41 protein-coding genes, 1 tRNA gene and 2 pseudogenes (1 of these 44 running past the window's edge) are annotated in these 57,669 nt (G+C 39.7%); 18 read left to right on the forward strand and 26 right to left on the reverse strand.

Annotation, left to right across the window (positions count from 1 at the left end; all coding sequences use genetic code 11):
• On the forward strand, nucleotides 1-1,148 hold the 3' portion of the coding sequence (locus tag GBI66_RS11345) for an MFS transporter (protein ID WP_151716169.1). It extends 46 nt beyond the left edge of the window; the window shows 1,148 of its 1,194 coding nt (coding positions 47-1,194); the start codon falls outside the window, past its left edge; its stop codon occupies nucleotides 1,146-1,148.
• Between the two features lie 9 nt (nucleotides 1,149-1,157).
• Here GBI66_RS11345 and GBI66_RS11350 read toward each other — a convergent pair whose 3' ends face one another.
• Both GBI66_RS11350 and GBI66_RS11355 read right to left on the reverse strand, forming a co-directional pair.
• Nucleotides 1,158-2,003, reverse strand: coding sequence for an IclR family transcriptional regulator (locus tag GBI66_RS11350; RefSeq protein ID WP_005258332.1), 846 nt, complete (start codon nucleotides 2,001-2,003; stop codon nucleotides 1,158-1,160).
• A gap of 161 nt (nucleotides 2,004-2,164) precedes the next feature.
• Nucleotides 2,165-3,382 (reverse strand): CaiB/BaiF CoA-transferase family protein, encoded by a 1,218-nt coding sequence (locus GBI66_RS11355; protein ID WP_151716170.1) that lies wholly within the window; start codon nucleotides 3,380-3,382, stop codon nucleotides 2,165-2,167.
• Nucleotides 3,383-3,711: 329 nt separating this feature from the next.
• On the opposite strand from GBI66_RS11355, the gene GBI66_RS11360 reads away from it, so the two are divergent.
• Both GBI66_RS11360 and GBI66_RS11365 read left to right on the forward strand, forming a co-directional pair.
• Nucleotides 3,712-4,866 (forward strand): acyl-CoA dehydrogenase family protein, encoded by a 1,155-nt coding sequence (locus tag GBI66_RS11360; RefSeq protein WP_151716171.1) that lies wholly within the window; start codon nucleotides 3,712-3,714, stop codon nucleotides 4,864-4,866.
• A gap of 56 nt (nucleotides 4,867-4,922) precedes the next feature.
• Nucleotides 4,923-6,173, forward strand: a complete 1,251-nt coding sequence (locus GBI66_RS11365; protein ID WP_151716172.1) for an MFS transporter — start codon at nucleotides 4,923-4,925, stop codon at nucleotides 6,171-6,173.
• Between the two features lie 205 nt (nucleotides 6,174-6,378).
• Here GBI66_RS11365 and GBI66_RS11370 read toward each other — a convergent pair whose 3' ends face one another.
• Both GBI66_RS11370 and GBI66_RS11375 read right to left on the reverse strand, forming a co-directional pair.
• Nucleotides 6,379-7,530: a winged helix-turn-helix domain-containing protein gene (locus tag GBI66_RS11370; protein WP_151716173.1), complete on the reverse strand. Its 1,152-nt coding sequence runs from the start codon at nucleotides 7,528-7,530 to the stop codon at nucleotides 6,379-6,381.
• Nucleotides 7,531-7,620: 90 nt separating this feature from the next.
• Entirely contained in the window at nucleotides 7,621-8,397 is a 777-nt protein-coding gene (locus GBI66_RS11375) for a helix-turn-helix domain-containing protein (RefSeq protein ID WP_151716174.1), read from the reverse strand.
• A gap of 151 nt (nucleotides 8,398-8,548) precedes the next feature.
• Between GBI66_RS11375 and GBI66_RS11380 the strand changes: the two genes are divergently transcribed.
• From GBI66_RS11380 to GBI66_RS11395, 4 genes and pseudogenes are all read left to right on the forward strand, one after another.
• Entirely contained in the window at nucleotides 8,549-9,772 is a 1,224-nt protein-coding gene (locus tag GBI66_RS11380; protein ID WP_151716175.1) for an MFS transporter, read from the forward strand.
• Between the two features lie 314 nt (nucleotides 9,773-10,086).
• Nucleotides 10,087-11,273, forward strand: a pseudogene (locus tag GBI66_RS11385) (TCR/Tet family MFS transporter).
• Between the two features lie 118 nt (nucleotides 11,274-11,391).
• A complete protein-coding gene (locus GBI66_RS11390; protein WP_151716176.1) occupies nucleotides 11,392-11,763 on the forward strand; it encodes a copper resistance protein CopC in 372 nt (123 codons plus the stop codon).
• 79 nt (nucleotides 11,764-11,842) lie between these two features.
• Nucleotides 11,843-12,721 carry a copper resistance D family protein gene (locus GBI66_RS11395; protein ID WP_151716177.1) on the forward strand — a complete coding sequence of 293 codons (879 nt, stop codon included), beginning with the start codon at nucleotides 11,843-11,845 and terminating at the stop codon, nucleotides 12,719-12,721.
• A gap of 52 nt (nucleotides 12,722-12,773) precedes the next feature.
• On the opposite strand, the gene GBI66_RS11400 is transcribed toward GBI66_RS11395, so the two are convergent.
• Nucleotides 12,774-14,009, reverse strand: coding sequence for an MFS transporter (locus GBI66_RS11400; protein ID WP_151716178.1), 1,236 nt, complete (start codon nucleotides 14,007-14,009; stop codon nucleotides 12,774-12,776).
• A gap of 96 nt (nucleotides 14,010-14,105) precedes the next feature.
• Here GBI66_RS11400 and GBI66_RS11405 point away from each other — a divergent pair, with 96 nt between their 5' ends.
• Together GBI66_RS11405 and GBI66_RS11410 are read left to right on the forward strand one after the other, a co-directional pair.
• Nucleotides 14,106-14,555, forward strand: coding sequence for a helix-turn-helix domain-containing protein (locus GBI66_RS11405; RefSeq protein ID WP_151716179.1), 450 nt, complete (start codon nucleotides 14,106-14,108; stop codon nucleotides 14,553-14,555).
• A 125-nt stretch (nucleotides 14,556-14,680) separates the two neighbouring features.
• The gene (locus tag GBI66_RS11410; RefSeq protein ID WP_151716180.1) at nucleotides 14,681-15,460 is read left to right on the forward strand and encodes a TorF family putative porin; all 780 of its coding nucleotides are present in this window, start codon (nucleotides 14,681-14,683) and stop codon (nucleotides 15,458-15,460) included.
• An 86-nt stretch (nucleotides 15,461-15,546) separates the two neighbouring features.
• On the opposite strand, the gene GBI66_RS11415 is transcribed toward GBI66_RS11410, so the two are convergent.
• The 6 genes from GBI66_RS11415 to GBI66_RS11440 all read right to left on the reverse strand — a co-directional run bounded on the left by GBI66_RS11415 (nucleotide 15,547) and on the right by GBI66_RS11440 (nucleotide 19,999).
• Complete coding sequence (locus tag GBI66_RS11415) at nucleotides 15,547-15,993, reverse strand: VOC family protein (RefSeq protein WP_151716181.1); 447 nt, start codon at nucleotides 15,991-15,993, stop codon at nucleotides 15,547-15,549.
• Between the two features lie 143 nt (nucleotides 15,994-16,136).
• Nucleotides 16,137-17,003, reverse strand: a complete 867-nt coding sequence (locus tag GBI66_RS11420) for a cysteine ABC transporter substrate-binding protein (protein ID WP_151716182.1) — start codon at nucleotides 17,001-17,003, stop codon at nucleotides 16,137-16,139.
• Between the two features lie 35 nt (nucleotides 17,004-17,038).
• Entirely contained in the window at nucleotides 17,039-17,938 is a 900-nt protein-coding gene (locus GBI66_RS11425) for a transporter substrate-binding domain-containing protein (protein WP_151716183.1), read from the reverse strand.
• Nucleotides 17,939-17,950: 12 nt separating this feature from the next.
• Nucleotides 17,951-18,682 (reverse strand): amino acid ABC transporter ATP-binding protein, encoded by a 732-nt coding sequence (locus tag GBI66_RS11430; protein ID WP_151716184.1) that lies wholly within the window; start codon nucleotides 18,680-18,682, stop codon nucleotides 17,951-17,953.
• Nucleotides 18,679-19,350 carry an amino acid ABC transporter permease gene (locus GBI66_RS11435; RefSeq protein ID WP_151716185.1) on the reverse strand — a complete coding sequence of 224 codons (672 nt, stop codon included), beginning with the start codon at nucleotides 19,348-19,350 and terminating at the stop codon, nucleotides 18,679-18,681. Before GBI66_RS11435 ends, GBI66_RS11430 begins: the two co-directional genes overlap by 4 nt.
• Entirely contained in the window at nucleotides 19,340-19,999 is a 660-nt protein-coding gene (locus tag GBI66_RS11440) for an amino acid ABC transporter permease (RefSeq protein ID WP_215901027.1), read from the reverse strand. Before GBI66_RS11440 ends, GBI66_RS11435 begins: the two co-directional genes overlap by 11 nt.
• A gap of 616 nt (nucleotides 20,000-20,615) precedes the next feature.
• Between GBI66_RS11440 and GBI66_RS11445 the strand changes: the two genes are divergently transcribed.
• From GBI66_RS11445 to xseB, 4 genes are all read left to right on the forward strand, one after another.
• A complete protein-coding gene (locus tag GBI66_RS11445; RefSeq protein ID WP_151716187.1) occupies nucleotides 20,616-21,458 on the forward strand; it encodes a 2OG-Fe dioxygenase family protein in 843 nt (280 codons plus the stop codon).
• A gap of 289 nt (nucleotides 21,459-21,747) precedes the next feature.
• Entirely contained in the window at nucleotides 21,748-23,106 is a 1,359-nt protein-coding gene (locus GBI66_RS11450; protein ID WP_151716188.1) for an amino acid permease, read from the forward strand.
• Between the two features lie 154 nt (nucleotides 23,107-23,260).
• Nucleotides 23,261-24,520 carry an exodeoxyribonuclease VII large subunit gene (gene xseA, locus GBI66_RS11455; protein ID WP_151716189.1) on the forward strand — a complete coding sequence of 420 codons (1,260 nt, stop codon included), beginning with the start codon at nucleotides 23,261-23,263 and terminating at the stop codon, nucleotides 24,518-24,520.
• Nucleotides 24,513-24,710 (forward strand): exodeoxyribonuclease VII small subunit, encoded by a 198-nt coding sequence (gene xseB / locus GBI66_RS11460; RefSeq protein WP_005187131.1) that lies wholly within the window; start codon nucleotides 24,513-24,515, stop codon nucleotides 24,708-24,710. The genes xseA and xseB overlap by 8 nt, the downstream gene beginning before the upstream one ends.
• Nucleotides 24,711-25,123: 413 nt before the next feature.
• Here the strand turns inward: xseB and GBI66_RS11470 are convergent, their stop codons facing one another.
• Both GBI66_RS11470 and GBI66_RS11475 read right to left on the reverse strand, forming a co-directional pair.
• The gene (locus GBI66_RS11470) at nucleotides 25,124-25,813 is read right to left on the reverse strand and encodes an LrgB family protein (protein WP_151716191.1); all 690 of its coding nucleotides are present in this window, start codon (nucleotides 25,811-25,813) and stop codon (nucleotides 25,124-25,126) included.
• Between the two features lie 11 nt (nucleotides 25,814-25,824).
• On the reverse strand, nucleotides 25,825-26,256 hold the full coding sequence (locus tag GBI66_RS11475; protein ID WP_151716192.1) for a CidA/LrgA family protein: 432 nt from the start codon (nucleotides 26,254-26,256) through the stop codon (nucleotides 25,825-25,827).
• A gap of 110 nt (nucleotides 26,257-26,366) precedes the next feature.
• On the opposite strand from GBI66_RS11475, the gene GBI66_RS11480 reads away from it, so the two are divergent.
• Together GBI66_RS11480 and yghU are read left to right on the forward strand one after the other, a co-directional pair.
• Entirely contained in the window at nucleotides 26,367-27,284 is a 918-nt protein-coding gene (locus GBI66_RS11480) for a LysR family transcriptional regulator (RefSeq protein ID WP_151716193.1), read from the forward strand.
• Between the two features lie 115 nt (nucleotides 27,285-27,399).
• Nucleotides 27,400-28,251 carry a glutathione-dependent disulfide-bond oxidoreductase gene (gene yghU, locus GBI66_RS11485; RefSeq protein WP_151716194.1) on the forward strand — a complete coding sequence of 284 codons (852 nt, stop codon included), beginning with the start codon at nucleotides 27,400-27,402 and terminating at the stop codon, nucleotides 28,249-28,251.
• Between the two features lie 212 nt (nucleotides 28,252-28,463).
• Here the strand turns inward: yghU and GBI66_RS11490 are convergent, their stop codons facing one another.
• The 9 genes from GBI66_RS11490 to GBI66_RS11530 all read right to left on the reverse strand — a co-directional run bounded on the left by GBI66_RS11490 (nucleotide 28,464) and on the right by GBI66_RS11530 (nucleotide 51,686).
• Nucleotides 28,464-34,523 (reverse strand): SdrD B-like domain-containing protein, encoded by a 6,060-nt coding sequence (locus GBI66_RS11490; RefSeq protein WP_151716195.1) that lies wholly within the window; start codon nucleotides 34,521-34,523, stop codon nucleotides 28,464-28,466.
• Nucleotides 34,524-34,653: 130 nt separating this feature from the next.
• Complete coding sequence (locus GBI66_RS11495; protein ID WP_151716196.1) at nucleotides 34,654-37,338, reverse strand: NEW3 domain-containing protein; 2,685 nt, start codon at nucleotides 37,336-37,338, stop codon at nucleotides 34,654-34,656.
• 38 nt (nucleotides 37,339-37,376) lie between these two features.
• Nucleotides 37,377-37,871, reverse strand: coding sequence for a hypothetical protein (locus GBI66_RS11500; RefSeq protein WP_005187121.1), 495 nt, complete (start codon nucleotides 37,869-37,871; stop codon nucleotides 37,377-37,379).
• A 233-nt stretch (nucleotides 37,872-38,104) separates the two neighbouring features.
• The gene (locus GBI66_RS11505; protein WP_151716197.1) at nucleotides 38,105-42,100 is read right to left on the reverse strand and encodes a DUF11 domain-containing protein; all 3,996 of its coding nucleotides are present in this window, start codon (nucleotides 42,098-42,100) and stop codon (nucleotides 38,105-38,107) included.
• A complete protein-coding gene (locus GBI66_RS11510) occupies nucleotides 42,087-44,774 on the reverse strand; it encodes a DUF11 domain-containing protein (protein WP_151716198.1) in 2,688 nt (895 codons plus the stop codon). Before GBI66_RS11510 ends, GBI66_RS11505 begins: the two co-directional genes overlap by 14 nt.
• A 19-nt stretch (nucleotides 44,775-44,793) precedes the next feature.
• Nucleotides 44,794-47,454, reverse strand: coding sequence for a DUF11 domain-containing protein (locus GBI66_RS11515; RefSeq protein ID WP_151716199.1), 2,661 nt, complete (start codon nucleotides 47,452-47,454; stop codon nucleotides 44,794-44,796).
• A gap of 797 nt (nucleotides 47,455-48,251) precedes the next feature.
• Nucleotides 48,252-48,341, reverse strand: a tRNA-Ser gene (locus GBI66_RS11520).
• Nucleotides 48,342-48,426: 85 nt separating this feature from the next.
• Nucleotides 48,427-50,457 carry an NADPH-dependent 2,4-dienoyl-CoA reductase gene (locus GBI66_RS11525; protein ID WP_151716200.1) on the reverse strand — a complete coding sequence of 677 codons (2,031 nt, stop codon included), beginning with the start codon at nucleotides 50,455-50,457 and terminating at the stop codon, nucleotides 48,427-48,429.
• A gap of 311 nt (nucleotides 50,458-50,768) precedes the next feature.
• Nucleotides 50,769-51,686 (reverse strand): DMT family transporter, encoded by a 918-nt coding sequence (locus tag GBI66_RS11530; RefSeq protein WP_151716201.1) that lies wholly within the window; start codon nucleotides 51,684-51,686, stop codon nucleotides 50,769-50,771.
• Between the two features lie 156 nt (nucleotides 51,687-51,842).
• Here GBI66_RS11530 and GBI66_RS11535 point away from each other — a divergent pair, with 156 nt between their 5' ends.
• A complete protein-coding gene (locus GBI66_RS11535) occupies nucleotides 51,843-52,694 on the forward strand; it encodes a LysR family transcriptional regulator (protein ID WP_151716202.1) in 852 nt (283 codons plus the stop codon).
• 20 nt (nucleotides 52,695-52,714) lie between these two features.
• Here the strand turns inward: GBI66_RS11535 and GBI66_RS19845 are convergent.
• Nucleotides 52,715-53,061: pseudogene (locus GBI66_RS19845) on the reverse strand (hypothetical protein).
• A gap of 218 nt (nucleotides 53,062-53,279) precedes the next feature.
• Here GBI66_RS19845 and argG point away from each other — a divergent pair.
• Both argG and GBI66_RS11550 read left to right on the forward strand, forming a co-directional pair.
• Complete coding sequence (gene argG / locus GBI66_RS11545; protein ID WP_004652848.1) at nucleotides 53,280-54,623, forward strand: argininosuccinate synthase; 1,344 nt, start codon at nucleotides 53,280-53,282, stop codon at nucleotides 54,621-54,623.
• 195 nt (nucleotides 54,624-54,818) lie between these two features.
• Nucleotides 54,819-55,502 (forward strand): pirin-like bicupin family protein, encoded by a 684-nt coding sequence (locus GBI66_RS11550; protein ID WP_005183176.1) that lies wholly within the window; start codon nucleotides 54,819-54,821, stop codon nucleotides 55,500-55,502.
• A 47-nt stretch (nucleotides 55,503-55,549) separates the two neighbouring features.
• On the opposite strand, the gene GBI66_RS11555 is transcribed toward GBI66_RS11550, so the two are convergent.
• From GBI66_RS11555 to GBI66_RS11565, 3 genes are all read right to left on the reverse strand, one after another.
• On the reverse strand, nucleotides 55,550-55,783 hold the full coding sequence (locus GBI66_RS11555) for a hypothetical protein (protein ID WP_151716204.1): 234 nt from the start codon (nucleotides 55,781-55,783) through the stop codon (nucleotides 55,550-55,552).
• A gap of 372 nt (nucleotides 55,784-56,155) precedes the next feature.
• The gene (locus GBI66_RS11560; protein WP_151716205.1) at nucleotides 56,156-56,773 is read right to left on the reverse strand and encodes a thiol:disulfide interchange protein DsbA/DsbL; all 618 of its coding nucleotides are present in this window, start codon (nucleotides 56,771-56,773) and stop codon (nucleotides 56,156-56,158) included.
• A gap of 341 nt (nucleotides 56,774-57,114) precedes the next feature.
• Nucleotides 57,115-57,576, reverse strand: a complete 462-nt coding sequence (locus GBI66_RS11565; protein WP_151716206.1) for a hypothetical protein — start codon at nucleotides 57,574-57,576, stop codon at nucleotides 57,115-57,117.
• Between the last annotated feature and the right edge of the window lie 93 nt (nucleotides 57,577-57,669).

Genomic DNA, 57,669 nt, shown 5'->3' on the forward strand with positions numbered 1-57,669 from the left:
TTGCCGCAGGCATTTGTACAGGCGGAAATTATTTTAGTCAGCCACTCATTCACTCAATTAGTGTAAGCCTAGATTTAACCGAAACAACTACAGCGTGGGTGCCAACTCTAGCTCAAATCACCTACGCATGTGGCTTACTCTTCTTAATGCCATTAGGGGACATAATAGAAAAGCGCAAGCTACTATTTATCTTTATGTTATTGGCTTCAAGTGGATTAATTATTAGCGGTTTTTCGCACAATATTTATCTTTTACTACTTGGCACCGTCATTACTGGTCTATTTTCCAGTTCAGCCCAACTGTTATTGCCCCTTGCTGCGAGTCTGGTTCCGATTCAACAAAGCGGCCGTGTGGTTGGCTTTTTACTGAGCGGACTGATGATGGGTGTTTTACTCGCCCGTTCCCTTTCAGGGCTCATGTCTACACTTTTCGCTTGGAATATTATTTATTTGGTCAGTGGTTTTCTATTACTTGTTATTGCCTTTATTTTGCATCGTAATATCGGGTTATTTCCACCAACCAAATCTGAAAACTATGTAAAAACTATTCGCTCTTTACCACAAATTTTTATTCAAAATCGGCGTTTAAGAAACAGAACCTATATTGGTGGTTTTACATTTGCTTGTGTGAGTTTAACCTTTACCACAATGTCGTTGCTATTGGCTCCAGCGCCCTATTTTTTTAGTGACTTTACCATTGGTCTTTTTGGTTTTGTTGGCGTGTTAGGGACTTTCATTGCTAATTTCTCAGGCAAATTTATTGATCAAGGCTATATTCATAAAATTTCGATTTATTGCGGCATTGGGCTAATTTTAAGTTGGATACTTTTTTCACTGTTACCCTATCATTTCGCCTTTTATATTATTGCTTTACTTATTCTCTACGCTTCTCTTTCTGCTGTTCATGTGACTAATCAAAGTATTGTATTTAAACTTAATCAAGAATTACGCTCACGATTTAACGCGATTTATATGACAGGTTACTTTGCTGGCGGCGCATTAGGCACAACAGCGGGAAGCTATGCCTGGAAACACTTCGGATGGATAGGTGTCTGTATTTTAGGCTTAATTTTTGCCGTGCTATGTCTTTATTATTGTTTATGTGATGCAAAAAACCAGCATAAATATGATGCTGGTTTTTTAAAATGAAGAACGTGCTTAACTAATTTCGGTACGAATATTATTCACCATATGTAAAAGGCGTGGAGCAATATCCTCTTCAAGCTTCTCACGGTTCATAATAAAACTTGGACCGCCACAGTTAAATACCAGTAAACCATGCTGTTCATGAATTAATGGAACAGCAACCGAGTTGACATCTTTATGCCATTCACCCACTGAAAAACAATAGCCAAAATCCTGATAGTCTTTAAAGGCTTTATCCAGATCACGGTTAATCTTGATCCAGTCTTCTTTATGCTTGCTGCGAATCGCATCAAGTAAAAATTCTCGTTCATCTTCAGGCATTGCAGCTAGGCAAGCACGCCCCATCGAACTCAAATGAATGGGTAAATAAGTACCGACCTGACGGCGCATGGTCATATTGCCTTTGCCCTGTACCACATCCAGATAAATCATATTCAGACGATCACGTGTTGCCATTGCAACCGCAGCACCTGCATAGTCAGCCAAATTCTTCATATAAGGATGCGCAATAGAACGAATCGATACATTGGACAGCATGGAATAGCCAAAAGCCAAGACACCCACAGAGAGCTGGAATTTGCTCGAATTCGGGACTTGCTTGATATATCCCAAACGAGACAAAGTATGCGTGAGACGAGTAATCGTTGGCTTCGGCAAACCTGTCATTTGTGCCAATTCCTGATTGCCCAAATGCTGATGTTTTGGAGTGAAGCAGCGTAGCAGCTCTAAACCACGAGCTAAAGCCGTAATAAATTGACGGTCATTTTCATCTTGCATGTCTTCAATCGGATGTAACAGCTCATGCCTTAAAGGCGCTAATAATTTTTCTGTTTGTTCTGCATCTACGGCATCATTCATGATTTTACCAATCTAAATATTTGTTTCGCACTGCGAAAATTATAATCTATTTTTTCTATAATAAACAGTTAAAGCTCATCCATGAATATCTAAACAACAAAGTTAAGTACAATCACAAAGCAAAGTCAAAATACAGATGCATTTTGACTTTGGTACACTCGTTATCCAATAATCCCTTTCAGTTTTAATTCATCGAGTTTTTCCTGAGAAAGAACCCGGGTTAAAATCGTATCAGTATGCTCACCCAATAAAGGTGGCGCAGTTTTATACTCAACTGGCGTTCTTGAAAGTTTGATCGGCGATCCAATCACGGTGAGCTTTTCACGTTGCGGATGCGGCATATCAACCAGCATTTTTCTTGCAATCACTTGCGGCTCTTGAAAAGCCTGCTCCAGATTATTGATCACCCCAACTGGAACTTTGGCCGCATAAATTGCTGCAACCCACTCATCCGCAGTCTTTGTTAAAAAATGCGCTGATAAAATCCCAATAATTTCATCTCGATACTGAATACGATCTGCGTTGCGACTAAATCGAGAATCATTCGGTAAATCAGGTAGGCCAATACTTCGACAGAGTTGAATAAACTGAGTGTCATTGCCACACGCAATAATAAAATCACGATCAGCAGCTTTAAATACCTGATAAGGAACAATATTGGCGTGTGCATTACCATAACGCACAGGGACTTTCCCTGATGACAGATAGTTCATTCCCTGATTGGCCATGGTGGCAATTTGCACATCAAGCAGCGCCATATCAATATACTGGCCTAAACCTGTCGCATGGCGGTTCAGTAAAGCCGCCTGAATAGCAATGGTCGAATAAAGTCCTGTCGCCAGATCAGAAAATGCCACACCTACTTTTTGTGGGCCACCTCCTGCTAAATCATCCTTTTCACCTGTGATGGACATCAACCCGCCCATTCCCTGAATAATAAAATCATAGCCAGGCTCTTCTGCACGTGGACCATCTTGTCCAAAACCCGTAATCGAACAATAGACCAGACCAGGATTGATTGCTGACAATGCAGCATAATCCAGCCCATATTTTTTCAGCGAACCAGCCTTATAATTTTCAATAACAACATCCGTATCCTGAATTAAAGCTTTGATCAGTTCTTGACCTTCAGGAGTAGCAATATCAATTGCAACCGAGAGCTTATTACGATTTGTCGACTGATAGTAAGCTGCTTCTCGTGTGTCAGATCCAGTATCATCCTTCATCCAAGGTGGCCCCCAAGATCGGGTGTCATCTCCCACCTTTGGTCGTTCCACCTTAATCACTTCTGCGCCCAGATCAGCAAGTATCTGCCCACACCACGGTCCAGCCAGTACCCGACTCAAATCAAGTACACGAATTCCATTTAAAGCGCCCATGTTTATCCCACTCACCTGTGCTTAATTTCCTATAGGAAAACTTACTTCACATAAGTTTCGCATAGCGATATATATTTTTAATATACAAACAAGATTTTAAAAAATCAAACCTTAATTTTCCATCAAAAAATATGATTTTTATTCAATAAATATAGATTAATTAAATCAACAGATTAGAAACCACTAATAACAAACAAAATATCGCATTGCGAAATTTATTTTCAAAATATATTGTTTTATGAGACTCCTTTGATTACTATCGCATCAATATTGATGATTTTACGAACATCGTATTTTTGTTTTTAGCTGCTTGTACAAAGGATAAGACTATGGTTCGAGATCAAGAAACACTGAACCAACTGGTCGATATGATTCGACAGTTTGTTGAAGGTGTTTTAATTCCTCGTGAGAATGAAGTCGCGGAAACAGATGAAATTCCAAAAGATATTATTGAGCAAATGAAAGCGCTTGGCCTGTTTGGATTGACCATTCCGGAACAGTACGATGGTCTTGGGCTGACGATGGAAGAAGAAGTCTATATTGCTTTCGAGCTTGGCCGCACTTCCCCAGCCTTTCGTTCTCTGATCGGCACCAACAATGGGATTGGCTCTAGCGGTCTAATTATTGATGGTACAGAAGCACAAAAATCTTTTTTCCTGCCTCGTTTAGCACGTGGTGAAGTGATTAGCTCTTTTTGCTTAACCGAACCAGACGCTGGTTCAGATGCAGCAGCCTTAAAAACCAGAGCAGTGAAAGATGGCGATTTCTATGTCTTAAATGGTACCAAGCGCTTTATTACCAATGCACCCCATGCTGGCGTCTTTACAGTGATGGCGCGAACCAATCCTGATATTAAAGGTGCTGGCGGCATTTCTGCATTTATTGTCGATAGTCAAACTTCGGGGATTTTTCTTGGTAAGCGCGATAAAAAGATGGGGCAAAAAGGTGCCCATACCTGTGATGTGATTTTTGAAAATTGCCGTGTGCCTGCTTCTGCACTGATTGGTGGGGTAGAAGGTGTCGGTTTTAAAACGGCCATGAAAGTTCTCGATAAAGGCCGACTCCATATTGCGGCACTTAGTGTCGGGGCAGCCACACGAATGCTGGATGACGCATTGAATTACGCCATGGAGCGTAAACAATTTGGTCAGCCGATTACCGAATTTCAACTGATTCAAGCCATGCTGGCTGACTCCAAAGCTGAAATTTATGCGGCCAAATGTATGGTGCTTGACGCTGCGCGATTACGCGACATGGGACAAAACGTCAGTACAGAAGCATCTTGCGCCAAAATGTTTGCCACTGAAATGTGTGGCCGAGTTGCAGATCGCTGCGTACAGATTCACGGCGGCGCAGGTTATATCAGTGAATATGCGATTGAACGTTTTTATCGAGATGTCCGCTTGTTCCGTTTATATGAAGGAACCACGCAAGTTCAACAAATAATTATTGCCCGAAACATGATTCGAGCAGCTTCTTCATGACTCCCAAGCACTTTAAACGACTTAAGGTGCTTTAAATCAAATGTAGGTAATGGATTATGGCTACACACGACGATACATCCCGTTCACCAATACAACCCCATACTTGGAAAATTGCTTTTATTTTTGCATTTCTGGCTTTGTTGGTCGATGGTGCGGATCTTATGCTGCTGTCTTACAGCTTAAACAGTATTAAGGCAGATTTTGGCTTAAGCTCAGTTCAGGCAGGTATGCTCGGTAGTTTTACTTTGGCTGGTATGGCCATCGGCGGGATTTTTGGTGGTTGGGCATGTGACAAATTTGGACGTGTCCGCATCGTTGTTATTTCTATTCTCACCTTTTCGCTATTAACTTGTGGCTTAGGTTTTACCCAAAGTTTTCTGCAATTCGGAATCCTCAGATTTTTTGCCTCTCTTGGCCTTGGTTCACTCTATATCGCCTGTAATACCCTCATGGCGGAATATGTACCAACACGTTATCGCACAACTGTACTTGGAACCTTACAGGCAGGTTGGACCGTCGGATATATTGTGGCGACCCTGCTAGCAGGCTGGATTATTCCAGATCATGGTTGGCGTATGCTGTTTTACGTGGCAATTGTCCCAGTGATTATTGCTGTATTGATGCATATGTTTGTTCCAGAACCAGAAGCATGGCAACAGTCTCGATTAAAACAATACGATGCAACAGCCAATACCGAAAAAACCTCTGCTTTTAAACTGATTTTTCAAGATAAACGCAATCGTAATATGTTTATCTTATGGGCATTAACCGCAGGTTTCCTACAATTTGGTTATTACGGCGTAAATAACTGGATGCCTTCATATCTGGAAAGTGAACTGGGTATGAAGTTTAAGGAAATGACCGCTTATATGGTGGGCACCTATACCGCAATGATTCTCGGCAAAGTTCTGGCAGGCATGATGGCGGATAAATTAGGTCGTCGTTTTACCTATGCTTTTGGCGCGATTGGTACTGCTATTTTCCTGCCACTGATTGTGTTTTATAACTCTCCAAGCAACATTCTATATTTACTGGTGACCTTCGGTTTCCTTTACGGTATTCCTTATGGCGTAAACGCGACCTATATGACCGAAAGCTTTGCTACAGCCATTCGCGGTACAGCTATTGGCGGCGCTTACAATGTTGGCCGTTTAGGCGCAGCACTTGCCCCTGCAACTATTGGTTTCTTGGCTTCTGGCGGGTCTATTGGTTTAGGTTTTGTGGTGATGGGTGCTGCTTACCTGATTTGTGGTGTGATTCCAGCACTATTTATCAAGGAAAAACAATATGACCCACAAAATTCTTAAATAAGATATTCCAGAACATCATGGGGTGGCATGAAAATGCATGATGACTTGAATACGCTTAAATATTAAATGTATTCATGCAGGAGAATACTCCTCCTACCCAATAACGTTAGAGTGTTTCTCATTCTTCGATTAAGCTTTTTAGGTAAACCTAGTCCTCTCGAGGGCTAGGTTTAAAAATAAAATCCCCAAATTATTTAACAGCTTAGCTTATTAAATGTCTAATCTTCCCTACATCCACACTCGTACACTGATTAAATACAGCAAAACGTTGTAATTCCAGCTCTAAAGCATTGATAAAAGCCTCTCGGTCCTGCATATTCTCATCTTCTAAATGCAGACGAATCACCTCTAATCGCTTTTCACGGCGATGAACTTTACAATCAATGCGACCAACAAACCGATCTGCATACAACAGCGGTAAACAAAAATAACCATATTGTCTTTTCGCAGCTGGCACATAACATTCAATGCGGTAATCAAAGTCAAATAAAGTGCTCAAGCGCTCTCGATGAATCACCAGATTATCGAAAGGAGACAATATTTTGAGTTGTGCTTGAATAGCGGGTTCATGTTCCAAGACGGCAGTAGCAACATAAATCGTTTGTCCATTTTCCAGTTTCAGAACCTTCACCAAACCTGCATCGATATGTTCATCCAATACAGTACGCATCACCTCACGTAACGCTTTTCCTTTTAAATGCAATAACTGCTTCCATGTAAATACACCGTGTGCGCGTATGTTCATGTTCAATAAATAATGCGCATATTCATGCAACGTCGGTGTGCTGAGATCAATCCCTTCTGGCAAACAGCGTTCAGTCAGATCAAAGACTTTCTCCATCCCATTACGCTCACAGATCATCAAGTCACCTTGCATAAATAACTGCTCAAGCGCCTTACGACTTGGACCGGCATTCCACCAACCTGCTGGACCTTCCCGCCTCTCCTTCTGCATATTTCGCAGTTGGATTTTACCTTCTGCTTTAACCTGAGCCAGAATTTCCTTCATTAAACGCGGATCACTTTTGAAATAGCGACTTTCACCATTTCGGATCGCATTCATCAAGGGCATGGCATAACGATAATCCCGCATCGGCAGATAAGAGGCTGCGTGTGCCCAATGCTCGAAAATAAGTTGATCTTTAACTAACTGATTTAAATGACTCAACTGATAATCTGGCACCCGACTCCACAAAACATGATGATGCGCACGCTCAACCACTGAAATAGTATCTATTTGCACATAACCGAGATGCTCAATCGCGTTCAGTGTTCCAGATAATCCTTCACCAAATGTGTTATTTTTTTCCAGACCTTGATGAGACAAGGCCAAACCTTTTAATAATGACAGCATAAATTTATCGTTGATCTTATGTTCTCAAGCCATACAAATGGTCGTGAAATGAGTGAATTGATTTCATCTCACATTATCACATTCACCGAATCATTTTCCTTGTAAATAAAAGCGTGGAGCCACACCTAAAGAACGTTTAAAGGCCGCAGTAAAGGCGCTACTGCTGCTATAACCAAGCTCCATCGCCACACGGGTAATCGGCTGTCCTAATTCCATTCTGGTCAGTGCATTCAGTAGACAGGCCTGTTGCCGCCAATGACTAAAACTCATGCCAGTCTGTAGTCGAAAAATTCGGGTGAAATTGCGACGGCTCATTCCCACTTGTTCCGCAATCTGATCCAGATCATAATCTAAAGTCGGTGCTTTTAATAATTGCAAACATAATGCGGCCAAGCGTGGCTCTTGTGGTAACGGCGCATTCAATGGCAATTCAGGCATCAAAGCGATTTCGGCAATGATCAATTGCATCAAATAATCATCGCGTCCACCCAACTCATATTCGGCAGGCAGATCAACCGCTGTCGAGAGTAATTCATGCAATAACGGCGACACATTAATTACAGCACAATAAATGGGTAAACCTGCTTTGCGCGCGACTTCTGGAAGAATATAGGCACTGCGGGTTTTGGTGATACCGCCCATATGCACTTCATGATCAATACCAGCTGGAATCCATAACGCACGTTTCGGTGGCACCACCCAACTGCCTGTATTGGTCGTTACTGTCAATACGCCTGTTATCGCATACAAACATTGCCCTCTGGCATGACGATGGCTTGCGAGGATTTGTCCATCTTCGTAATCATTGCCAGTTGCCATCACATTGCGAGCCACATCCTGATAATCATTGACCTGAATATTGCGCATTGCCTTCATCCCTGAAAATGGCCTGAACTCGATACTATCTGTCCCAAATATGATTGTGGGCCGCTTTCTGTTCAGTTTAGGATAAAACCACTGAAAAACAAACCTTCTTTCCGTATCACAATTCAAGCGGATACAACGTGTTGGAGCAATCATGGCAAGCAATACAGGCACTCTTGAAAATGCATTTTCGCAAACGCAATTTCCACCGAATGATCAACCACAGAAATTGGTATTGCGTGTAGTCGGTGCAGTCGCTTTTGCCCATCTGTTAAATGATTCGATTCAAGCTGTGGTGACTGCAAGTTATCCAATGCTAAAAGCCGAGTTTTCATTAAGTTTTGCTGAAATTGGCTGGATTGCCTTGGTTTATCAAATTACGGCATCCTTATTACAACCATGGATTGGCCTCTATACAGACAAGCATCCAAAGCCCTATTTACTGCCCGCAGGGATGGTTGCCACACTGATTGGCATTGGATTGATGGCAATTGCAGGTAGTTTTCAAAGTTTACTCTTTGCTGCCGCACTAATTGGGGTTGGCTCATCGACCTTTCATCCTGAAGCTTCTCGTATCGCCCGCACAGCCTCAGGTGGACGTTTTGGTACAGCTCAATCCATGTTTCAAGTCGGAGGCAATACAGGTTCTGCGATTGGGCCATTAATGGCTGCGGCAGTGATTATTCCCAATGGACAAGGAGCAATAGGCTTATTTGTTTTGGTTGCTGCCTTAGCCATATTTGTTTTATTACGTGTCACCAAATGGTTAGTCAAACAAGCACCTGTACAACGCGCTGCCAGTCAAAAGGCGATCTCGACCTTGACCCGTAAACAAGTGATCCAAGCCATGGCCGTGATTTGTGTGTTGATGTTTGCCAAATTTATCTATATCGCAGCCATTACCAATTATTTTACTTTCTATCTAATCGAACGCTTTAATGTTTCTATTCAAACCTCTCAGCTGTATCTATTTATATTTTTAGGTGCAGTAGCATTAGGTACTTTTGCTGGAGGCCCAATTGGAGACCGTATTGGACGTAAAGCAGTTATTTGGGTGTCCTTCTTAGGCATTGCACCATTTGCGCTGATGTTGCCTTATGTCGGCTTAACTGGCACAGCAATATTAGTCATTATTATTGGTTTAGTCATGTCTTCAGCATTTTCTGCCTTAGTGGTCTATGCACAAGAAGCTGTGCCTGGTCGTGTCGGTATGGTTGCTGGTTTGATGTTCGGTCTTATGTTCGGTATTGGTGGAATTGGTGCAGCAGGTCTCGGTCATTTGGCCGATACGCATGGTATTGTGTGGGTATATAAGCTCTGCTCGTTCCTACCACTCTTAGGTTTTATGACTGCATTTTTACCGAATACCAAAAAATAATTATTTCCTCAGCAGATATGCGATGTGCAACTGCCACAGCGTATCTGCTTAATTTTCATACAATCTTGTACCTTTGCTATTTTTAGTGCTAAAATTTTCAACAAATGAGTGGATTGTTAAATCCATTTATTTCCATTGTTACGATAAAAAAACCGCGAAAAATTGATGTCTTTTTTGATTTTATAAAAGAATGCATCGACACATATCCCTCTCTTTAAGATTCGGTCAGCGTTCATCAGGGCTTGAGCTGTTATCAGGCATCGTTAACAGGTTTTCGCAGCATTGCTGTGCCTGCTTTTTCGATAGGACGCTTTATGAATCGCTCTCTATTTATTATTTTTTCGACCATTGCTTTAGATGCAATCGGAATCGGGCTGATTTTTCCAATCTTGCCCGCCTTACTTCAAGATATTACCCATAATCACCAAACTGCGCTGTACATCGGTCTGCTCGGTAGTCTCTATGCTGCCATGCAATTTATTTTTTCACCCTTACTTGGCAGTCTAAGTGACAAATATGGACGGCGACCCATTCTGCTATTTTCATTAGCTGGCTCAGCCATCAACTATCTATGTTTAAGCTTTTCCCATAGCTTTGCGCTGTTATTGATTGGTCGTATCGTTGCAGGCATGAGCAGCGCCAATATGTCCGTTGCGTCTGCTTATCTGGTAGATATTTCAGAACCAGAGCAACGCGCACAATACTTTGGCTTAATCAGTGCCATGTTTGGCGCAGGTTTTATCATTGGACCAATCCTTGGTGGTTTGCTCGGTGAATACTGGCTCAGGCTTCCTTTTTTGATAGCAGCCATACTGACAGGTCTCAACTTTTTATTAGCCTACTGGGCACTCCCTGAATCAAAAACAGCAGATCTTTCAAAAAAATCTGTAGCAACACTCAATCCATTTAAAGTGTTTGCTTCACTTCGATCTATCCCCAATGTGCTGCCCCTGATTGCGATTTTCTTTATCTTTAGCGCTACAGGTGAGGCTTATGCAGTTTGTTGGGCGTTATGGGGGCATGCCGCCTTCAATGGAATGGTTTCTGGGTAGGTCTTTCTTTGGGAATGTTTGGTTTGTGCCAAATGTTGGTTCAAGCTTTTGTTCCCCAACATGCATCCAAACGCTTTGGCAATCGAAATACAGTCTTAATCGGCATGGGCTATAGCGCTATTGCCTTAGTGGTGATGGCTTTTGCACAGCAAGGCTGGATGATTTTTGCCATCATGCCAATTTTCGCCCTCGGTAGTATTGGTACACCCTCTTTGCAAGCCTTAGCTTCACAAAAAGTCTCGCCTGAACAGCAAGGTCAATTTCAAGGAATTATTGCATCGACAATTAGTTTGGCCTCAATGTTTGCCCCGTTGTTGTTCTCAAGCTTATATTTCCAATTTCAATCCGACTGGCCGGGTGCAATCTGGTTGAGTGTAGTCATGATTTATATCCTATCCCTACCTATCGTACTTCGCAGCTTAAAGCCAAGTTTTTCGGTACCAAAATGACAAAAAAGTAATTTTCACGTCGCATAGATGTACCGATATTGCTTTGATAATAAAAGATGAAATCAGATGGCGCGCTTTGTGCCATCCCCAACTCATCATGCTTCAAAGAGGATCAGAAATGAATTTTTCTCAAAAAAGTAAAACCCTATTACGCAATCTTTTTGTTGGCATAACAATGATCATTGCTACCTCAACTGCCTTTGCTCATGTCAGTTTAATTAATTCCACCCCAGCTGCAAACACCACTGTTTCTGCTCAACCTAAAAATCTTAGCCTTAATTTTGCTGATGAGGTGATGTTAATGAAAATCCAAATTTTAGATGAACAAAGCCAAGCACTACCGCTGAATTACAAAGTCAGCCATGACTTGAAAAAAACCTTTGATGTTGCTTTGCCAACACTGAAAAAAGGCAAATATAACGTACTTTGGAGCACCATGGGCAAAGACGGACATAACATGAATGGTGAATATAGCTTCACCTTGAAATAAGGCAAATACCATTAAAAATATATGAATAGATTGGCTACAGCATGGGTTGCTGAGCTATTGATAAAAGGGAAGAAAAATAATGTCTGAATACTGGATGTTTGCAGCTTGGTTCAACAAAGTAAGCCTTTATCTCGGCATGATTATGGTCATCGGTGGTTCATTCTGTTATTTCCTACTGGATCGTTATACTGCAATAAAAAGGACCATTGTCCAATATATGACACTAGGTGCAGTGTTAGGATTGATCTCTAGCACTTTAGCTTTCTTACTTTTGATTGGTAGCTTTGCAAACACAGGCCTCTTCGGCATGTTTGATTTGACCTATATCTGTATAGTACTGAATACCTCCACGGGGCATATTCATCTGATTCGTATTGTCAGTTTTGCGCTAATACTTACACTACTATTAGTTAAACTCCATCGAAAAAGCACCAGTATCAGAAGCTTTGAGAAAATCTTTTTCGCTATTCCGTTAGTGCTTATTGTATATAGTTTTTCTCAACTGGGTCATGTCACCAATTTATCCATTTTTGCTCAGTTTTTATTGACCATCCATGTACTGGTCATGTCTGTATGGATGGGGTCTTTATATCCACTTTGGAAAACCAGCCACAGCATAAGTGGACTGCCATTAAAACAAGCTATGCATTTATTTGGGCGGATTGCGGCATTTATTGTGGCGATTTTAATTGCATGTGGCGCCAGCATAGCCCTGCTCTTGTTTAAGGATTTTAATACCCTCATCGCAACGCCTTATGGACAAGGTTTTATCATTAAACTGTTATTGGTGATCTGCATCTTATTATTAGCTGCTTTTAATAAATGGTATTTCACCCCACGTTTGCAACAGCCTCAATTTGCCAAACAGTTGGGTTATGCCATTTTGTTTGAAATGTCTTTGGGCTTTTTGATTCTCATGGTGACCGCGTATATTACGACCGTTGTTGGAATCGAGTGATTTATTATAATGTTGATGCTGATTTTAATATCTCTCAATTAACCTTATATTTCTACACAATGACTATTTTAACATGCCGTGTTAAGTACCAAAATAATAATGCCATTAGACTACCGCAGGCACCCAGTAGGCAAACGCCATACCATCCCGCTTTTGCATAGGTGATGGTTGTACTGATTGCTCCTAATCCACTGCCTGCGGCATAGAACAACATATACAGTCCAATTAAGCGGCTTTGATTGTCCTGTCCAGTTTGCAAGATCATGCTTTGATTGGTGACATGTAAGGCTTGCCCGCCTAGATCCAGTAATAAAATACCGATGATTAATGCCACAATTGAATATTCAATTTGAGAGAATGCCAACCAAGACAATAAGATGACGAGCAATGCAAAAGCACTGGTTCTTTGTGCAAAGCCTTGATCTGCCCATTGTCCAGCTTTTGTGGCCATTAATGCCCCCAGTGCCCCAACCAAACCAAATGCACCAATAGCGGTATGGGAATACTGATAAGGAGGAGAACTCAACAATAATGCCAATGCACTCCAAAAAATATTAAACACTGCAAACATCAGCAATGCCAATATGCCTCGTATTTGTAAGAGTTTATTTTGATAAAGCAAACTTAACATCGACAAAATCAAGCGAGGATAAGCCAAAGTATTCTGTGTATTGGATGGTTGTGGCAAGTATTTCCATAGGGGTATTGCAATCATCAACATCAGTATTGCTGCACAAAAATATACGCTCCTCCATCCTGCTAAATCGCTCACACCTCCAGCAAAAACACGTGCTAATAACAATCCAATAAACACACCACTTTGTGCTGTACCTACGACATATCCACGCTCATGGGATTCGGCCACACTTGCAGCATAGGCAATCAGTCCCTGTGTCATGGCAGTCCCTAACATGCCAACAGCAAACATACTTGCAAATAAGCCCACAGCCGTTTTAGTGATACTTACAGCATTCAATGCAAGTACCAATCCGAATAGCTGTAATAGCATTAAACGTCTGCGATCGACTCGATCCCCCAATGGAACTAACAATAATAAAGCGACCGTACAGCCAATTTGAGTCACGAGAATGACACTGCCAACAGCGGCATAACTGATTGCCAAATCCGTTGCAATTGCATCAAGCAATGGTTGCGCATAATAGACATTGGCAACACTAAGCCCACTTGCAATGGCGAACAACCACACCAAACTGGTCGGCAATTTTTTTGACTGGATTAAAAGATGCTTTTCATTTTGTGATAAAGCCGATGTACAGGGACTATTCATCGCAGAACCAAACTAGTTTCAAATTAAAACCAGTTGAACCATAAGCCATCTAGTTTTAAAATGCAACTAGTCTGACCGAACTGTTCCGAGAATCCGATGTCACCAGATAAAATTTCCCTAGATGAACCTTGCCCTGTTGCACGTTGTGTTGATGTGATTGGAGATCGTTGGTCATTGCTGATTATTCGAGATGTGATGGATGGGATACATCGCTTTGGTGATTTACAACGCAGTCTAAACGTTGCCCGTAATATTCTGTCCAACAGACTACATAAATTAATTGATGCTGAAATTCTAGAAATGCGAGCCGCGTCAGATGGCACAGCCTATCAAGAATATATTTTGACAGATCAAGGTAAACAGTTATTCCCTGTAATAGTTGCACTACGCCAATGGGGTGAACAATATTTATTTGGGGAAAATGAAGCGCATTCTGTCCTGATTGAAAAATCAACAGGAAAACCTGTTCCATTGATGATACCCACCTCAAATGAGGGAAATCTTTTAAGTACCAGTAACACAAAAGTATTAAAAGTGAATCTATAGCCTATAAAATATGCGTTAAAAATTTATGCTTTCTTTACGCATAGTTTACGATAATTTTATTATTTATCAATTAATTAAAACCTAATATACATCACATCAAATTTAACTCATATGTTGAGGATGTTATGAAAGGTTTTTATCAATTATTGGTTTTGATTACAGCTTGCTCGTCAAATTATGCATTTGCATCAGATCAGCCTACAACATCGAATTTAGTGTTGAGTGGAAATGTCGCTTTGGCCAGTGAATACCGCTGGCGCGGGCAAACCCAAACCAAAAATGATGCAGCCTTGCAAGGTAATTTTCTTTTAAGCCATTCCTCTGGATTATATGCCGCGGCTTTTGCATCAAATGTCGATTTTGGTAATGAAGCACACTTAGAACTCGATCCTTTTATTGGCTATACGACGCCGATACGCTTAGGGAAATTCCAACCCAGCCTCGATATCGGTATGCTGCGCTATAATTATGTCGGCAAAAGTGACTTAAATTATAATGAATATTATCTCAAGCTAATCATCAATAACGCTTTGAACAATAATGATAGCTTTACCCCAAGTATCAGCTATACCCCTCAATATGGAGGCAAAGCCACTCGCCAAAGCGTTGGTGAAAATGTCAATAATTGGTATTTTAACCTTTTATATACCACTCCCATTGCCGAAACCAACTTTGGTGCCGTTGCAAGCTTAGGCTATTCCAAAGCAAGCCGAGAAATTTATGGAGGAGATCCGAAAGATCATTTTATCGATTGGAAAATTGCAGCGAATTATAATTACAAACCGATGAACTTAAGTGCGGAACTGGCTGCGATTGGAACCAACCTCGATAGCTCTGGTTATTCCGACAGCAATAAAAAAGGCGTTAAAACTGCCGCCGTGTTTAGCTTGACCAAGTTCTTTTAGGATTAAGATCAGAAAAGCGAAGTACAGTAAGCATCAACAAATATGCATGCTTGCTGTATGACATTGCATTTTTATCGACTGATTTGTTAACCAGATTTACGCTGAAAGCCTTGTTGCTCCAATAATTGAGCCCGAGTTTCATAATCCACCACTTCAAGTATCTGATGCAATAACCACATATATCCAAACGGATCTTTAAACATGGCATTTTTGATGCCCATTTTAGGCATATCTTGCACCACCTGAATCACCGTAGCACCCGCATCAACCGCTTGCTGCAATGTTTGCTCGATATCTGTGACTGTAATATTAAACCAAATCGGGATATAGCTTTCTTGGGTAGGTGCCAGCAATTGGAAATCTGGGTTTTCATCCAGCATATGAAAATGAACCCCATGAATACTCATAATCACACTATTTTGTCCAACGACAAAATCACCGACTTCAATTCTTTCAACCTCAAAAACCTGTTCATAAAACGCCAATGCAGTTATGCTATCTTTCACGATAAAATCTATTTCTGTGGTTTGCATCTGCTTTTTCTCTGTGTTTTTTTCATTCTAATCTGCAGGTTTTTTGACCACTGTCTATACTTTGTAATACACATCGATTTATAGTCATAAAAAAGCCAAGCGAGATTCAACCTCGCTTGGCTTTTAAATCAATTGAAAAATGATTATTCAATAATTAAATCTTTGGCAGGAATACCATCGCCATAAACAGGCTTTAAGGTTTTTTCATAGGCTTGATGGATGACTCCTTGTTTGGCGAGTTTTTCCAAATCTTGATTTAACCAATCCAACAACTCCTTATTACCTTTCTGAACTGCGGGTGCGATCAAATCCTGCTCACCTAGATTGGTAATGCCGACTGTATAATTTGGATTCTCTTTTGCCCAAGCTAAGACCAATAAATTATCATGTGCCAACGCTGCACCACGACCATCTTTTAAGGCATCAAAAGTTTCAGTATTTTGCTCATACTTTTGCAGCTTAATTTCTGGATGTTGCTTGCTAAAGAAAGAGTCCGCTGTCGTGCCCTTATTTACCAATAAGGTCTGATCCTTTAATTGGGCAATATCAGTAATTGGTTTATTTTTCGGAGACACCACACCCAAGGCGACTTTTAAATAAGGCTTAGCAAAATCCACCACCTGTTCACGCTCTGGTGTCACGGTGAAATTAGCAAAAATAATATCGACTTTATTGGCCTTCAGATATTCCACTCGATTGGCAGCTTCTGTCAGTACGAATTGGACTTTATTTTCATCACCTAATAAATCTTTGGCCACATGTTTGGCAATTTCCACATCAAAGCCCTGATTTTTACCTTGTGCATCCAGATAACCAAACGGTGGCTTATCGCTAAACACACCAATACGCACCACCCCATTTTTCTTGATCTGCTCAATACTGGAGACTTGCGTTGAGGCCTCAGCGGATTTCTCTGCTGACTGTGGATTTTTATTACACGCTGCCAGTCCTAAACTGAATATAGAAGCCAGCAGTAATTTTTGAATATTTGACAATGTTATTGTTTGCATACGTTCACCTTTTTTAGTGTTTTAAAAATCTGTTATTACTTGGTGCTATCAACATCTAAAAAGATATTGGGATTCACTTTTTCACCATAAATCGGCTTTAAAGTTTGGTCATAAATATTCTGAACTTCACCTGTCGCCCTAAGCTGTTTGATTTCATCATTGAGCCAGTGCAGTAATTGGGTATTGCCCTTCTTCACGCCCGCTGCAATAAAATCCTCGTTACCAATTTGTGGAATACCCGCCACATAATTCGGATTCTTGGCTGCCCAGGCCAGTGCATAGGTACTGTCTTGGGAAATGGCATTACCCCGACCATCAATCAGTGCATTGAAAGCATCGGTATTTTGTCCAAATTTCAATAAATGAATTTTGGGATAGTTTTTACTGAAATAGATCTCCGAGCTTGAGCCCTTATTTACAATTAATGTTTTGCCTTCGAGACTTTTAACATCGGTAATGGCTTTGGCTTTGGGTGAGACAATCCCTAAGGAGGCTTTTAAATAAGGCTCGGAAAAATCAACTACCTGTTGCCGCTCTGGCGTCACCGAAAAGCTGGCAAAAACCACATCAACTTTTCCTGACTTTAAAAACTCAACCCGATTGGCAGCTTCTGCCACCACAAACTGAATTTTATTTTCATCACCCAGTAAATCTTGAGTGACACGCTTTGCTAAGGCCACATCAAAGCCCTGATTTTTGCCCACACTATCGACATAACCAAACGGTGGATTGTCGGCAAATACGCCAACTCGCAATACACCTTTTTTCCGAATCTGTTCCAGTGAAGTATCTTGAGCCGTACTTTTGGGCTCTGAGGAGGCGGATTGATTACAGCCCGTCAACACAGCTGCCATCAGTACGCAAGTGATGCCAAGACCAAACATTTTTGTTTTTGAAGAATGGGCATATTGCCCAATTGCTAAATTCAATCTCATAAAGTCCTCATTTTAATAATTCAAAATATTTAAAAAGGTTCTCGCACGTTCCGTTTGCGGATGCTGAAAAAATGCTTCTGGCGAGCTTTGCTCAATGATCTTGCCCTGATCCATAAAAATAATGCGATCTGCCACTTTGCGGGCAAAGCCCATTTCATGAGTCACAATCAACATGGTCATACCTTCCTGTGCCAGTTTCAGCACTACATCTAGGACTTCCCTCACCATTTCAGGATCAAGGGCCGCAGTAATTTCATCCAGTAAAATCACTTTCGGTTTCATCACCAAGGCACGGACGATGGCAATTCGCTGTTTCTGACCACCCGATAAATTGGAGGGATAATCATATTTACGATCCAGTAACCCCACGCGCTGCAACAGTTGATCTGCCAGTTGTTCTACTTCTGCTCGTTGGCGTTTTTGCGCTTTTCGCGGACCCAGCAGAATGTTATCAATCACATTCATATGCTTGAATAACTCATAGTTCTGGAACACCATCCCGATCTGCTGACGTACACTATCCCATGGCAAGTCCTGCCCCAACACACCCACATCTTTAAGGTGAATTTCACCGTCTTGAATGGGTTCCAATCCATTAATACAGCGCAACAAGGTACTTTTTCCACAACCCGATGGTCCCAAAATCACCACCACTTCGCCTTGTTGTACCTCCAAATCAATGCCATGCAAAATATGACTTTGTTTATAAAACTTATGTAAATGCTGTATCGATAACAAAGTCATGCGTTCTCCCACACTTTTTCTAAATGCGCTGCTAAAAGCGATAATGGATAACAAATCAGGAAATAAAGAATAAAGATGAAACCGTAAATCCACAGCGATGCACTGGGCACAGTCAATAATGAATTTTCAATAATCTGCTGCCCTACTTTCAGAACTTCCACCATCCCGATCAATACAGCTAAAGAACTGGTTTTAATCATGCGGGTAAACAGATTTAATGCGCCAGGGGTCACTCGTTTTAAGCTTTGCGGGAAAATCACATAAGTCAATGCTTGTAGATGATTGAGTCCTACTGCATAAGCGGAATCCCGTTGATGCTGATCAATCGAGGTGATCGAGGCGCGAACCAGATCCCCCATTTCCGCAGTTCCCCATAAAGTAAATACAAAAATACAGACCCAAAACGATGAGAGCTGCCAGTTAAACCATGTCGCAAAACCAAAATAGAAAACAAACAATAAGACGAGGATGGGCACAATTCGTATAGTCTCGAGATAGAAACGGCACAGGATTTTGACCAACATATTTTTTGAGGTCATGATCACCCCAAAAATTGTCCCGAAAATGGCAGATAAAAAAACGGACAGAAATGCAATTTCGATGGTTTGCAATAAACCATATAGCAAACGTTCGATATGGCTCGGTTGAAATAAATACTCAAGTCCCATGGCTCACCTTCCGACTGCGATATTCCAAATAACTTGTTAAAGCCGACACGGGTAACAAGATGATCAGATAAGCCATGATTAATAGAAATAAAGCCTCGGTGGTTTTGTAATCCATCCCAATTAGGTCTTTGGTCACAAACAGTAATTCCACTACTGCAATTGCACTCAAGATCGAGCTTTCTTTAATCAGAAATAAGCAGTTCGCACCAATCGCTGGAATAGACAGCGACAATGCTTGTGGAAATACTACATATTGAAAGACTTGGACGGCGTTTAACCCCACACTTCGAGCAGAATCAATCTGCCCTTGCGCAACTGACTGTAAGCCTGCACGAAAGGCTTCTGCCATATAGCTGCCACCTAAAAAAGTCAGACCAATCACACCACATGTAAAACCATCCAGTTTGATGCCAATCTTGGGTAAACCGTAGTAAAGGAAAAATAGCTGAATGAGCAAGGGTGTATTGCGGGAAACCTCGATATAGACTTTGACAATTTTATTCAGTACTCGAACTTGATAAGTGCTAATCACACTACAGATCAGCCCTAATAAAATGGATAACACGATACCGATAGAGGAGATTTTTAAGGTCATGAATGTGGCCGCATAGAACTGCGGCAGCACACTCTGTATATACAGCCAATCCAAAGAAAACATCCGAATGAAAAATTGATTTTTTTGATAAATACGTTGTTGTTATTTATCTTTGGATGAGTCTATGCTGATTGAAATTTCACATGAAATATTATTATTTGCTAAGCTTTGCTGAAATTATAATGATTCGATTTATTTCTAATTCAAATGCTTAGCTGCTTTACTGCAGAAAAACACATGTCTGAGTATCCACAAACTAAAGAATTCTTCATAGCTATTAAAATGATATAAGATAAAAATGATTAAAAATTTGAAATAGCATAGGAAAACTGTACTGCGCGATAAATAAAGAAAAATAAACCGAAATCTAATCAAGCTACATCTAAGCACATGATTAAAATAAATTAAAAATGCTAGATGACATAAATAAAATATTCCCTACATATAAAACAGCCTGAAAGTAAAAAACAAAATCAAAAAACTTTCGACATATTTTGAGAGAATTATTAAAAAAACCTTAATGCTCGGTCAAGCTTCTGTATTTTATATAAAATTTAACCTTTTGTTATATTAAAGCATATGATTATTAATAACAATTATATCTATATTTAACAAATTTTAAATATTTTACTTAGACTATTAAATACCCAAGTTGATAAAAGGTCCGCTCATGTTAGTAGAAGAAAATCTAGCAACGAAAGACATACTTTCAAGTTATCAATCACCTTTCACCTACGACTTTAAATTTTCCACACTCAAAGAAAATTTGCGACAAAATGGCTTTATCAAATATAAAGCATCGGATATTGATATTGAATCAAAAATAACCATTGCAAGAGAATTCAAAGTCTTAGAACAAGATCCCTTTTCAGCAGCAGAGAATCATCGCTTTATCCGCTATGGCAATGCCTTGATCCTTCCTTGGGAAAAACAGATCAGACCTATTTGGTTACCAACAACATTGTCTGAAGATGGTCAGGAACTCTCCGGATATGATCAGGGAAATAATACATCTGAACAGGATTCGATTCGCTATTTCAATGCACTGAGTCAAAATGTAAAACTATCTCACTATCTAAATCAATTAATTACTGAAGACTATGCGCTTACGTTCGGTTTAAAGGAATATTATCTGCCAATTTATGTCGGTATACATTTCGTTAAATTAACTTCTGATGTACAGAACTTAGGAATCAATATGCCTGATAGTTTCCATCAAGATGGTAAGCCATTTACCTTTGCCCACCTGTTTTATCGAAGCAGTAACATTACTGGTGGAGAGAATTACATTGCCAGCCCCAGCGAAAAGAATAAACGCTTAGAAGATGTAAATGCTGAGAATATTTATACACACTTCACTTTAAAGAATATTCTAGACAGTTTTGCGATGCATCACTCCTCTGTGTGCCATTACGTATCGCCAATTCAAAAGATTCCCAACAACCAACTCAACTATTTAGGTGAAAGATGGGTCATCTTGATTGATTTCTCATTAACAAAGCAAAAAATATGATCGATATCCTGCCACCTCTGTCTCCGATCTTATGATCATCCTATTTAAGTTAGGAGTCAGAGGCTTTCAAAATAATAGACACAAGTACATTATAAAAAAATAGATTCAACCTTTTGGCTCCTATCTCACATCCATACTGTTGAGCATAAGTTACTGTTAAATCATACAGAGCATTCGGAGACTTATTCATTGAGTTAACAGCACAATCTCTTGCTTAATCTCATTTTCAAACTAGTCGATCCTCTTGCTATCTATTACAATAGCTTCCTTTTGTTCAGCGCAGCGTATTTTGAGTAATTCCTCTCCCCAATTAAAACGTGGACTAAAAAACCGCCATATCCAATTGATTGCGATGGGTGGTGCTGTGGGTACAGGCCTATTTTTAGGTTCAGCTCAGGTGATCCAATCTGCTGGCCCTTCGATTATTTTGGGCTATGCCATTGTCGGTTTGATCGCATTTTTGATCATGCGACAAATGGGTGAAATGATTGTAGAAGAACCTGTCGCGGGCTCTTTTAGTTATTTTTCACAAAAATATTGGGGAAGATTTGCTGGCTTTTTATCGGGCTGGAATTATTGGGTAGTTTATATTTTGGTGGCAATGACTGAGCTGACAGCCATTGCCAAATATATTCATTATTGGTGGCCACATATACCTGCATGGATCTCGACTTTATTTTTCTTCATTATTGTGACCTGCTTAAATCTAGGCAATGTAAAATTTTATGGCGAATCCGAATTCTGGTTAGCCATTATCAAAGTTGTTGCCGTCATTTCAATGATTGTATTTGGTCTGTTTCTCTTGCTCACAGCAGGTACAGAATCAACGGCTAGCTTCGCAAATCTTTGGCAACATGGCGGATTTTTTCCGCATGGTTTCTCAGGCCTGTTTTATATGTTGGCCTTTTTAATGTTTGCTTTTGGCGGCATTGAATTGATTGGTATGACTGCCGCTGAAGCAGAGAATCCAGAAAAAAGTATTCCTCAAGCCATTAATCAAGTGATCTTCCGTATCTTGGTTTTCTACGTGGCTTCACTTGCCATCATCATGTCACTCATTCCATGGAATCAACTTGATCTGGGTGGTTTGGATAAAAGCCCTTTCGTGATGATTTTCAGTCAACTCGGGATTAATTGGGCTGCACATTTACTCAATTTCATTATTTTAACCGCCGCGCTTTCAGTCTATAACAGTGGCATGTATGCCAATAGTCGTATGTTGTACGGGTTGGCAGTACAAGGCAATGCACCTAAAGTTTTTGCAAAAGTCAGTAAGCAAGGTGTACCTATGCCTGCGGTGATCTTTTCTTCTGTTTTGATTTTTGGCTGTGTACTACTCAATTATTTTGTGCCAGAACAAGCCTTAAGCCACTTGATGTATATGGCAGTTGCAGCTTTGGTTTTAAACTGGGCGATTATCAGTTTTACCCATTTAAAGTTTAAACGCGCCTTTCTGCAAGAAGGCAAGACCGTCAAATTCCCTGCCTTATTTTCACCATTTAGTAATTATCTGGTTTTGGCATTTATCGTGATGATTTTATATATCATGTGGACTCAAGGCTTTAAGGAATCAGTGATTTTAATTCCAGTCTGGATCATGCTTATGTTCGGCCTATTTAAATTTTTGAAATGGAATAAATCACTTTAATATCTGAACCAAAACACGCATCTACAGCAATCTGTAAATTAAACTGTAGATGCGTTATCTCTCAACAAAAATAAATTAAAACAATATAGGTCTTATTTGTTATCAAGTTAATCCATTTGCTACTATAGCGCTATCCTATTCATTGTCTGACCTAATGGCTGAACCGCAACTTTCTCTAAGCGACTACCTCGCAACGGTACAGGAAATCATTCGCCTGACTTTTGATGAGCCTGTCTGGGTAAAAGCTGAGATTCGGAATCTGAGTATCAAAGGTGGGCATTACTACCTTGAACTTGCTGAAAAAGAACAAGACACAGACAAAGTCATCGCAAGTTGTAAAGCCACGATTTGGAAATTTACTGCGGCTAAAATGGTACTCAAGTTTGAGCGCGAAAGTGGTATTGAACTTTCCAAAGACTTGAATGTGCTGATTAAAATCAGAGCCCGCTTTGACCCTCAATATGGTTTTTCAGTCAATATTGAAGATATCGACTCTAGTTTTACTCTAGGCGATATTGCCAAACGTTACCAACAGATTCTTGCTCGACTCAGCAGTGAAGGTTTACTTCCTCTAAATAAAGCCTTACCCACACCTTTTGATATTGAGCATGTGTTGGTGATTGCACCCGAAAATGCTGCTGGATTAGGTGATTTCAAGAAAGATGCCGATGCATTACATAAAGCAGGTGTCTGTGATTTTGTCTATCACAGCGCGACTTTTCAGGGAAATACCGCTGCGCACAGCATCATGGAATCCTTAGGTGCGGGACTACGTCAGTGGGCAGCAGACTATACCATTCCACCCGACCTGATCGTGATCATTCGTGGTGGTGGTGCCGTCAACGATTTAGCTTATTTAAATGACTATGATCTTGCCGCCCTGCTGTGTAAACGCAAAGTGCCGATTTGGGTCGGGGTTGGACATGAAAAAGATCGAACTATTTTAGATGAAATTGCCCATCGTTCTTTCGATACGCCAAGTAAGGTAATTGCAGGTATTCGTAATTTGATTTCAGAGCGTTCTCTAGAAGTGATGGAACATTTTCAAACTATTAAATTGCTTTCTCAACATCAGATTACTGCTTATCAAAGCCAGAATGACCAATTGATCAATCGCATTAAGTCACAGGCTGAGAATCAAATCAGTACCAGCGAATTGCACCTTCAAGTGGCCAAATCAACACTACAATATTTTGCCAAGCAACAACTAAAAACAGCCTCAACTCAAATCGAGGCTTTAATGCGGGAAACCTTGTTGCAAAACCCGAGAAATGTACTCGCTAAGGGTTATGGCATTGTCCGCTGTGAAAATAAAGCGATTCGCTCAATCCATCAAGCGAGTTCATCCCTATCAATTGAAATGCAAGATGGTTATATCCATGCCAAGCTCACCGAGGTGATTGATCATGACTAAGAAAGAATTAAATTTTAAGGAAGGTTATGCATTATTAAAAAAGAATGCCGCTCTACTCGAAACACAAGAAGAACCGGATATCGATAATTTGATGAAAATCGTCGAAGAATCAATGGCCGCTTATAAAGCCTGTAAATCCAGAGTTGATGCGGTTCAGCAAGCTTTAAACGAGACATTTAAGGATGACTAGCCATCGTCTGACTATGTTTCATAGCTTGACCTGAAAAGTCAGCTCATTCTTCTGCATTTATATAATACTGCTAACTTCATGATCAATTAGTCTATATTTATAGCGCCATAAGATAAATACTCGGATTCAGGAATATTTTTTTTGATGTAATTCAATCGACTAATATATTCATCCGTCCGATCATCCATGAACAAATAGAAGTGATACCCTTCCAATAAACCATGCTCATTGTTTTCTATGATCTTTGACTTCTCAAAATCAATAAACAGCTCATCAGTCATAAAACTTTTCTATATATCATTGAAGAAATGTAGTTCATAAAAAAGATTATTTCATGTGGTTATGACGAACTTATGAATCAGTTCTCATAATTTCTGTGATCCATCGTTATCTAAACCCAGTCAACGAGGTGGTTAGAGTAATAACCACAAATGAATGGCAAATGGCCCAACCAGCACCATCAAGATACCTGCAATCACCATGGTTAAGCTGGCAATCACACCTTCTTCATTATTTCGCTGTTGGGCTCTCGCTGTACCAAAGCCGTGAGCGGCATTACCAAATGCAGCACCATTTGCCACAGCAGAACGGATTTTGGTGAATGCTAAAATGGCATCACCACAAATCATACCAACCAAACCTGTAATCACGGTAAATAGCGATACCAATGCTGCTGAACCATGAATATCTTCGGCTAAAATCATCGCAAAAGGTGTTGAAATAGAACGAGCCATCAAACTATTGGTGACTTCTGGACTGAAATGAAAGAGCTGTGCCATCTCATAAGCCGACATCACCCCAACGCTCATGCCGACAATAATCGCGATGGATAAAACACCGATATTTTTACGGATGGTAGCGCGATAACGATAAATAGGCACAGCAAAGGCAACCGTTGCAGGTCCAAGTAAATTGACGATCCATTGCGTATCTTGGGCGTAGGTCTGATAGGAAATGCCAAAAATCGTCATTAATACAATTGTCAGCACTGGCACGCTAATCGCAGGTGAAAGCCATAATTTAGGATGTTTCTGATAGAGACGTTTTGCAACCACATAGGCGACCAAAGTCCAGATCAGACAGAGGATTGACCAGATATTCATGTGAAATGCCTTTAGATATGCTTATGCTGGAAAGGTTTACGTGTTTGCAAATAGCTTTTGAGACGATTGTAATAATGAATGGTTAAGCAGGTGCTCAACATCACCAAGATTGTCCCCAGTGAAATACTCAGTACAATCTGCCAGCCTTCGGTCATAAACAGGGTTTTGTACTGAACCACGGCAACAACCACAGGCACAAAAAACAGCAATAATTCGCCGAGAATAACCGAAGCCCCCATCGCCACCTGATCCATTTTAATAATCTTTAGGAATAGACAGATTAGCAGCAGCAACATGCCTAAAATCCCTGCGGAAATCGGGACACCGAGTTGTTGATGCAAAACATAACCAATACCCCAAAAAGCCGCCAGAATTAAAATCTGTTTGACCAATGTGAAGAAGCTGCTTGGGGAAGACGTTTCAGAAACGGAATCAGTGCTCATGACAACAAATAAGATGGTGAACTACATCATTATGTTATCCCAGTGCTATTGGCATAATATGAATTATTCATGTTAAAATTATACCAAAATGGAATAATATTTTATTCATCATGCTTTCATTCAAATCACTGCAATGCTTTGTTACTTTGGTCAAAACCCAAAGCTTTACCCGTACCGCAGAACAGCTCTATCTGACGCAACCAACCATTAGTAAAATCTTGCAGCAGCTTGAGCAACAACTACAGGTACAGTTGTTGGTAAAGCCAGAACATGGCCGCAAAAGACAGGTTGAACTGACGGAAATTGGCCAGCGCATCTATCAGCATGCGCTTGAGCTTTTGCAGGCAGAACAAAATATTTTTCTGGAAATTGAAAACTACCAGCAATTAAAAACAGGCACTTTAAAGTTGGGCGTTCCACCTTTAGGCTCTCAGTTGCTCACCACGGCCCTGTTTGATTATCATCAACAATGGCCAGAGATCGAACTTTCCTTTCTTGAAGTCGGTTCCAAAGGAATTGAACAGGCTTTACTGAATAATGAACTGGATGTGGGTGTGTTGTTACATCCTTTCGACCAGCAAATCTTTAATAGCATCGAATTGTGTGATTATCCGTTGATGGTGCTATTACGGCGAGATGCGACCTGGGCCACACGCAAGAAAATCAATCTGGAAGAATTACAGCATCAATCCTTTTTAATGTTTCCTGAAAATTTCTCTCTTAATCGCATTATTCTGGATGCATGCCAGCAACATGGTTTCTACCCAAGCATCGCCTGCCGTACCAGTCAATGGAATTTGCTAGCAGATATGGTGCTACAACGTATGGGGATTGCCCTATTGCCGCAATATTATACCGACATGCTTGATCCCGATTTGTTTGCAGCCATTCCACTCGAAAGACCAAATATTCAGTGGCATCTCGCTATGGCATGGAAAAAGAATCTGCCCATCTCTCCCGCAGTACAAGCTTGGCTTGCCGTTATTCATCAACACTTTCAATTGATTAAGTCAAAAATTGATGAATGAAATATTCAAATAAAATTTGCAGAAAAATTCATAAGGCTTTGCCACAAAAATGCTACCCAATCTTGGATTAGCTCACCTACACTGGATTGATCTATTGATGAGATGGCAAATCATAATGAATGATTCAAACTATATTCCAGCCAAAGTTTGGCAATGGACTGGAGACAAAGCCGATTTAAATCAGCCAACTTCAGGTAGTCGCTTTGAACAAAAATTACCAGTTGGCAAACATCCGCTCCAGTTATATTCGCTTGCCACCCCTAACGGGCAAAAAGTAACTATTCTGCTTGAGGAACTGCTCGCATTAGGACATACAGATGCCGAATATGATGCATGGTTAATTAAAATTGGTGAGGGTCAGCAATTCGGAAGTGGCTTTGTGGAAATCAACCCAAATTCTAAAATTCCTGCCTTGGTTGATCATAGTCAAAATCCGCCACTCAGAGTGTTTGAATCAGGTTCAATTTTGCTCTACTTAGCTGAAAAATTTAAAGCCTTTATTCCCACTGATGTTGCTGCACGTACTGAATGTTTGAATTGGTTATTCTGGCAAATGGGCAGCGCACCTTATATTGGTGGCGGTTTAGGACATTTTTATGCCTATGCACCCGTAAAAATTGAATATGCCATTAATCGTTTTGCTATGGAAACTAAACGTTTACTGGACGTATTAGACCAACATTTGGCAAAGCACGAATACTTGGCGGGTGATGAATATAGCATTGCCGATATTGCCGCTTTTCCGTGGTATGGCAGTGTTGTAAAAGGCTGGGTTTATAATGCGGATGAATTTTTAAGTGTCGATCAGTATAAACATGTGCAACGTTGGGCCGATGCCATTTTAGCGCGCCCAGCCGTACAACGTGGTCGTATGGTGAATCGTACTTTTGGTGATTTAGCTACCCAGCTACATGAACGTCACGATGCAAGTGATTTTGAGAGAAAAACCCAAGATAAGTTGCAATAAGTATTTTTCATCTGATGAAAAAAATAAATAAAAGCCTTTGTTTTTCACAAAGGCTTTTTGAATTTTTGCTGAAGCACAATGCTGGCTCATACGATACATACTTTATTCGACCCCCATTGGTCAGGGATAAAACGGATTTTCCTCGTGAAGTATGTGAGCATTTGCTTGCCAAACTTTCCAGATGAGGTTAAAGCAGCTTATTGACCTAAAGCCTACCTTGACGCTGTATTACTAGCGAATAAATTCTCATCAAATTTAAATCTGAAACGAACATAAGCACCCTGAATGGTAGTGTCACTATCGACCAAATCATCATCTTTATAACCTGAGAAATTATAACCACCAGACAACCATAGGTTTGCTGCAACGAGGTATCCAAGCTCAGCACCAACGAGAACTCTACGCCCAGAACTCATATCGGACCATAATACGCCAGTATGTACACCAGCATCCCATCTTTCATTGATGTCATACATTGCTCTTGCGCTAAACATATGTGTCATACCCGTAGATGCTAAACCAGAGAATGTGGTTTCCACATTTTTCACAGCATATTGACTCGACAGCGTAAGATCTCGTGTTGGATGATAGTTCAAATGATTCGAGAAAATATAAACATGTTTAAGATAAGGGTTACTTAGATCTGTTTTATTATCATCATAACGATATTCAACTTTGGCCAGTGCATCAAAACGATTGTGCTCTGTATCTCGATAAGCTAATCCTAACTGGAAGCGATCTATTAAACGGTCACCGCTACTGTCATTCTTGCTATCGGTAAGGCTCACGACATTTTTTGCTAATAATGTCACATCATCTGAATATTTATAAGCAGCACCTAAATTATTCAAAATCGTATCAGACTGATCTGACCAACGTGCTTCAATACGGGCAACAGCTTTCCAGTTTGGATTCTTTAAATATTCGACGCCTAAAGATGCTGCCGTACTATCAGAACTTAAATTATTTGCACTTGATAAAGACTTGGTTTGTTCAAAACTTGTATTCGCATAAAAACCTTTTTCAAGTTCCCAACGATTACGCAAACCGATTGCTGCCTCAGCCTCTCGTGCACTAATACTATCGCGAATACGATATTCACTAAAAGCTGTGCCGTTATTGTTATATTTACTATCAAGACCAAATACAGTTACATTGCGTCGCTGATTACTATTGAGATCATAAAGACCGCTAAGACTAGAAACTAATTCATGGCGGCCATAGGCACGTAGTTTTGAATTAATTTGATAATTTGCACCCAGTGCAAAAACACGGCGATCAGCTTCCGAAATGTCTTGTTCATATTCAGCAAATACATTTGAACCTTGCCAAGGAAGTTGACTGGTTAACTTAGATCGAACAGTTACTCCGTGATATGGCGCAATTTGTGTAGCATTTAGCGCTGCTGAATTCGATGGTTCATCATAATATTTTAAACCAAGCTCTACAGCTAAAATACGATTTATTGCACGCTCAATACTTGCTGAAACACCTTGGTTTACGCCACTTAATTGATCTTCAGTACGAATCGCTTCTAACTTCGCTAAACCAATTTTATTGAGTTGTACCCGCCCTTTAATTCCACTTTCTTTACGGCCCGCTGTAATGGGTGCTGCAGTATTATAAAAACCAGTATCTGCTTGATTATGATAAACCTTCATTTCCAAGTCTTTATAAGCGTAGTTGAGTTCAACTCGCGCAGCATTACCTGATAATTTACCGGTCGCATCAGATGCTATATTAGAGTTCAAGCCATCATTAATATTCTCTGATCGAGCAAATTCAGCAACTAACTTACCTTTATCATTGGCAAATTTAACAACCGTATTGACACTCGCCAACTGGTCTTGAGTCTGTGGATTATTGCTCTTGACATAAGAAGCCCCCACTTTTACTTTATCGGTGACTTTTACAGAACCAGATACCCCACCTACAGTATATTCTTCGCCGCCCTGATCAGATTCAACCGTGATGCGGAGGAATACTGGATTTAAATCAGCATCAACACTTGGAACTGGATCTTTGAGATAAATACTATTACTGAACGTATCGACTTCATAATCAGTAAAACGGGCCAAGGTTGTACGAGCAATAATTAAGCCTGAATTGTTCCGATCACGCGTAATAACTTCTACTTTTTCACTATTTTCACGTACATCCTGAGCATTAACACCACCTAAACTATATGGACCAGAAATCCCCATAGCTCGTTGCTCATTAACAACTTGTTGTGTATTTGTCTGTGCAGCAAATGCCGTAACTTTATATTTATCAATTTCGACAGTACTACGCACACCTGTTAATGAACGGTTATATTGACCTAAAGATAAACCTTCATCATTTTCAGTCCGTGTGACGTAATCACCATACATGGCATATGAACGGCCTTTATCGACACGAATATACAATTTGCTGGTTGATTGAGCATCAAAGCCTTTGGCAGCAGAATCACCATAGACTGGATAATATTCATCAGGACGAATATCACGGAATAATCGTTGCTTCTTATCTTTGTCTGAATCATATGCAAGTGTCAGAAGATATTCACCTTTGACCTTACCTTTCAAAAATAATGCAGCCCGACCTGTTAAATTACGCTTACCATCTTTTGAAGCTGAAATTTCATTTAATTCCTCTTCAAAACCATCGTTTGAATTGGTACCACTCAGTTCTTTAGGATCAAACTTTTTAAAATTAAGTGAACCTTCAACCATACCCACAGCAATGATTGGTCTTAAATCAGGTAAGAAACGAATAGGTGTGCTTGAATGGAAGATACCACTTTCAACAGATAGAGTGCCTTCACCCGCTTCAATTGGTGCTTGAATTGGAACAAGTAAAGTGCCACCTTCAACAAATACTTGAATACCCGGCTGTTTTGGATCTAAATCAACTAAATCAATTTTACCAATTGAACTGTCTAAGGTAATTGGTGTGCGACTTGATACCAGCGTGCCATGTCGGTCCACAATTTTTAAATTCACATTAAAACGATCACGACCATTCGCTTGCGGAATCGTTTTACTTGGCTCAAGTTGCAGTTTATCTAATTGGTCTGGTGCAATTACTTGAATACGTTTAGTGTCACGTGTGTTCCCCATCATATCCACTTGGCGTACTTCAATTGTGTTATGGCCTGCATTTAAGTCCACACCAATAAAGTCTAAACCTGAAACCTGCATATTCGGTAATACAGCACGTTTACCGATACGCTTTTCAGGCACACGTGTTTCATTTACCCACAGTTCAAGTTGAGTACCTGCCGCACCTTTAACCTGAATAGATGTTTGAGGATAAGGCAATACTTGCCCATCTTTAAGGTTCAAAATTTCTAATTGATTATTTACAGCTGCTTCTAAAGCTGTTTCAAGATTAATCATTTTTGCAGTATTAGCCGAATCTACAGGTACTTCATTTGGCAATACCAAAGTTGAAGAACTTGGTAAAGCGACAGAAGGCTGTACACCCGATTTTTCAGGCTCAAATTGTATTTGCTTAATTTCCTTGATTTGTTCTTTTGAAAAATCAAGATTACAGTTCGCCTGAACTCCAACTGCTGAAATACACCCACTCGACGGCTGCCCTCGGACATCAGTGACTTTAGAGAAAATTGGATCAGCTGTTAAATCTGAACGTAATATTTGCTCTAAATTTGTATTATCCTGTTCAATGCTTTTTTTACGCTCTAGCACACGTTCAATTAGAGATTCTGAACATTGCCCTTCACCTTGAGCAATCGCAAAATCAGCTCGATGCAACTCACCACGTTTTAAATCAACAAAACGGCTATTTGGGTCACCTGCTTGACGATTACTAATTAAGACCAACTCAGAACCAATAGGTAAGCTAGTCCGATCTACTTTTAAAACATGTGTTTTAGCACTAATTCCATAGAAGTCATACTTACCTTCACTATCGGTAATAACATAGCTTCCATCCTCTAAATAGATACGGACACCAGGAACACCTATTTCGCCAGCATCTTGAACACCATTTCCATTACAGTCTGTGAAGACTTTACCTACAATAAAACCATCGGAAATCATTGCACCAGGTGTTACTTCTACCTTTGCCGAAGCTTCATTTGACTCGATACCTTTCGCATCTTTGGCACGTACACGGTTAATCCCATCACCATTGAGCGCATTAGGGCCAATATAAACACGATATTGAACTTTGACTTCTTTATTTGGCGTGAGCGTGCCTAATCCAAGCTTTAAATAAGGACCTTTGCCGCCTAATGGATCTTCAACTTTGGTACCGTCAACACGCATCGAACCTTGTACATAAATAAAGCCTCGAGGAAGCGTATCGGTGATTGAGACATTCGCCGAATCTGCAGTCCCACGATTTGCAACAGTAACCGTATATTCTTCAAATTCACCAATCTCAGCCGTCTTATTTGAAGCAGCTTTTTTAACAAATAAAGATGAACTGGTATTTGCGACTTCTGGGTCGATTGGAATATCAATATTAAGTGCTGGATCACCATTATTTAATGTAAACTGTCCCGCATATGACCATTTTAAATCGACTGCTTTGTCTGCTGGAAAGCTTGGATACACATCACGATCACTGGTAAAGGTATAACGTGTATTACCCGGAATTGTCTTGGTATCGACAACAAAACTATATGTTCCTGCTTTGACAAGTGGATAAATAAATTCACCTGCACTATTGGTCACTTGTGTTGCGGGTATAGAAGTCTTCTCACCAGTTTGAGTATCAATTTCAAAAGCAACATTACTGCCAATTGGCTGACCATTTTGATCTAATAAAGTAACAGTAGCTCCGGCCACAGGTAAACCCGTTTTAGCATCAAATACAGTGCCATACGGATCCATCAATACATTTGTATTAATGTCCGTGATTGTTGCTGTAGATTGGCCTTGCCCATCCAAACAATCCGTTAAACTAATATCAACTTTATCGCGTTTAAGCGTTTGTAAAACTGCATCAAATGAAATGCCTTTGTCTGATAACGTGGTTGGTAATGTATAATGAAATACACCAGTATTCACACCCGTTTCGACACCAATAACTTCTTCTACATCACCAGTCTTTGTTGATTTAATTCTAATTTTTACACGATCAGCCGTATAGCGATCAGCATTACAACTTGCATTTTTAGCCTCAATATTCAGCGGTTTATTGACACTACCCGTGGCTAAAATGCTCTTAAAATCACTTGAGTTATTTGTAATATCAGCAGAGCCACTAACCAATGTAGATGCTACATTTGATAAGATATCTTTCTGGCTATCAGTAACTGCATAAGAAACTTTATAGGTATTTTTTACAGTGGTTTTTGCAATATTGCGATTCATACTGACGACAAGATCAACTTGCTCAGAGGTATTCGCGGCAATTTGTGGAAAACCAACAACAAGCTGGTTGATCTGTGTTACGTCACTTGGGGCGATCGTACTATAACTATTATTTGCAAGCTTATATAAAATTTTAGCTTGCGCATTTTTTGCTAAAGCAGATTTGAATGTGGTATTCGGTGGTAACTCATCGACCAATAGCACCATTTTCTGTGTTTGACCATCTACCATTACATCAATAGGACGAGCTGATTTTTTGCCTTGATTGCTAATATTTAATGTGTAATTTAAATCGTAATTCGCACTTACTGAAGGCTCAAAGGTTTTTTGTTGGACTTCTTTGGTTGCAACTAATTTCGCGCCATAGCTAATTGCACTATCTATCGCATTTGCTGTTGCATTGGTATCTTCAATAACCGTTGCTTTAATCGGCAAGTTAAATTGCTGGCCTTCAGTTAGATTTGAATTTGTGGTGGCAACGACCCATAAATTAACACTCTGTCCTACTTTTAAAGATACAGGTTGCATGACTTGCTGATCAGTTGTATCAAACTGGCCATCTTTATTTGTGTCTATGTAAATTTTTATATTGTTTAATTCATTAATTGTTACTGCATCTAGCTGAACACTAACTGGTGCATTACTATTATTCGATAAAGTATTTGCCCATATCACTCTTACATTCGGCTCAGTATCGAGCACAGGTGGTGTGGTTAAAGTAATAGCATATAATGCTGAAACGTTGACTTCAACAGTATTTGAAACCGATTTTTGTTCTTTACCATTTGCAGCGGTAAAAGTTGCATAAGCAACGTTTTGAATCGTACTACCAACTTCAGGAATATTCGCGGCATGACTATACTGCGCAGACAATATAGATATTGTCAGCGTTGATAACATGAAAGACATGTTTTGACATGCTCGAATTTGCTTCTGTTGTAGCACAGCGCTCTACCCTTCAACTAAATAGTCTAAAAAATAAAATTAAAAATTATGGTATGAGGACACCTGCAAAGCACAAATGTCCTCACATTTAATTAATTCATTCCTAATAATCTAAATTTTTGGATGAATATTAATTATTTACTTTGATTACGAACTCCAACACTGCACTTGTATTTGGCACAAGAGGTGTTTTCTCTGCTGCAATAGTTCCTGTTGAACCATCAGTTAACGCTGCAGTTGAAGTACTTAAAGTCGCATTTGTTGCTACTGGAGAGGCACTTGCAACGACTTTTAACGTTGTATAAGCAGGTGTAGCATCGCTGATCACAACATTTGTTACGTCTGCATTACCTTCGTTAGTCGCAGTGATCTTATACTTCACACACTCGCCTGGCTTCGCAGAAACGGTATTTTGAGTATATGAACCTGTAGCAGCACCAGTTGAACAGTTCGCTAAAGATTGCTCTTTCACTAAACGTACTTGACCACTTGTAACAGTCGTTAAGTCTGTGTTCACTAGATCAGCAACCGACTGACCACCAACAACTGTTGGTTTAATCGTTAATACGACTGCACTTGGTGTTCCAGCTGTTGCATTTGTTGGAGCTTGAACTTTGATGAGTAAGTTTACAGATGCACCACGAGCGATAGTGCCTGATACTGCTGCTAGATCATTACCTGTAACCAATTCGTTCGCATCAGCTACACCGTCATTGTTCAAATCAACGAATAAGCTAGTCACCCAACCATTTGCAGCCTGATCATTGGTAAGTGTAAATGGCAAGCTACCTGCAGCACCCTCAACGATGTTACCGTTGTTGGTTAATGTATGCTTGTAAACAACCGTACCACCCGGTGCAACTTGACCAGTACGGTCATTTTGCAGACTAAGTTTGCGATTCGTTTCTACAGTTACACGATCAGACATTACGTCTGTTAAGCCTGTTGCAGGAGAAGTAACTTTGAAGATAACTTCTTGATCACCAGCTGGAGCATTTGCAGGAGGAGTTACAACTGCAACCAATTGAACACTGCCACCACTTGGGATGTTACCAGTATTGGTAATTGGAGCACCTGTTGGATTACCAGCACCATCTGCTAAGTAATACTGAACCGTCCAACCTGCTGGTAATGCAGGTGAAGTAGATAAATTATAGTTATCTCCAGTTGCACCTTTATTATCAACAGTTAATGGGAAATTAGTCGCTTGACCTGGCTTGGTTGACTTAGTATCGATATATTGGCCAGTATCCTTACCAGATGCGCCTGCAACGGTACCAGTACTGTTAGTCGCATCACCATTATGTAAGTCAACGGTAGACGCAACAACTTTATCAATCACTAAAGTGATGGTATCGGTACCAGTAGAATTAGTAACAGGTGTTGATGTTAGGATCGTGCTAATTGGTGTCGTTGAAGAATAGCCAGAAGGCAGAGTTACCTTAGCAACAACTTGGTAAGCAGCACCACTTGCAACTGGACCAGTATCCGCAATGCCATCACCATTGGTATCAGTTAATGGTGTTACACCATCAGCTTTGAATAATTCAACAATGCTACCAGCAGGTAAAGAGTTTTTATTCACTGTAATGTTAAATGCTTCTGTTACATTACCTGTGTTATGTACGACGATTGGCTCACCGCCACCCGCTGTAATACCAAAAGTAACTGGCGTACCTTGTGTTGTTGACTTGGTAATCACGTCATCAGCTGGGGCTGTAGAAGCTTGTCCATCAGCAAAGGCATCGGTCGTACTATCGTTAATCGTACCTTTTTTAACGCCTAATACTGTTACATCATTCGGGTTAGATGGTGTTTTACCTTCAGTACCTGGACCATCTGGATCTACTTCAGCGATGTTTGTAATTGTGCCAGCTGGTGTATTTTGATTTACGCGAACTTTAAATTTCAACACACCACTACTGTTTGCAACAACAGTAGGAATAACTAATGTAGTGGTTCCTGAAGCGAAGCTATAGCCGTCAGAATCAGCGGTACCATCATTAACCGCAGTACCATTTACTGTCGCAGAACCAGCAACATACGTTAAGCCAGCTGGAAGTACGTCTGTAATGGTAACGTTGGTTGCCGTTGTATTACCTGTGTTTTGGTAAACTAAGCTATATTCAACTTCACGTGCCGTTGGGTTTGATAAAGTTGCATCTACATTGCTAACACTTGCAGATTTTACTAAGCTAATTACAGCACCATTGGTAATTTTAACAGTATCAACGTTTTTGGCAGTTACGCTTGTATCGAAACCACTAATTGCTGAAACAGTTAACTTACCAAGATCACCAGCAGTCACGTTGTTACTGGCTGTTGTCGCTTGTACGATTAAATTAACAGATTCACCAGCCGCCAAAGTAATGCTAGTAACAGGAGTTTGGCTGTCTGGAATACCATCTTTATTTGCGTCAAGATAGACTTTCAAACCACTGAAATCAAAATTATCTGTCGTGTTGTCACGCGTGTCATTGTTCGCGACAGCCACGTTAAAAGTATCACTACCATTACCGGTGTTGGTTAATGTATGAGATAAAGATACCTGACCATTCGCGTTAGCTGTTTTGGTTTGATCTGAGATCAAAGTAAAACTAGCCACTTGCAGTACAGTCGTAGTAACTACGTTTGATGTAACAGTTTTATTAGAACCATTGCTATCAGTATAGCTTGCAGATGCAATGTTACTAATGTTAGTGCCTGCGCTAGGAGCGGCAGCGTGTGCAGTTGGAAGAAAAGCTGCACCACCCGCAACTAATGCAACTGAAGCTGCCAATTGCGTTAGTTTTAAACGTTGAGTTTGATTTGACATTTGGAACTTACCCCTGTTGATATTCAATGTCAGTTTGTTTAATTTTTGGTTTTGTCACTGTTAATACGCGTTTGGGCTGAAACCGTTACAGATTTCCCAGCAGGAAGTTCTGCAATCGTCCAACGTAATGCACGATAATCTTTCAGTGGAACGTTCACCATTTGATTACCCTCTTTGCGTTTTAAAGGCATCGGGGCAAAATTTGTACCGTCTGTACTTGCTTGCGCATTTTCTGGCTCAGACTTAGCCAAAAATAGCGTTTCTACTGGTATTGGCAGCGTAGCAGCCAAGTTTTTAATTTTTCCCGATGTATTATTTGTATACGTTGCACGATACTCGATCACATCGTTTGGCTTTACCTTATTCACCAACTTCGCATTTGGCTTACCTTCAGAATTAAGACTGATAAGGTAAGTTTTCAGCTCCACTGAAACAGGATCTTTAGCTGCTTTTGTTTCAGCAAAAACATTCACAGCTAAAAATAAAGTTGCCGTCCCTAGTAAGTATTTTTTCCATTTACTTTTTAAGTGCATCTCTTTGGCTCCCAAACTAATTTCCAGAGTTCTTTGAACTTTGCTTAGGGCGCTTTTCAAAGAAACTAACAACGGTTACAAAAATACATCATTTACGTGTATTTTTGTTGAAAAAAATCACATTTTTGTAAAAAAAACTTCTACCAGTTCAAGCATTAGCAACTTTTGTACCAACTTTTTAATCAAAGTATGCTGGACCAGTATTTTTTTTGACATATGTGCTTAACTACTGATTACTGCGACACACAAAACCTTAAAGTCCCTGAAGCAGAGGGATTTAAAAGCCCTGTTAGATTCCACTCAAGATAATCGCCAGAACGGCTTGAATTACAAGTATTTCCACTCGGTGTAATGACACAGTTGACACTGCCAAAATTAGTACCAGTTGGTAAACTATCCTTGATTTTGACATTCTGTAATTTCTTCACACTATTGTTCTTATATGTGATTTCATACTCTAAATTATCTTGTTTATTTGCCTGATTATTTGTAACAAAGACATTTTGGTCCGCTGAAGTGGATGGACAGCTGGCTACTGCACGGACTTTTTTTGTCAACGTCAAACCGGCACTGCCAATAAGTGTCACATCCTGACGTTTACCTGTTTGCCCCGAAATGGTCTGCGCCGGATTGGTTAGGCTAAATTGATAACCCGCTTGGAGTGTTCCGATATGTTGTGCTCCAGCAACAACATTGCTCGGCACATGCACGCGTTGCACTAAACAAATATCAGCACTTGGCTGTAATAAAATAGAATTTGATACAGTTGGATTAAATAAAACCTCTCCCATATCAACCTGACCATTACAATTTAGGTCACGATAAATTAATGCTTGCCATGGCTGATCAGCAATAGAGTTTGGCTGCTGTGTTTGTGTTTGCAATAGCTGAGTCAGTTGTACTGGAATTTGCGTGGTTAAACGGTGAGGATAATCTGTCACATCGCCAGCAATCGCTGTATGTTGCCCATCCTCATTCAATACAACATTTACAATCACGTCTCCAAAGTTATTTGCCGAATAACTTGTGGCACTGGTCTTTGTTAACGTAATCGTATCTGTTGAGCGCGTGTATCCATTACTGCCACTCACAGAAATATATTCAGGTAAATTCTGCTGAACGATACAGAAAGATGAAGGCAGCTGACTTTGCTCTATTGAGAAAGCATAATCACCATTGGCACTCGTGACAGTTGAGGCCAACTGTGTAGTACTACAGTTGTTCAAACGAATCGTGCTATTCGCAATTCCAACTTCTCCAGCATCTTGAATCGCGTTGTATGCTTTACTTGCATCAAGCGTTGTCCCACTATTATCAACAAATACTCGTCCGGTAATATCCACATAAATAAGCTTGGTATTTGTAAACGTACAGGTAATGTTGGCCCCTTCTTTAATTCGCGCAGCTGGGATCGTCACAATATTATTTACAAGTGTCCAAAAAGTTCCGGTATTACCTGTTGCAGCACTATTCGCATCTGTACAGCTTACACCTGATAAAACATACCCAGCCAAAGCACTTTCAGTGATCGACACATCCGCATTTAGGGTTTGGGCCCATAACTGTTGTGCTGAAATTGCTGTTGTTCCTGCTGTAACAGTGGTTACAGCATCTGTTGTGACTGCTGTTGTACTGTTTGCAAGGTTGGAAAGATTAATATAGTTAAATGTACCTGTGCCATTTACAGAATTTTTAGCAATCTTAATTCTTGCGCCATCAATAATATTAATACTGACGGGAATACCAGTGCTGGTTGCAGTATCATAGTTTGCCGTCGTACAACTGCCACTCAGTGATAATCCAATCGCCCCATATCCACCTGCAGCTCGCTCACTCGCTCCAGAATAAGTGTTGCGGTTGGTGATACGGTAAGTTATTCGGTGATAACCTGGTGTTAAGGCTGAAGACGTAGATGCAGAAACACCTCCACTCAAATAGCTATTTGAGCTATTAACAACAACACCATCCACCATAATATAGCCACTATCATCAATACCAATACTGGTATTACCCATACACATCGTTATCGCTTGTGAGTTGGCAATGTAGACCCCTGTTGTGAATTCCCACGCTCGACGGTTATCACCGATATCTGGCGTATCAATTAAATTGAGCTGTACAGTTGAATTTGCATCTGAGCTCATATTGGTAATAATTCGTTGAATCATTGCAGAAGCATTTGTACTTGATGCTCCATACGTTGAATCACTCGTGCCATTATTACCAGAAATTAAATATCCACCTGTTGGGCTGGCTTGATTAGCAGGCCATGCACTCACAATTGATGAACTCTCATCAGCGTAAGCACCAACCTTAGCAGTACCCCCCGTACCCTCATAACCGACCCAGAATGCACCATTTCTACGATATTCATTTTGTTGATTCGTCCCCCAAACTTTATAAAGGGTCTCACCAACACCACTACCTGGGTTGAACTCATCACTGGAAACCTTAACTGTCGCTTGCTGTGCTGTCCCTAATGAAGAAGCTGTTGTTGTGCTATAGCTGACTGATAATTGTTTTGTCGCTCCATTTGCCACACTTCCCAACGGACATGTCCAGTTACTACCACTTTGAGTACAAGCTGCTCCCCCAACTACACTAACACCTGTGACTGTTACACCAGTTTGTGGCGCAGCAACGTAAGTAGCGATTGCATTGGTTGCATTGTTAGGTCCTTCATTTTTAATATCAATAAGCTGAGAACCAACTCGCCCACGAACAATAGTAGGTAAATTAGGTGTGACGCTGAAGCGCGCTTCCAAAATAGCTGTATCTGCCGTTACTGGCGTTGGATCTACGATAATCGCGTTTACAGAGCTGCTATCATTTGTAGTAGCTGAATCGGTTGAAGTTGCTTCAATCGTTGCTGTATTGGTAATTGTTCCTGCCACTTTGGCAGTTGCTTGAATCACGATGGTACATGTGGCCGAACTTGCACCACTAAATGTCCCCGTTAAGGTATAACCATTCGTATCATTACCAGACAATGTTGGTGAACATGTCGTACCAGTACCTGTCGTTGTTGCGGTTCCAACAAGACTGACTGCCTTTAAATTAGAAGGAATTACATCAGAGAAAGGAGCTAAATAGGCTGAGCCACCAACTGTTGCACTTGTTGGTTTAGTATTACTAATCAACAGCTGATATTGCATAATCGAGTTTATAGGAACATTATTTAATTGAGTTTGTACAAAAGTTCCAGAAGTCCCGACACGTTGACTTTTCACAATAGAAATATCACTATCGGCATCCATACTCGAAACACCGAAGAAAAAGGCATCTGCCCCTGTTGTTGACCATGTTGAACCACGACCATCGCCGCGAACATATACATCAAAAGTTAATGAGGTAATTCCCTTACCTTTAATATACACACTTCCGCTCGCACCACCATTCCCACTGGCTGCTTTGATTGTCGTTGCATTATTTGTAATATTATTCCCACTAACCGTAAGCTCTTTACTCCCTGCAATACGGCTCATCACTACAGGTACGCTACTACTTGTTAATGTAAATTCAGCGCCAAAACCCAGTCCAGTAGATGTTTCAGCACCTAAAGCACTTGCTTGTAATATTGGGTTAGTAACAGGACGATTAAAACTAATAACAATCGTCCCCATTTTTACTCTAGAGTTGGTTGAAATCCCCGAACTATTTAATCCACGTGTGGTAATTTCCATAGCCACACCATTATTCGAGGTCACACTGATCCCACCATTTGTGCTCAAACAATCTGCACCATTAGTACAACCAGTTGGTGCATTTTGAAGAGAGGCAGCAAACATATTATCAGCAGGATTACCATACCCATTCAGTGGTTGAAGGATATTTACAGGAGCAACTACATTACTACTATTTGTATCACCGCCCATGAAAAAATCAGGTTTATTAAATTGATTACTATTAGAAGTATATGGAGTCGCGTTGTAGACAGAGTTAGTAATGGTATAGCTTACTGTTGTTGTAGGCGCATATGTCTCACCCGTGTTATCTGATGGGTTATTTCTGTTGAGTAAGAATGTGTGCGTACCTGAAGAAGTCGTTGGCCCCTGTCCAGACCCCGAGCCTGAAAAAATCTCAATTGTTGGAGGCGCAGCTAAGACAACTTGACTGCATAACAAACAACTTATAAGAAGTAATATCCATGTTTTCATCTGAGTAACTGTCTGATTTACCAAACGACCTTTAGAAATATTTTTTTTCATTTTTTGCTTACTGGCCAACATAGCGCACCCCAAAATTAAATTCGTAACTTTGATTTGCAGCCACACTATTTAATGTCCCTGAAACCGCTCCAGCATTCCCAACTGTTGGTGCTGTCATACCACTACATGCTGTACAAATTGGTGATTGAGATAAAACTGTATAGGCGGGTGTCATATCTCTAAAAGTAAATGCACTACTCAAACTTGTTGCACTGGTATTTGTTAAAATCACCTTGTACAACACACATTGGCCTTGACCATTTGCTTGCTTGCCAATATTCAAACTATTTGCTGTAAAAGATTCATCAGCCGTACCATTACAATCAAAGTCACGTGCTTGTAATTTAGTTAGCTTGAGTTGCGTTTGACGTACAGTTGTTACATCTGTAATAGATGCTAATACCTGACCATTGCTGTTATTGGTTAAATTAATCGTGCTGTTATTCGCTTGAGCAAGATTATTCGCAACCAGATTTTTAACTTGAAGCAATAACTTCACTTGAGTATGTGCCACCAATTTACCTCCAGGTAAGTCAGCTAAGCTTCTTATTGCCAAATCCCCAGCATCAAAAACGCCATTGCCATTCACGTCATAAAATAGAGTGCTATTAAATTCGACCTGATCATTATTCGTCAGAAAACTATAGTTCCCTGTATAGTCCACGTCAGTATTATTGGTTAATAGATGACTATAAATAACGGTACCTAGTGGTGAGACCTGGCCACGTGAATTTGGCGTAAACTCTACTTGAGCGACTGAATTAACACTCTGAATCGTAATCGCATTTTTAATAATATCTTGGCTTGGATTACTACTATTGTTCCCACTTACATAACTTGTAGACAGCACACGAAAATAGATCGGTGTAGTCAGGCTACTATTCAACTGGTCCACGTCAACAACAGCACAAATCAACTGACTTTCAGCATTATTGAGATATATTGTTTTACCTGTCTCACTACCTAAAACAGTACAATTTGAACCATTTGCAGAAATATAAAAACGAACGCGATTTACACCATTGGGCAAAATTAAGCTCGTAAAATCACTGCTTGCATTTGCACTAAGTAAATATTCAGTTCCTATACCTGTATGACTGACTTTTAATGGAAATATAGCTTGCCCACCCGCGACAGGATTGATACTCGTTGATACAGTAACGGTTTTCCATGGATTACCAGCGTTATCAATATTTCCATTACCTAATCCATTGTTTTCTGGACTATTGGTTAAATCAACTAAACGCGCTACGGTTGTGGCAAGTAAATTACCTTGATCTTTAATCAAACTAGTTTTTGTCAGATCACCTAAAGACTGGGCTTGAGGCGAAACTTCAAATGTAGTATCAGCGGTTACCGCATAACTACTCGGTAAACGCACTTTAACAACGATAGGTAAATTAGCGCCTGCCGATAATAATCCCGTATCAGGAATACCATCGCCATTACTATCCAATAATGGCGTTACCCCATCCGCACGATAAAATTCAATTTGACTGCCCGTAGGGAAAGTACTTGCTGTCGAGATTAAATTAAATCGATCAGTACTATTACCTGTATTCCAAACATAGTTATTAAAAGTAAGTTGTCCACCCTGTGCTACAGAAGTCGAAATAACCGTAGTACTATTATTTACATCACTCACACTGCCATTAATTTTGACAGCATAAATTGGAGCAACATTCAGTACAGCAATATTACTTAGATCAGAAATGGTTGCTGTTGCTGCATTATTGTCATGATCATATTGAAAATTAACAGTATTGTTGATTGCACCAGCAGTTGTTTTATTTACTTTAACTTTGAACTCGACATAACCCGTCGCATTTGCCGCAATTGAACTAATCACAGCAGTTACAGTATTCGATGTGACACTGTAATTAATCCCTGCTGGATCATTGCTGCCTGTGTTCGGATTAACCGTTGCACCATTCCAGTTTTCACCACTGTTGGGTTGATATACCAAACTGGAGTCAAGTGCATCTGTTAATGTTACAGAACCTGTAGCTGTGCTACCTAAATTCTGATAATCCAAACGAACGGTAACGACATCACCATTTGCTACAGTAGTTTGAGAAAACTTTTTACGTACAACTAAAGCAGACTGATTAGTAACGGTTGCCGTATCTGTATTAGTTTTATTCCCAGTCGCATTATTTAAAGAATTTACAGTGAATGTTAATAACCCATTTTGATTAACCGTTGCCCCACTCGGCACATTCGCCGCCACAATAAGGCCAACAGACTCACCTGCACCTAAAGAATAAGAACTAATCGCTGCACCATCAGGTCCCCCATCATTATCTTTATCTAAAAATACGGAGAGATTACTAAAGTCATAGTTATCCCCCGTATTATTTGTCACTGCAAAGTTGTATTGATCGACCTCATTACCCGTATTAGTCAAAACATGGTTAAAATATACTGTTTGGCCAGCGACGACATTTTTGCTGTTGTTTGCGGTTAAATTAACAGAATAAACAGGGAGAATAGTCGTTTGGACTAAATTAGAACGGCTCACCTGAACCACAGTAGAACCTTCTTCGGTATATTCACCGATGGCCATATTACTGATGATTTGACGCGTCGGAACTGCAGCAAAACTTGACTGATGTATCCCCAATAAAGTAACGAGCACAATCACCAAAGCGATTATGTTATTGCGGATATTTTTTAATGCATTGATTATATTCATCTTATAGTATCCGCTTAACTTAAGGTGCAACCCGAATAGAAAAATACAATGCAGCCTGCTCCTGTGGTGCAAGTGCTCCAATATTTCCTGATATTTGATCCCCACTCACCGTTACAGAACCTTTACTAATTGAAGGAGGCAAGGTAGTTCGTAAAATACTATAAGCGGGTACAACGTCATTAATCACAACATTCGCTGCGGGTGTTGAACCATCATTTTTAATGGTCAATCGATAAGTTACACATTGATTTGGCTTAATCGTCAATGGGTTACTGGCATACGTCGCGGTAGTGACATTAATGAGTACACAAGCTTCATCTTTAGCCTGTTCTTTCGTTAAACGGAGCTGCGTAGGATCAACTGTTGTTAAATCAGTATTCTGAATTGATGCTAGGTTTAAACCTTGAATTATATTTGTTGCCGATACCACAATATTCACAGCACTGGAAACACCATTTGTCGCTGTGAGTGGTGCTTGAGTTTTTAAAAGCAATTGAACAGAACTTTGTGGATTCAAACCACCTGTAATAGATAAATCTGTAGCAATAGGATCTGTAGGGTCTAATACGCCATTATTATTTGCATCGTAATACAGGGTATAGATGAACCCATCATTGATATTTTGTGGAACTACACTAAGACTTACTTTTCCAGCTGTATCCCCTTCAACAAATGTACCCGTGTTTTTCAATGTATGTAGGTAAACAACCGTACCACCAACATTAACTCGACCTTGTTGGTCATTCGCCAAAGTTAATTTACGTACGGCCACATCAACCTGATCTTTAATGCTGTCACCCTGTGCATTCATAGGGGATTTCATCGCAAACCAAATTGGCAAGCTTGTCAAAGTCGTATTCGCAGGAACCGTTACAACAGCACAATATTGTTTAATCGCACCAGCAGCTAAATTTCCAGTACTTGTAATTTCACCCTGTAAAGTTTGACAAGTTGCATCACCATTATAAAACTTTACTCCCCAATCTGATGGTAAAGTCGTATTGATACTATTGATGTCAATCGCTGTACTTGAAGCGTACAGATTATAATTATTTGAGACAGTGCTATTATTTCGAATAACAAGTGGGAAAACAGCGTTTGCCCCCTTAGCAGCATTTTTTACCAGTAATGCCTGTCCACCAGAAGCGGTGACATTTCCAACACCCACACCAGAATTATTACTGTTATATAAATCACTTTCTCCAACAGCCACCGTATTAATCAATCTATCACGTGTACTATTTTTGACACTTGTATCTGTCGCGGAGATCGCCGTAATATCGAAATCCATTGTACTTGTTGAAGTACAATTAGATGGGAAATAAACCCCTAATTTAATTCTTTTTGAGGTGCCATAAGCCAATCCACCAGTGTCGATTATGCCATCACCATTTGTATCTGTGAGCAAAGTACGGCCATCTGCATGATATAAACGAACAACAGCACAACTTGGTACATTACTTTTAACGAGACTTAAATTATAAGTATCAGTCGCCTGTCCTGTATTCCAAACATAGTTATCAAATTGGATTTCTTTTGCTACGCCTCCAAAAGTATTATTCTGGACTTGCAAATTATTTAAGCCAGCATTTGGCTCACCATCATCACTTGCGCTACTAGGACTATAGTTAAGTACAACACCTAAGCTTTGTTGAACATTAAAAATTACTGTATTCGTTAAAGTATTTTTCAAAATAGCATTTGATGTATTGTATTGCTGATAATCCGCGGTGTTAGGAATTTTTTCCGCAGCATTCGGATTAACTGTTACTTTAAAACTGACTGTACCCTTGCTCAGCGCAGCCACACTTGCAAGTTCTACATCAACTTGCCCATTATTCACTTTATATTTTATAGGTACATTTGCACCTGTCTCTGCATCATCCGCATCTGTCAAAGATCCAGAACCATTCCCCCAACTACCACTACCAGATTTATAAGTGACATCTGTGGCCAAGATATCTCGTAATACTAATCTTGCTGCTGCAGTCCCTGTGTTGGCATAGCTCAAAGTGTAAGTAATTTCTGTGCCAGTTTTTCCAGTACTGATATTTTGCGATTTCGTAACTTGAATGACAGCATCATCAACCACTTTCGCGGTGTCATTTACCGTCATCACGATCGTATTATCGTGTTGACTTGTTGCCGTTAAAGTAAGGTTAGCAACGTTATTTGCACTTACATTGGTTGGAATACTTCCAACAACAATCAAGGAGGCAAACTCTCCAGCTTCTAAACGAAAACTCGTACTTGAATTAAGTAAATTATTATTGTCATCAGGCTCCCCGTTCTGATCCCGATCGATGTAAACAGCAATATTTTCTAAATTAAATTGATCATTGGTTAACTGAATAAGGCTTAATTTATAATCATCTACGATGTTTCCCGTGTTTGTTAAAACATGCGGAAAATTAACTTTACTGCCAATAGTTCCAATATTCTGTTGATTACTTTGTAAAGTTAAAGAATAGATCGGTTGAACAGTTAAAATAACTGCATTTGAATTAATAACTTGGAGATTACCTTGCTCATCATAGAAGTCACCACTTGCAATGTTAGTGATGCTACTCCCTGCTTTAGGTTGAGCAAATACAATAGAGCTATGAAATGCAATCAATAAGCCAAATAAAGCGATAAATGAAGTTTTTGAGACAGCACTTTTCTTGAATCGGCTTATCATGTTCCAGAACCCACAAAAATGTAAAGATAGATTTCTTATTGGCAAATTGTACGAATTTATTGACAATTTTCACAAAAGAATACTACAAAAATACAAAATTGAACACATAAATTAACAAAAACGTGATTTTTCCACAAAACATACCAACTGGTAAAAAAAGTTATCGACCACTGCTATTTTTCAAGAAAAGTTTATCGATTAGGGCTATAGACTTACCCGCCCCTTTTATTGTTTTTATTCAAAAATCTGTTGATCTTAAATTTTAAGAAGCTGTCATAGATAAAATTGCATTACTGCCTATTTTAATAACAGTTTAAACTTTTTTAGATTTCATAATCTCTATGTATAAACCGTTCGTTAAAGGTATTTTGACTATATAACTCTTAGATGAAGCAACCGTACAACACAAATTTATCGTACCGCTAAGTGACATTCTTGTAATAACGCTTTGATCAATTATGGAAATAATTGATCTAATTTGATATTGAATTAAATGATAAGCAAGGTCTAAATTAAACCGACTCAAACACTATAACTGGTTGTTGAGCTTATCCCATTTTACTTGAAAGTGGCATCACTCTGTTATGAGAGTTTAAAAAATTATTAAATTTTCAAATACTTAAAAAGTGAAATTTATTATCAACTTGGTGGTAGTGTGGTGATGCTAATGAAGCATGATGTGGAGTAGATGAACTCAGAGAACAATAAAGCAGAGATCGCTAAAATTTCGAATATTGCCAAAATTTTGCCAAAGAAAAAGGGAATCAAACTATATGTTTGATCCCCTTTTAAATATTTGGCGGAAGCGGTGAGATTCGAACTCACGGAGGACTCACACCCTCGTCGGTTTTCAAGACCGGTGCATTAAACCGCTCTGCCACGCTTCCATGTGCGTAAGAATACAAAGCTTGCCCTCGTTATACAAGAGAAATTTAACTGCAATGTATTCAAATGCATATTGTTTCATCAATTTTAGAGTTTAGCGGCTAATTCAGCACCATCTCGGATCGCACGCTTGGCATCTAGCTCAGCTGCAAGCTTTGCCCCACCAATAATATGGTAGTTTGCCGAAGTATTTTCACCGTCTTTTGGCATCAAATCTTTCACTGATTCTTGTCCTGCACAGACCACAATGGTATCCACGCGCAACAATTGATCATGACCATTATGCTCTACCCATAAACCTTCATCGGTAACCGCTTTATACTGCACTCCACGAAGCATACGTACCGCATGTTTCTTCAACTGTGCACGATGCACCCAACCAGAGGTTTTACCTAGACCGATACCCAATGGTGTTGTTTTACGCTGTAATAAATAAATTTGGCGAACAGGTATTTCCACTTCTGGGCGTTGAGTTCCCCCTTCAGAAATATAATTCGGGTTTGGATCAACCCCCCATTCACGTTGCCAGTCTGCCAATGGTTGTGGCTGTGGTTGATGTGGCGGTTTTAATAAAAACTCAGAGACATCAAAACCAATACCACCAGCACCAATCACCGCAACTTTATGCCCAACTTCGGCACCACGTAATACTTCAGCATATGACAACACTTGTGGTGCTGTGCTGCCTTGAATTTTTAGTGCGCGCGGTACAACACCAGTTGCCACGATAACTTCATCAAAACCTTCACGCTCTAACTGTTCGCGACTAGCACGTGTATTTAAACGGACATCCACACCCGTTTGTTTGAGTTGTACTTTAAAATAACGAATCGTTTCATGAAACTCTTCTTTACCTGGCACAACTTTCGCCAAGTTAAACTGACCACCAACATCGTTATTTGCTTCAAATAAAGTTACCGCATGGCCTCGACTCGCAGCAACTGTGGCAGCAGACATACCAGCGACACCGCCACCGACAACAGCAATACGCTTTGGCTTTTTGGTTTTAATATAAACCAGTTCTGTTTCATGACAGGCTTGCGGATTGACTAAACAGCTTACACGCTCATTTTTAAAGGCATGGTCCAAACACGCTTGGTTACACGCAATACAGGTATTAATTTCATCAACACGATTGGTTGCAGTTTTATTGACCCAATATGCATCGGCCAAGAATGGACGAGCCATTTGCACCATATCAGCCTTGCCAGAAGCAATAATATCTTCAGCGACATCAGGCATATTAATACGGTTAGATGCAATCACAGGAACAGAAACGTGCTGTTTCACCGCAGCGGTATAATCGACAAACGCAGCTCGAGGAACGGAAGTAACAATGGTTGGAACACGTGCTTCATGCCAACCAATTCCTGTATTTAACAGCGTAATTCCAGCTTTTTCTAATGCTTTGGCAACCACGATCACTTCTTGCATGGTATTGCCATCATGTACTAAATCAAGCAAAGACAAACGGAATGCAATAATGAATTTTTCACCCACTTTAGCACGGATTGCTTTGACGATCTCCACAGGGAAACGCATACGATTGTCGATATCACCGCCCCAACGGTCAGTACGCTTATTCACATGGCTGCTGAGGAACTGGTTAATTAAATAACCTTCTGAACCCATAATTTCTACGCCATCATAGCCTGCTTTTTTCGCTAAGCTCGCGCAACGTGCATAATCTTCAATCGTTGCTAATATCTGGGAGTCAGACATTTGGCGAGGTTTAAATGGGTTGATCGGTGCTTGAATCGGAGATGATGAAACCGAAAATGGATGATAACCATAACGGCCTGAATGCAAGATTTGCATCAAAATTTTTGCGCCATGCTTATGTACGGCATGGGTAACTAAACGATGATGAGGAATATCCGCCAAGCTATTCATTGTTCCGCCTGCAGGCAGCAACCAACCCTGACGGTTTGGAGAAATTCCGCCAGTAATGATCAAGCCAACACCACCCTTTGCCCGCTCACCAAAATAAGCTGCAAGTTTAGGATAATTAAAAAAACGATCCTCTAAACCTGAGTGCATTGAGCCCATTACGACACGGTTTTTAATAGTGGTAAAACCCAAATGTAATGGTTTTAAGATATTTGCATAGCTAGTCATGGTATTCCTTCTATAATTTTGGCTTTGCAACTTGTTGCATAGTACTTTAATACTTTTTTATTTATTTGGGATGACTATTTATAAAATTTTCGGTGTTGAAAGAGTCAATTCGACCCTATTCTGTCAATCTTTATGACCTAAATAAATCACAATGCAAATAACCCAGCTGATAGCCGCCCCCAACATTCATCTAAAAAATAAAAAAATCAGCCATATAGAACATGACTGATTTTTTTGAATAAAATATTCAATGCTTGTTATTTATTACAATTTATTTTTAGATCTTATAACAAACGCTGTATATCCATCCTTTAACGTTGTTGATTGCCTGAATAAGCTAAGCGATTTTTCTGCACTTTCATTTTCAAAGAACTCATTACTATGCCTAAGCAGATAAATGCTGCACCAATTAAAATATTGAGTGTCAAAGCTTCATGCCAAATTAACGAACCAAAAAACAGACTGAGTATTGGAATACACATAATTGAAATTGAAGCCACAAAGGTATCCACCTGACTGACGATCCAGTTCCAAAGTACAAAGGCAAATCCCGTTCCAACCACTGCAATATAAAACAATGCAGACTCACTTAAAGGATTTAACCAAACTTGTGCATCGACAGGTTCGAACAATAAGGCCATAAAAAACATTAAACTTCCACCGAGTAACAGTTGCCAAATGGTCAGTTTGATTTTGTCATAAGCCGCAAAATTCTTTTTGATATAGACTGTAGATAGTGCCCAGAAGAAGCCTGAACCAATCAATAAGACTTGTCCAAGCAATGACATATTCATATGCACATGATGTAATTGAGGCCATAAAATTGCGATGAGTCCTAAAGTTCCTAAAACGAGACCCAAGATTTTCTGCGTATTCAACCTTTCATTTAAGAAGTAATGCGCTAACACAGCAATAAAAATTGGCATGGTAAACACCAGCACAGCTGATAAACCTGAACCCACAAATTGCATGGCAAAGGTTTGTGTTGCATAAAAACCAAAACAGATCAATAAGCTTAAAATGATCAAAGGTTTCCACTCATGGTGTTGGGGAAGAATAGATTTTTTTAAAATCCGTTGTATCAGCATTAATGTCAATGCCGCTAAAATCAACCGTGTAGAGATAAATAGAAATGGTGGAAACACTTGTAGGCTATGTTTAACCAAGCCCCATAAAGATCCCCACACCAAGCATAGCAACGCGATTGCACTCACGACTCGAATATTCACGTGTTGTACTCAACCGATAAAAAGTAAGCTTAGTGTATAAAATAAATGACATCATGAATAATGCTATGTTTTAATAGATACATCATTTTTTTTGATACCTAATTCAATTCATCTTTTTTGATAGCACCTTTTGAACTGAAATATTGAGGACTTGCCGTGAATATTGATATTAGCGATATCCGATCATTTGTCACTGTGGCTGAGCTGAAAAGCATTACTGCGGCGGCAAATAAGCTCAATTATTTACAGTCCAATATGACTGCGAAAATTAAAAAGATTGAAAATCACTATAAACGCCAACTGTTTATTCGTAAGCCTAAAGGTGTCGAACTGACTGAATCGGGTATGAATTTATATGCCCAATATAAAAAGATGATTTTCACTTGGGAAGAAACTGAAAATAAAATCTATCAGCAAGAAAACGTTTTACGCTTTGGCACCAATACCAGTCTAGGCGGGATGCGTTTCTACCCCTCTTTTAGTCAGCTCTATGAAGCCTACCCTGACCTTTCCATCACCATGAAAACAGGTCCAACAGGTTACATTGAAGATGAGATTTTAGCGGGCAATTTGGATATCGCTTATGCCCTAGGGCATCCTAAACATAAAAATCTGCAATATATTCAAAAAGCGGATGATCAACTGGTGATTATTGGTAAAAACATGATCAACCATGACAGTCTCGAAGAATGTCTAAATCATCAAAATATCTTGCTGGCTTCTGAACAATGCTGCTATGCCACCACCTTAGACAGTATTTACGCGGACTATAATCTCAAAAAAGGTGAACTCACCCATATTTACGATCATGAGGCCTTAATTCACTTTACCCAGCTGGGTATGGGCATTTCCATGATTGCCAAGTCATTGATCGACAAATACAAGATCCAATATTATCGGGAAACGCCTGAACAATATCGGGACATTGGTCTTTATCTGATTGCACGTCACGATCATGTATTTACCCCGATCGAGAAGCAATTCATTGGCTTAAATGATTCACTCTGAGCTAATTTTAAATGAAAGGTTTAACTTTTTTGAAGTTCAATTGGTAATTTAAAAGTTGGACCTTTTCCCATTTAAATAAAGAGAAAAATAGGATCACTACTGCTATAACCGTTCCTAAGGGGAACATATTTAGCATAAAGACCGTCATTAAGATTGAACCAATACGACTACTTGCACTTCCCGTCTTAACACTTTTCGCACATAGGAAATGAACAGCTATCAAGGCTATACGCCCCAAGAGACCGCCAATAAAGTATTTGGGCATGTGCATATATAAGTTATAAATCGCATAGACGAGATCTGAAATTAAGATAAATGCTACGACGCGATGTAATGTAGAGAGAATCTGATTGTTCGTTTTTAGCATTTTATTCTTTCACTCTTTTGGAATATTAATAAAAACTTTATGCTTATCGCAAAACTTTATATTTTTCTGATGTTAATCTATTTTTCAAATGAAAAAAAAAGAATTCCTTTCCTATCAGAAAAAAAATCGATTTGAAAAGTGATATAGTACGGGACGTATAAATTCTCTTTGGTCACCGAAGTATTAGGGTGCCTATTTCGAAATAGTTAGGACTAGCAATGACTGATAATGCAACGATCTTGCAGCATGTACCAGTAGGTAAAAAAGTTGGGATTGCCTTCTCTGGTGGTTTAGACACTTCAGCAGCTTTATTATGGATGAAACAGAAAGGCGCAGAGCCTTATGCATATACTGCAAATCTGGGTCAACCTGATGAAGATGACTATGATGCTATTCCAAAGAAAGCTGAACAGTACGGCGCAGTCAAAGCTCGATTAATCGATTGTCGTTTACAACTTGCGCTTGAAGGTATTGCTGCGATTCAATGTGGCGCGTTCCACATCAGCACTGGCGGTGTTCCTTACTTCAATACCACACCTTTAGGTCGTGCAGTGACAGGTACAATGCTTGTTACCGCGATGAAAGAAGATGACGTCAACATTTGGGGCGACGGTTCAACTTATAAAGGCAACGATATTGAACGTTTCTATCGTTACGGTTTATTGACCAACCCTGCACTTAAAATCTATAAGCCTTGGTTAGACCAAACCTTTATTGATGAGTTAGGCGGCCGTGCCGAAATGTCGCAATTCTTAATCGACAACGGTTTTGACTATAAAATGTCAAAAGAAAAGGCGTATTCAACTGACTCAAATATGTTGGGTGCGACACACGAAGCCAAAGATTTAGAATACCTCAATGCAGGTATTAAAATCGTAGACCCAATTATGGGCGTTGCATTCTGGAAAGATGACGTTGAAATCCAACCAGAAGAAGTGAGCATTACTTTTGAACAAGGTATGCCAGTTGCATTGAATGGTCAACGTATCGAAGATCCAGTTGAATTCATTCTTGAAGCGAACCGTATCGGTGGTCGTCATGGTCTAGGGATGTCTGACCAAATTGAAAACCGTATCATCGAAGCGAAATCTCGTGGTATCTATGAAGCACCAGGTATGGCTTTATTACATATCGCTTATGAGCGCTTGGTGACTGGTATTCATAACGAAGACACGATTGAACAATACCGCATTAACGGTTTACGTTTAGGTCGCCTACTTTACCAAGGCCGTTGGTTCGATTCACAAGCGCTCATGCTTCGTGAAACTTCACAACGTTGGGTTGCTAAAGCCATTACTGGTACGGTGACTTTAGAATTACGTCGTGGTAATGACTACACCATCATGAACACTGAATCTCCTAACCTCACGTATGAAGCTGAGCGTTTAACGATGGAGAAAGGTGATTCAATGTTTACACCAATGGATCGTATCGGTCAGTTAACTATGCGTAACCTCGACATTACCGATACCCGTGCAAAATTGGGTATCTATACCGAAACAGGTTTGCTTGCAGTTGGTCAAGGCTCTGCAATTCCTCAATTGGAAAACAAATCTAAATAAAAGATGGGTAAATTAATTTACCTACTTGAAAAGGCTGAATATTTTTATTCAGCCTTTTTTATTTTATCCAAGAACATACACACGACAGTATCATCGCATTTATAGAACAATATGTCGCAATTAAAGACTATTTATCGCCATAATGAATCGATAATATAAGCATTAAGCAAAACACAATAATTTGGGAGATGAAAGATGAATGCTTATCTACATCGTAGTGAAAACCGTGGTCATGTCAAAGCAGGCTGGTTAGACACCTATCATAGCTTTTCATTTGGTAGCTGGTATAACCCGAAATATATGGGCGTCAGTGCGCTTCGCGTGATTAATGATGATACGGTTGCTGCGCATAATGGTTTCGGTACTCATCCCCATGACAACATGGAAATCTTAACCTGTGTACTTGATGGCACCATTTCTCATAAAGACAGTATGGGCAATGAAGGCCAAATCAATGCAGGTGAATGGCAATTGATGAGTGCTGGAACTGGGGTCACCCACAGTGAAATGAACAAGCATGATAAAGCGGTGCATCTGTTACAGATTTGGATTCAACCGAATGTACAAGATGCTGAACCAACTTATCAGCAAATTCATCTAAACCCGAAAGATCATCCAAATCAATGGCATTTGATTGCTGGTGATGAATCTGCGCCAATGTCGATCCGTCAAAATGCTGAAGTGAAAACTGCAGTCATTGAGAAAGATCAACATTTAGAGATTACAGCACAGAAAAAAGTAAACTATGTGCATGTGATTTCAGGTGAAGTAATGATTGCCGATCATTTGGTTAAAGCAGGTGATGCTTTACTGTTTGATGAGACTGCAACGATTACTGCATTACAAGACAGTCAAATGATTTGGTTTGACCTACCTTAAGCTCGGTTTAACGTGTACCTCTTACCCTCAAGGGGTGCACGTTTTTTTTAATCATTATTGCTACTACTGTCACAACCGCTTGAGTCTGAACTCAAGTCTGGATTAGAACCACAATCATCTATACGTTGATCATTATTGTCCTGAAATGAATCACAGTTCGAAGTTGTGGAAGAATAAGGATAACTATAATCAGATGTATCCTGTGTAGAATCTGTTTTCTTTGCGAAGAAGGCGAATAAGACTAAGCCAATCACGACGACCAAAATAATAAACATCAGCATCACAATCCCCTATTGCTCCTCCAATCTTTATTTCACTATAGCCTAAATTTCATTCAAAAATAATCGGCATTAAAAAAGCCCGATTAACGGGCTTTTCTACAACCTTGAACATTTTTAAAAACGATCTAAACCGTTTCGTTCGTTGTTAGCTGTGTGTTCAGGTTGTCATATCTTTGTTCATTTAGGCAAGATTTCTCTTAAATCCCAAATAGTATATGACTTCCTTATTGATTAAATTAGCACCAATCTTTCACTGGGTCAAGCACCCTTTTGACACTAAAAAAAAGCTAGAAAATAATTGATAGCCATATCCAATAGAACACTTTAATCACTGAGTACAATAAGAGTTACTCTCTTAAGATAACTTGTAAATTATTTCTTTTTCCGCTCTTTATCAACAAGATATTCAACCACTTGAATCACTTTTTCATCGCCACCCTGAACAATATATTTACCATTTACCACGACAGCAGGTACGCCTGTAAGTTGGTATTTACGGGCCAATTGATTAGATTCAGCAATTTTTGCAGTAATTGCAAAAGAATCAAACATGCTATTAAATTGCTTTTCAGGTACTCCATATCGAGTAAAAAATTTAGCAAAAGCATCCTTTTGCAAGATTTTTTGATTGCCCGAAAAATTGGCATGGAATAATGGTAAATGTGTACGCTTGCGAACGCCTAATGCTTCACTGACATAATATGCACGTGCGCCTTGCTCCCACATTGGAGTCATTGCCGCTGGCGTACGCAGAAAATAAATATCATTTGGAATTTTCTTTAACCACGTTTGCATATGTGGTTCTAATTTAAAACAATAAGTGCAACCATACCAAAAGAACTCACGCACTTCGATTTTATTTGGTACAGAGGTCTTCTCTGGATTTTGTACAACCGTATAATCTTTACCTGCAACAAAATCTGCTGCCATTGTCTGGGTAGAAAGTACTGCAACAATTGCAGTAAGACCCGTTAAAATAAAATTTTTCATTAATTCCGCTATCCTCAAAGCCATTTTATAGCGCTTGGGCATTCATAAAAAAGTCATAATTCCAATACTTTATCGTACAAATCTGTTGATATCCTTATAACAGGCGAGTTAGGAGACGATGTAAATATTTTACTCGAGGAACATGTTAGAGTTGCGTGACTTGTAAATTTTTCATTAAATTCAACAATTAAGAAACAGAAAAACAACAGCATAGTAAATCGTTTGTTTATGCTCTTATGTTAGGAAGTATTTTATTGTGGTATAAAAATCCCCAATGAAAAAATTGGGGATTTTTAAGTTTGAAGGAAAAATCTTGATGTAACTAACTTTTATAAAATAATCTACCTACATGTTTGATTGTTCAAAACAACATTACCTAATGTTGCTCCAACTTTATTTTTATATAACACTTCAACTTTATGATCATTTACACCCATATATTTAGAATTGAAAAGCTCTTTACACCATACCTGAACAGCTTCCCTTGTACTCATAAAATCAACTAAATCTTTCTCTTCAGCTTCAGATACATCTACAGTAGGGCTAAACGTTACTGAGGAATAGTGTGGTGTCGTCGAAGCTGATGTAATTTTTACTAGTTCATTTGATTTATAAGCCCACGAACTTGATACTTTATCATTTGCATTTTTAAAAAAATCCGTAGCTCGCTCAAGATCTATAAATTTAAAATCTGGTCCAATAATCCCTAATTTTGTCAACTCATCATCAGTATTAAAATCTGAATTAGCTGTTACATTTAAACTAAAGGCCAATAGCATTGAAGCAATTAAAATTCTTGTCATAATACAACCCCTATAAACTAGAGATAATTTATCAAAAGGCTAAATTTAAGTCATTAAAAAAAATCATTCTCAGTGAATTTTATTTATATCAAA

Source organism: Acinetobacter sp. TUM15071, assembly GCF_008980925.1.
Lineage (GTDB): Bacteria > Pseudomonadota > Gammaproteobacteria > Pseudomonadales > Moraxellaceae > Acinetobacter > Acinetobacter dispersus.

Coding starts and splice junctions, on each gene's coding strand:
- GBI66_RS11400 (WP_151716178.1), bottom strand. CDS start 14,009: ATGAATAGTCCCTGTACATCGGCTTTATCACAAAATGAAAAGCATCTT.
- xseB (WP_005187131.1), top strand. CDS start 24,513: ATGACTAAGAAAGAATTAAATTTTAAGGAAGGTTATGCATTATTAAAA.
- argG (WP_004652848.1), top strand. CDS start 53,280: ATGACTGATAATGCAACGATCTTGCAGCATGTACCAGTAGGTAAAAAA.
- GBI66_RS11365 (WP_151716172.1), top strand. CDS start 4,923: ATGGCTACACACGACGATACATCCCGTTCACCAATACAACCCCATACT.
- GBI66_RS11470 (WP_151716191.1), bottom strand. CDS start 25,813: ATGAATATCTGGTCAATCCTCTGTCTGATCTGGACTTTGGTCGCCTAT.
- GBI66_RS11415 (WP_151716181.1), bottom strand. CDS start 15,993: ATGCAAACCACAGAAATAGATTTTATCGTGAAAGATAGCATAACTGCA.
- GBI66_RS11495 (WP_151716196.1), bottom strand. CDS start 37,338: ATGTCAAATCAAACTCAACGTTTAAAACTAACGCAATTGGCAGCTTCA.
- GBI66_RS11360 (WP_151716171.1), top strand. CDS start 3,712: ATGGTTCGAGATCAAGAAACACTGAACCAACTGGTCGATATGATTCGA.
- GBI66_RS11435 (WP_151716185.1), bottom strand. CDS start 19,350: ATGGGACTTGAGTATTTATTTCAACCGAGCCATATCGAACGTTTGCTA.
- GBI66_RS11500 (WP_005187121.1), bottom strand. CDS start 37,871: ATGCACTTAAAAAGTAAATGGAAAAAATACTTACTAGGGACGGCAACT.
- GBI66_RS11410 (WP_151716180.1), top strand. CDS start 14,681: ATGAAAGGTTTTTATCAATTATTGGTTTTGATTACAGCTTGCTCGTCA.
- GBI66_RS11475 (WP_151716192.1), bottom strand. CDS start 26,256: ATGAGCACTGATTCCGTTTCTGAAACGTCTTCCCCAAGCAGCTTCTTC.
- GBI66_RS11405 (WP_151716179.1), top strand. CDS start 14,106: ATGTCACCAGATAAAATTTCCCTAGATGAACCTTGCCCTGTTGCACGT.
- GBI66_RS11445 (WP_151716187.1), top strand. CDS start 20,616: ATGTTAGTAGAAGAAAATCTAGCAACGAAAGACATACTTTCAAGTTAT.
- GBI66_RS11560 (WP_151716205.1), bottom strand. CDS start 56,773: ATGAAAAATTTTATTTTAACGGGTCTTACTGCAATTGTTGCAGTACTT.
- GBI66_RS11525 (WP_151716200.1), bottom strand. CDS start 50,457: ATGACTAGCTATGCAAATATCTTAAAACCATTACATTTGGGTTTTACC.
- GBI66_RS11370 (WP_151716173.1), bottom strand. CDS start 7,530: ATGCTGTCATTATTAAAAGGTTTGGCCTTGTCTCATCAAGGTCTGGAA.
- yghU (WP_151716194.1), top strand. CDS start 27,400: ATGAATGATTCAAACTATATTCCAGCCAAAGTTTGGCAATGGACTGGA.
- GBI66_RS11390 (WP_151716176.1), top strand. CDS start 11,392: ATGAATTTTTCTCAAAAAAGTAAAACCCTATTACGCAATCTTTTTGTT.
- GBI66_RS11380 (WP_151716175.1), top strand. CDS start 8,549: ATGGCAAGCAATACAGGCACTCTTGAAAATGCATTTTCGCAAACGCAA.
- GBI66_RS11565 (WP_151716206.1), bottom strand. CDS start 57,576: ATGACAAGAATTTTAATTGCTTCAATGCTATTGGCCTTTAGTTTAAAT.
- GBI66_RS11505 (WP_151716197.1), bottom strand. CDS start 42,100: ATGTTGGCCAGTAAGCAAAAAATGAAAAAAAATATTTCTAAAGGTCGT.
- GBI66_RS11395 (WP_151716177.1), top strand. CDS start 11,843: ATGTCTGAATACTGGATGTTTGCAGCTTGGTTCAACAAAGTAAGCCTT.
- GBI66_RS11430 (WP_151716184.1), bottom strand. CDS start 18,682: ATGACTTTGTTATCGATACAGCATTTACATAAGTTTTATAAACAAAGT.
- GBI66_RS11515 (WP_151716199.1), bottom strand. CDS start 47,454: ATGATAAGCCGATTCAAGAAAAGTGCTGTCTCAAAAACTTCATTTATC.
- GBI66_RS11480 (WP_151716193.1), top strand. CDS start 26,367: ATGCTTTCATTCAAATCACTGCAATGCTTTGTTACTTTGGTCAAAACC.
- xseA (WP_151716189.1), top strand. CDS start 23,261: ATGGCTGAACCGCAACTTTCTCTAAGCGACTACCTCGCAACGGTACAG.
- GBI66_RS11555 (WP_151716204.1), bottom strand. CDS start 55,783: ATGCTGATGTTTATTATTTTGGTCGTCGTGATTGGCTTAGTCTTATTC.
- GBI66_RS11550 (WP_005183176.1), top strand. CDS start 54,819: ATGAATGCTTATCTACATCGTAGTGAAAACCGTGGTCATGTCAAAGCA.
- GBI66_RS11510 (WP_151716198.1), bottom strand. CDS start 44,774: ATGAATATAATCAATGCATTAAAAAATATCCGCAATAACATAATCGCT.
- GBI66_RS11375 (WP_151716174.1), bottom strand. CDS start 8,397: ATGCGCAATATTCAGGTCAATGATTATCAGGATGTGGCTCGCAATGTG.
- GBI66_RS11350 (WP_005258332.1), bottom strand. CDS start 2,003: ATGAATGATGCCGTAGATGCAGAACAAACAGAAAAATTATTAGCGCCT.
- GBI66_RS11425 (WP_151716183.1), bottom strand. CDS start 17,938: ATGAGATTGAATTTAGCAATTGGGCAATATGCCCATTCTTCAAAAACA.
- GBI66_RS11420 (WP_151716182.1), bottom strand. CDS start 17,003: ATGCAAACAATAACATTGTCAAATATTCAAAAATTACTGCTGGCTTCT.
- GBI66_RS11355 (WP_151716170.1), bottom strand. CDS start 3,382: ATGGGCGCTTTAAATGGAATTCGTGTACTTGATTTGAGTCGGGTACTG.